This window comes from Halomonas sp. DP3Y7-2, from assembly GCF_019800795.1.
GTDB classification, from domain to species: Bacteria; Pseudomonadota; Gammaproteobacteria; order Pseudomonadales; family Halomonadaceae; genus Halomonas; species Halomonas litopenaei_A.
In genome coordinates this window covers 628115-685785 of record NZ_JAHVKJ010000001.1, presented here as the reverse complement: position 1 = coordinate 685785, position 57671 = coordinate 628115, and the positions used below count along the sequence as shown (strand labels likewise).

Here is a 57671-nt window from a genome sequence, read left to right as displayed (position 1 = left end):
CACCATCGCCACCAGAACATAGCCCAATGTCAGACCAAGCGGCAGCCATTCAGTGCTCACCGTCATCCTCTCCTTTCTCTCGAAGCAAACGATTTCCCAGCAGCATCGCCAGCACGCAGCACAGCAAGATCACATAGCTCCAGGCCACGATAGCGGGGACGCCCAGCACCAACTCGGCCCGGTTGATCCATTCGATCACGGGCCACACACCGGCCAGCACGATCACCCCAAAGATCCCCAGCAACAGCCAGCCTCGCCAGGAGGACGGGCGCACGAAGGATGGAAGCATCAGCATTCCTCACGTTCGACACTTGATGAAAAGAAACACGCAAGATTAGGCCGTTGTACGCCCTCACCCGTGGGAGGATCGCTGACGGCCCACCACGCGTGAGGGTGTCGCCAGCACCAGCAAAGCGGCGAGGGAGAACAGGCCACCCGCTGCCAGGAGTACCGACGACAGTCCCCAGCTATCGACCACCCGCCCGCCGGACAGGGCGCCAAGACCAATCGATAGGTTGAAGACGAAGGCCATCATGGCGGTGGCCGCTTCCGGATTGGTCGCCGAGCGCAGTATCCAGGTTTGAAGGCTGACCGAAATGCCACCGAACACAAACCCCCACAGCATCAACAGCGCGCTTGCGCCGGTCGCGGTGACGCCAAACCACGGAAAGCCCAGCGCCACCCCAGCCAGCACCAGAGGAATCAATAGCACCGTCAGATACGGCTGGCGGCCCGCCAGCCCACCGGCAATGAAATTGCCCATCAGACCGGCAGCACCGAACAGCAGCAACAGACGCGAGACATCACTCAATGGGATTCCCCCGAGTCGCTGCAAAATGGGGCTGATAAAGGTATAGGCGGCGAAGTGACCGACCACGATCAGGGCAGTTGCGAGTGCACCGATACACACGCCTGGCAGTTTCAGCTGTCCGCCCAGGCTTACCAGACGCACCGGTTTCTGCGCGGGCAAGGACGGCAGCAGCTGCCATAGACAGAGACACACCAGCAGGCTCAGCCCACCCAGGGCGGCAAAGGCAATACGCCAGTCAGTGACACCCCCAAGCCAGGTGCCCGCAGGAACGCCCAACACCGTCGCCGCTGCCACACCACTGAAAATGAATGACATCGCCCTCGGCACATGCTCCAGCGCGACCAGCCTGCCGGCCAAACCACCGGCAATGGCCCAGAAACCGCCGATACAGCAGCCGATGAGCACGCGAGTCGCCAACAGCCCTGCGAAGCTGTCCATCAGCGCGCCGAGCACGCTGGCGATGGTCATGACCAGCATGAGGCCTGTCAGCAGATAGCGTCGGTCCAGGCGCCCTACCGCGACCGGCAGCAAAGGCGCGGCAAAGGCGGCGACGACGCCAGGAACCGTAATCATCAGGCCTGCCTGCCCTTCACTGACATCCAGCGACGTAGCGAGCTGCGATAGCAACCCAATAGGCAGCTGTTCTGCCGTGACCAGCAGGAAGATACCTGCCATTACGCTGAACACGGCACACCAGTCTCGTCGCTGGGTGACGGTCGTCATGCCAGAGCCACTACCCTCATCACTCATGCTTGCCTCAAACCTCATCCCCTGCGCACTTGACGATCAGGGGCGTAACACAAAAACGCCCCCGCGGCGTCAGCAACGGGGGCGTCGATGGCTTGCCGTCATTAGACCTCGGCAGCGGCTTCCTCAGCTTCAAAAGCCGCCTTTTCTTCCTCGGTCATTTCTTTGATGGTCAGCTTGACGCGATTGCGGTTGTCGATGTCGAGCACCTTGACCACCACCTCATCACCTTCGTTCAGGTAATCACGCACGTCATTGACACGCTCTGGCACGATCTGGGAGATGTGCACCAGGCCGTCGGTGCCAGGCATGATGTTGACGAAGGCGCCGAAGTCGGCGATACGCACCACCTTGCCGCGGTACAGCTTGCCGATTTCCGCCTCGGCGGTGATCGCCAGCACGGTATCGATGGCCTTCTTGGCCGCCTTCTTGTCCTCGGCGTAGATGCGCACGGTGCCGTCGTCGTCCAGGTCGATGGAGGCGCCGGTATCGTCGCAGATCTTGCGGATGGTGGCGCCGCCCTTGCCGATGACGTCGCGGATCTTGTCCGGGTCGATCTTGATGGTGGCCATGGAGGGCGCGTTGTCGGACACCTCGGCGCGGCTCTCGGCGATCACGGTGTTCATCTGCTCGAGGATGCTGATGCGCGCATCATGGGCCTGGTTCAGGGCCGTTTCCATGATCTGCTCGTCGATCCCCTCGATCTTGATGTCCATCTGCAGGGCGGTGACACCCTCGGCACTACCGGCCACCTTGAAGTCCATGTCGCCGAGGTGATCCTCGTCGCCGAGGATGTCGGTCAGCACGGCGTAGCCGTCGGCGTCCTTGACCAGGCCCATGGCGATACCCGCCACCGGAGCCTTGATCGGCACACCGGCGTCCATCAGTGCCAACGAGGTGCCGCAGACGGAGGCCATGGAGCTGGAGCCGTTGGACTCGGTGATCTCGGAGACCACGCGAATGGTGTAGGGGAAGTCCTCTTCCGCCGGCAGCATGGCCTGGACACCACGACGGGCCAGACGGCCGTGACCGATCTCGCGACGCTTGGGACCGCCCATGAAGCCAGCCTCGCCCACCGAGTAGGGGGGGAAGTTGTAGTGCAGCAGGAAGCGGTCCTTGCGCTCACCTTCCAGCGATTCGATCAGCTGGGAGTCACGCAGGGTGCCCAGGGTCGCGACGACCACCGCCTGGGTCTCGCCACGGGTGAAGATGGCGCTGCCGTGGGTCTTGGGCAGGGTACCGACCTCGATGGCCAGCGGACGCACGGTCTTGTGGTCGCGACCGTCGATACGCGGCTCGCCCTTGATCACGCGAGCACGCACCACGCGCTTCTCGAGACCGGCGAAGGCGCCTTCGACCTCGGAGGCGTCAAACTTGCCCTCTTCTTCACCGGCGAGTTGTGCGACGGCCTCGGCCTTGAGCGCGGACAGGGCATCCTGGCGCTGCATCTTGTCGGTGATGCGGTAGGCCTCGCCGACCTTGGCTTCGAAGCCCTGGGCGACGGCATCCTTGAGCGGCGTATTCTCGGCCGCAGGCTGCCACTCCCACTTGGACTTGCCGGCCTCGGAGGTCAGCTCGTTGATCGCCTGGATGACGGTCTGCATCTCCTGGTGACCGAACAGCACGGCGCCCAGCATCTCGTCCTCGAGCAGCTCTTCTGCTTCGGACTCGACCATCAGCACGGCCTTCTCGGTCCCTGCGACCACCATGTTCAGCTCAGAGCCTTCGAGTTCTTCCACGGTGGGGTTGAGGAAGTAGCCGCGCTCTTCGTTGAAGGCCACGCGTGCAGCACCGATGGGGCCATTGAACGGCACACCGGAAATGGCCAGAGCGGCAGAGGTGCCGATCATCGCAGCGATATCCGGATCATGGTTGCGATCGGTGGACAACACGGTGCAGATCACCTGGACTTCGTTCATGAAGCCCTTGGGGAACAGCGGACGGATCGGACGATCGATCAGTCGAGAGGTAAGGGTTTCCTTCTCGGTGGGGCGTCCCTCACGCTTGAAGAAGCCGCCAGGAATCTTGCCGACCGCGTAGGTCTTTTCCTGGTAATGAACGGACAACGGGAAGAAAGGCTGGCTGGGGTTGGCTTCCTTTCTTGCCACCACAGTGCACAGCACCACGGTGTCGTCCATGGTGACCATCACGGCACCGGTGGCCTGGCGGGCGATACGCCCGGTTTCCAGGGTGACGGTGCTGCGACCGTACTGAAACGTCTTTTTGACCGGATTCACGGCGACTTCCTTTACTTTTCGATGTTTGGGTCGTTTTGACTCGCGCACTATTTTAGGGGGTCAGACCCGCGAGGGCCACCACAAAGGACAAAGGACCTGCCTGGCCTCCCCTACTGCGGCCAAAAACGACAAAGGGCAGCCCCGAAGGACTGCCCTTTGTGTGACGCCGCTTCCACAAGGAAGCCTTGTCATGTCAGCACTGCTTAGCGACGCAGGCCCAGACGCTGGATCAGAGACTGATAGCGCTCGAAATCCTTGCGCTTGAGGTAGTCCAGCAGCTTGCGGCGCTGGTTGACCATGCGGATCAGGCCACGACGGGAGTGGTGGTCCTGCTTGTTGGTCTTGAAGTGATCCTGCAGGCCGTTGATGTTGGCGCTCAGCAGGGCCACCTGAACCTCGGGGGAACCGGTATCGTTGTCACCACGGCCGTATTCGTTGACGATGTCGGCCTTCTGTTCGGCGGTAAGTGCCATCTGTCTCTCCAGTAAGCAATATGCCTGAATGATGAATGTCGGAGACCACGCATATTTGCAGTCTCCAGCTGCCACAACCCCTTGAGGAGGTCAGTCTTGCCCCGAGCCCGCGACGAACGAACTCAGCAGGCGCCGAGGCACGATGTCCCCGACTGGCTCCACCAGACCAAGCCCGATAAAGGACTCGCCCTGATAAAGTCGATACAGTGATCCTTCGCTGGCCGTCATCTGGGCCAACGCGTGCTGCTCCACCTCGCCACGGGCGGTTCGCCCAAAGCGCATGGCCGCGGCACCAGCCTCACTGAGGCGGTGTGCCGGCAGATGCTGAAGCAGGCTGTCGATCGGCGCTAGATGCGCTTCACGTGCGGCGGCGTCATCGGCCTCGAGCATCTCGAAATCGAGCATGCCCTCGGCATCGAAAGGGCCTGTCTTGAGCCTTCTGAGCTGCGAAATATGTCCTTCGCATCCCAGCGCCTTGGCCATGTCCTCGGCCAGGGTACGCACATAAGTGCCTTTGCTGACCCGGACCTCCAACTCGAAGGCGGGTGCATTCCCGGCAAGGCTCGTCGAGAGTAGCCGGGCATCATACACCCTTATCCGTCGCGTTGCACGATCTACGCTTTTGCCCTCTCGGGCTAGTTCATACAACTTGCGCCCCTGATGTTTCAGCGCAGAGTACATTGGTGGCAGCTGATCCTGCTCACCAATGAAGCTGTCGACCATGGAAGCAACATCCGCCTCGCACAGCGAGGGCACCACACCCTCGGCAATGACGTTGCCCTCGGCATCACCGGTGTCCGTGCTGCGACCCAGTTCCACCCGGGTCCGGTACACCTTGTCAGCTTCAAGCAAATGGCTGGAAAACTTGGTGGCTTCGCCGAACAGTACCGGCAAAAGCCCCGTCGCCATGGGGTCCAGCGTACCGGTGTGACCGGCCTTCTGCGCCTGGTACAGGCGCCTCGCCCGCTGCAATGCGAAATTGCTGGACATGCCCTTTGGCTTGTCCAGCAACAGTACGCCGTCGATCGGTAATCCTCGGCGACGACGAGCCATTAGTCCTTGGCCCCGTCTTCACCCTCGGAAGTGTCATCCTGATCATCGGCGTGGCGCGAACGATCGCTCGCTACCGCCTCCTCAATCAGGGACGACAGGTGCTGACCGCGAACCACGCTTTCATCGTAATGAAAGCGCAATTCCGGCACATGGCGCAGCTTGATACGACGCGCCACCTGGCTACGCAGGAAACCACCAGCGCGCTTGAGCACCTGAAGGTTTTCCTTGATCCGCTCGGGGTCTTGCTCCCCCAGCAGGGTGATATGCACGTCGGCATAGCCAAGATCACGGCTGACCTCGACGCCGCTGACGGTGACCATCCCCAGGCGCGGGTCCTTGACCTCGCGCTGGATCAGGACCGCCAGCTCCTTCTGGAGCTGGTCGGCCACTCGGTCGGTACGCTTGAATTCGCGCATGGATAACGACTCCCCGAACGCTTACAGCGTGCGCTCGACCTTGACCTGGTCAAAGACCTCGATCTTGTCGTTGACCTGGACATCGTTGTAGTTCTTCACGCCGATGCCACACTCCATGCCGTTGCGCACTTCCTGGACGTCGTCCTTGAAGCGGCGCAGCGACTCGAGCTCACCTTCGTAGATGACCACGTTGTCGCGCAGCACGCGGATCTTCTTGTTACGGAAGACCGTGCCTTCGACCACCATACAGCCAGCCACCGCACCGATCTTCGGTGCACGGAAGACGTCACGGACCTCGGCCACACCGACGATCTCTTCCTTCCACTCAGGCTCGAGCATGCCGCTCATGGCCTGCTTGACCTCGTCGATCAGGTGGTAGATGACGCTGTAGTAGCGCAGCTCCAGACCTTCACGCTCGATGATCTCGCGGGCAGCCGCGTCGGCACGCACGTTGAAGCCGACCACGATGGCCTCACTGGCCAGGGCCAGGTTGGCATCGGTACCGGTGATACCGCCGACACCGGAGGACACCACGGAGACCTGCACCTCGTCGGTGGACAGCTCCTCGAGGGCGCCTTTGATGGCTTCCAACGAGCCCTGCACATCGGCCTTGAGCACGATGTTGACCTTGGCCGCCTCTTCCTGACCCATCTGCGAGAACATGTTCTCGAGCTTGGCCTTCTGCTGACGTGCCAGACGGATCTCGCGGTACTTGCCCTGACGGAAGTTGGCCACTTCACGGGCCTTCTTCTCGTCGGCGACAACCATGAAGTCATCACCGGCTTCCGGCGTGCCGTCGAGGCCCTGGATCTCCACCGGCATGGCGGGACCCACCGCATCGACCTGCTTGCCAAGCTCGTTGGTCAGCGCACGTACGCGACCATAGTGCAGGCCTGCCAGGACGATATCGCCCTTCTTCAACGTACCGTTCTGGACCAGTACGGTAGCCACCGGACCACGTCCCTTGTCGAGCCGCGACTCGACCACCACGCCCTTGCCAGGCGCGCTCGGGACTGCCTTGAGCTCGAGCACTTCGGACACCAGGTGGACCGCTTCCAGCAGCGCCTCGATGCCTTCGCCGGTCTTGGCGGAGACGTGGACGAACTGGGTGTCACCACCCCATTCTTCCGAGATGACGCCGTGCTGGGACAGCTCGTTCTTGACCCGGTCGGGATCGGCTTCCGGCTTGTCGATCTTGTTGACCGCCACCACCATCGGCACTTCCGCTGCCTTGGAGTGCTCGACCGCTTCGATCGTCTGAGGCATCACGCCGTCGTCGGCAGCCACGACCAGGATGACAACGTCAGTGGCCTTGGCACCACGAGCACGCATGGCGGTGAACGCCGCGTGTCCAGGCGTATCCAGGAAGGTCACACCATCACTGTCGTCTTCGACGTGATAGGCACCGATGTGCTGGGTAATGCCCCCTGCCTCACCGGTAGCCACCTTGGCACGACGAATGTAGTCGAGCAGCGAGGTCTTGCCGTGGTCGACGTGACCCATGACCGTGACCACCGGAGAGCGAGTGATTTCCTCACCCTCGTAGGAGATGGCTTCGAGCACTTCGGTCTCGAGGGCATCATCCTTGACCAGCTTGGGCGTGTGACCCATTTCTTCCACCACGATCGCCGCGGTGTCCTGGTCAATGGTCTGGTTGATCGTCACCGCCGCGCCCATGGTGAACATGGCCTTGATGACTTCGTTAGCCTTGATCGACATCTTGTCGGCGAGGTCCGCCACCGAGATGGACTCGGGAATGGACACTTCACGGACGATCGGCTGGGTCGGCTTCTGGAAGCCATGCTTGCCGTTGCCCTGGCTGCCACCACGGCGGCTGCCACGACGCTCGGCACGCTTGACCTTCTTGCCGCCACCGCGGCGACGCTCTTCGCGATCGCTACGGTCGTCGTCGTCACGCTCGTTGCGACCCTTCTTGCCGCCCTTGCCCGCAGCCTTCTTGACGGCAGCGCGGCGCACATCACCACGGCCTTCCTTCGGCGGCGCCGGGGGCTCGTCTCCGGCAGGAGCGGAGGTATCGAGCTCGGGCACGGGGATATCGGGCACTGCGGCGGCCTGTTCAGCTTCACGCTGGGCCTTGGCCGCCTGCTCGGCTTCCTGAACCGCCTTCTCTTCGGCGCGCTGCTTGGCCGCTTCGGCTTCTTCAGCCTCACGACGCGCACGAGAATCGGCCATGTCACCGACCAGCTGACGCGGACCGTGGTCCTCGGCCGGGGCCGGAGTTTCTTCCGGGGTCTCTTCGCGCTTGACGTAGGTGCGCTTCTTGCGAACCTGCACCTCGATGGTCTTGCCGCGCTCGCTCGTCTTGATCTTGCTGCGCGTCTTGCGGGTCAGGGTGATGCGATTGCGCGCACCAGCACCGACGCCTGCACCACCACCGTGGCTCTTGGTCAGGAAGTCCAGCAGCTTGCGCTTGTCTTCCTCGGACACGGCATCGCCTTCCGACTTGTGCTCGAGTCCGGCTTCTTTCATCTGCTCCAGCAGACGGGGCACTTCACGCCCCACCTTTGCTGCAAAATCCTTAACGGTCATCTCTGACATTACGACCCTCCTCAGCCCGTGACCCTGTTACTGTTCGCTCTCGAACCAAGGCGCACGGGCGGTCATGATCAATGCCGCGGCGCGCTCTTCGTCCACCTCTTCGATGTCCACCAGATCGTCGACGGACTGTTCGGCCAGATCTTCCATGGTCTTGATACCACGGCTAGCCAGAATGAAGGCCAGGTGGCGCTCCATACCGTCCATCTCAAGCAGATCATCCGCCGGCTGGGCTCCGTCCAGTTCCTCCTCGGAGGCAATGGCCAGGTTCAAGAGCTCGTCCTTGGCGCGAGCTCGAAGCTCCTCGATGAGGTCTTCGTCGAACTCTTCGATTTCCAGCATTTCCTCGACCGGCACGTAGGCCACCTCTTCCAGAGAGGTGAACCCTTCCTCGACCAGCAGCCGGGCGACATCATCGTCGATGTCCAGATGCTGAACGAAGTGCTCGACCAGGCTGTCGATTTCCTGATCGCGCTTGGCCTCGGCGTCGGCTTCGGTCATGACGTTGATACGCCACCCGGTCAGCTCCGACGCGAGACGCACGTTCTGACCACTACGGCCGATGGCCTGGGCCAGGTTGTCTTCCGCTACGGCGACGTCCATGGCATGGGCATCTTCATCCACCAGGATGGAGGCCACGTCCGCCGGCGCCATGGCGTTGATCACCAGCTGTGCAGGATTGTCATCCCACAGCACGATGTCGACGCGCTCATTCTGAAGCTCGGAGGACACCGCCTGTACCCGCGAACCGCGCATACCGACACAAGCACCTACCGGATCAATCCGACGATCATTGGTCTTGACCGCAATCTTGGCGCGAGAGCCAGGATCACGTGCTGCACCCTTGATCTCGATAAGCTGCTCGGCGATTTCCGGGACTTCGATCTTGAACAGCTCGATGATCATCTGCGGGTTGGTACGCGACAGAATCAGCTGCGCACCGCGCGCCTCGGCGTCGACCTTGACCAGCAGGGCACGCACACGCTCGTTCATGCGATAGCGCTCGCCGGGAATCATCTCACTGCGCGGCAGGAACGCTTCAGCGTTGTCACCCAGGTCAATGATCAACCCGTCACGTGTCGTCTTCTTGACGATACCTGCCACCAGCTCGCCTTCGCGTTCGGCATAGATACGTACGACTTCGGCACGCTCAGCTTCGCGGACCTTCTGCACGATCACCTGCTTGGCGGTCTGTGCGGCGATACGACCGAAGGCGGCATTTTCGATGCGTTCTTCAACCACGTCACCCAGGCCCAGCGGTGGATCGCGCTTTTCGGCGAAGGTCAGCTTGATTTCGGCATCCGGGCCGTCGAAGTCGTCGTCCTCGACCACCACCCAGCGACGGAAGGTCTCGTACTCACCCGTCACGCGATCGATGTGCACGCGCACGCTGGCTTCCTCATCCTCGAAGCGCTTGCGCGAGGCACTTGCCAGCGCAGCTTCTACGGCCTCGAAGATGACCTCGCGGGGGACACCCTTTTCATTGGAGATCGCATCAACGACCGCCAGAATTTCTTTACTCATGCCTTAAAGCCTCGCCAAAAAACCGATCCTTGTTCTCTCTTGTCGTGCGTCAACTGTTGCGCATCAGCCGTGGCGCACCCGAGTACGTCAGTTATCGAACTGCGGTACCACCCGCGCCTGATCGATACCATCGATCGGGAAGCAATATTCCTCGCCGTCGATCTGAACCAGTACCTCATCGCCCTCGACGCCTGCCAGCAGTCCCTGAAACTTGCGCCGCCCTTCGAACGGGGAGCGCAACTTCAGCGCCACGTGATGGCCGGCGTAACGAGAGAACTGGTCGAGCGTGAACAGCGGACGATCCATGCCCGGCGAAGACACCTCGAGCCGGTATTCACCAGCGATCGGGTCTTCGACGTCCATGATGGCGCTGACCTGGCGACTAATATCGGCACAGTTGTCGACGCTGACACCATCGGCATGATCGATATAAATCACCAGACGGGAATGTTTTCCCTGGGACAGGTAATCGATACCCCAGAGTTCGAACCCCATGGCAGATACCACCGGTTCGATCAACGCATTGAGCGCAGCATCTTTGGTCGCCACGAATGAAAGCTCCTACAGCCGTTGCATCAGCACCTGGCCGGGAGTGAACAGGAAAGTCAGGTGGCTGATTGGCGTTCGCGCTGCCGGGCACACCCGGCAAGCTGCTAACAAAAAGCCCCTTCACAGGAAGGGGCTTTTCCAAGAAACCTGTCACCATCTGGCAGATGTTACGCATGCCCCTTGAGGATACCTGCATGCCTGCCAAGAAGATGGTAGCGGGGACCGGATTTGAACCGATGACCTTCGGGTTATGAGCCCGACGAGCTACCAGACTGCTCCACCCCGCATCAATCTAGGCCGGTGAGTATACTTCGCCATGACCAGGGCGTCAAGGCATCTCACCGAACCGCCAACCCTGAAAAGATCACTGGGCGTACCAGGAGAGCTTGTTTTCCCAACGGCGATGCCGTTTGGAAAATGGTGCCGAAGGCGGGACTTGAACCCGCACGACCATACGGTCACTACCCCCTCAAGATAGCGTGTCTACCAATTCCACCACTTCGGCTAGGGGAGTCCGGAGATCAGCTGTCGCTGTCCTCCAGCACTGGCGCAGCATTATCCACATCAGCTGACTCACCGTCAAGCGTGGGCGCGGAATTTTCGGTGTTTTCCTCACCTTGCGCTGGTGCGCTGTTCTGCGTGGAGCTGTCGTCCAGTGTTGGCGTACCGTTTTGCTGCTCGATGACCTCGGCGTCAGGAATACCTGCCACTGGCGCAGCATTGCCTGCCTCGGAGGCGAAATAGGCCAGCGTCAGCGAGGTGGCAAAGAAGCATGCCGCCAGCGCGCCGGTGGCCTTGGACAGAAAACCGCCGCTACCACGGGAACCAAAGACGGTCTGAGAGGCACCGCCACCGAACGAAGCGCCGGCATCGGCACCCTTGCCCTGCTGCAGCAGGATAAGGACGACCAGGGCGATAGCGATCGCCACGTGGATCATGAGAATGGCAACTTGCATGGATTCAACCTGCTGACTGACAAATGGCTAGAAAATCGTCGACCTTCAGCGATGCTCCGCCGATCAGGCCGCCGTCGATGTCCGGTTGGGCCAGCAATTCCGCCGCATTATCGGGCTTCATGCTGCCGCCGTAGAGAACCTGCATGGACGCCGCCAGGGCGCCACCGTACTGCTCGAGTCGCGCTCGGATGGCCGCATGCACGTGCTGCGCCTGCTCGGGTGTCGCGGTACGCCCTGTGCCAATCGCCCACACCGGCTCGTAAGCCAGCACGAGACGGGCTCGCGCATCGCTGTCGAGCACGTCCAATACCGCGCACAACTGTCCCAGCACCACCTCTTCGGTGCGACCCGCATCGCGCTCTTCGAGGGTCTCGCCGAGGCAAAGCACCGGCGTCAGGCCCTGATGGAGCGCCGCCTGGACCCGGGCCAGCACTGCGGCGTCATCTTCTCCAAACAGCGTGCGCCGCTCAGAATGGCCCACCAGCACCATCTGTGCACCAACATCACGCAGCATGGCGCCACTGACTTCACCGGTATAGGCGCCATCTGGCTTGTCGCTCAGCGTCTGACCAGCGACACGCACGGAGGATGGAAGTGCCTCTCGCGCCGTTCCGACATAGGGAAAAGGTACAGCCAGCGCTACGGTAACCGCCTCGGGCAGGTCGGCACGGGACAGCGCTTCGGCGAAGCTGTCGATCAGGCTACGCGAGCCGTTCATCTTCCAGTTGCCGGCAATCAGCGGTGCACGCATGGATCATCCTCTTTCAAGGTGGGCCGAAATGGTATAGGAGAGGCCCTGTCAAGACAACAATCATGACGGACACGCCGACCCAGTACCTGGGGCCAAGCAGCGGCCCCGATAGTGTCAGAACTGGCGTCAGCGTGCCGCCGCAAGGGACAGGGTCAGCTCACCAGCCCACGCACATCATCGGCAAGGCGACGTGCCAGCCCCTCAACGTCCAGATGGGGGCGACCCTCGACCATGACGCGAATCAACGGCTCAGTGCCGGATGGACGCAGCAGCACTCGCCCTTCAGCGCCCAACTCCGCCTCTACGGCCTTGGTCGCAGCGTCCAGGCTAGGCTCTGCCATCACGGCCTTGGCATCAACACCCGCGGGCAATCGCACGTTGACCAGTGACTGGGGGGCTTTCTCGAAACCGTACAGCAACCGCGACAGCGGCTTCTCCTCGCGCACCATGTACGACAACACCTGCAGCGCCGAGACGATACCATCCCCCGTCGTCTGCACATGACGGCACACGATATGACCCGACGACTCGCCGCCAAGCAACCAGTTGTTGGCCGCCAGTCGCTCCATCACGTAACGGTCGCCGACCTTGGCCCGCTCGAACGGCACACCCATGCCTTCCAGCGCTGCCGCCAGCCCAAAGTTGCTCATCAGGGTGCCGACCACTCCCCCACCCAGTTCGCCTCGCTCGTGGCGGTCCTTGGCGATCAGGTAGAGCATGTCGTCGCCATCGATTTCATGACCATCGGCATCGACCATCAACACGCGGTCGCCATCCCCATCGAAGGCCACCCCCAGATCCGCTCCCTGCTGAATCACTGCGGCGCGCAACGCCGCGGGATGGGTCGAGCCGACCTCACGGTTGATATTCAGGCCATCTGGCTCGGCGCCTACCAGGGTCACCTTGGCACCCAACTCTTTGAATACCGCAGGAGCGATGTGGTACGTGGCGCCGTGGGCGCAGTCGAGGACGATCCGCAGCCCATGCAGGTTGACGCGGTCCGGAATGGTCGACTTGCAGAACTCGATGTAGCGCCCGGCAGCATCATCGACGCGACTTGCCTTGCCCAGCTCATCCGGCGGCACGGTGGTCAGCGTCTCTTCCAGGGCTTTTTCGATCCGCTCTTCGATCTCGTCACCCAGCTTCGCGCCTTCGGCCGAGAAGAACTTGATGCCATTGTCCTGATAGGCGTTGTGGGACGCCGAAATCACGATGCCGGCATCCGCCCTGAAGGTACGCGTCAGGTAGGCAATACCGGGCGTCGGCATTGGCCCCAGCAACATGACGTCAACGCCGGCTGCCGACAACCCTGCCTCGAGGGCCGACTCGAACATGTAGCCGGAGATCCGCGTATCCTTGCCAATCAACACGCGCGCCCGCTGCCGGCGCGGCTCGAGCACTCGCCCGGTCGCCCATCCGAGCTTGAGCATGAAGTCAGGGGTGATGGGTGCCTGCCCGACGGTGCCGCGAATTCCGTCCGTGCCAAAGTAGCGTCTAGCCATGGTGTTCTCCTTCCTCGAGAACGGCCCAAGTCATGTTCACCGCGTCCACATGGGGCCCCACATCGTGAACGCGCAATATGCGAGCACCGCGCTCGACCGCCAGCGCCGACAAGGCCAGGCCTCCCGGCAGACGCTCTTCGACAGCGCGATCGAGCACCTTGCCGATCATGCTCTTGCGAGACATACCGACCAGCAGCGGAAGCCCCAGGGCTTCTAGACGCTCCATGCGGTGCAATAGGCGAAGATTATGCTCTACCGTCTTGGCGAAACCAAAGCCCGGGTCCAGCAAGATACGTTCCCGACGCAGCCCAGCAGCCTCACATTCTGCGACACGGGATTCCAGGAAGCGCGCGACTTCTTCCTCGACCGGTTCCGCGTAGCTCGGTGCGTCCTGCATATCGCCCGGCTCACCCAGCATATGCATCAGCACTACTGGCAACCCCGTTCCGGTCGCCGCTGCCAGCGCACCTTCGCGCCGCAGGTTGCGCACGTCGTTGATCATGCCTGCGCCAGCCAGTGCGCTTTCACGCATTACCTCAGGCGTCGAGGTATCCACCGACACCAGGGCGTCCAGCTCGCGCACCAGCGCCTCAACCACGGGAACAACGCGATCCATTTCCTGCTGGGCGCTCACCGGAGCGGCCCCCGGTCGGGTCGACTCGCCACCCACGTCAATGATGGCGGCACCTTCCGCCAGCATCTGTTCAGCGTGACGCAGGGCATCATCGATCACCATGTGGCGCCCGCCGTCAGAGAAAGAATCAGGCGTCACGTTAAGAATGCCCATGACGCGGGGAAAGGTGAGATCGAGCCGATGTCGGCCGCAGGGCAGCACGGCGGGATAACGAGATTCCATCGGTGAAAAAGTCCTGGCTGGAGACATGGTAAGACACGAGATGAGGGCCACTATCGCAGCATCGCGCGACAGCTGCCCCTGCAACGCCAGAGGCGCCCCGTGGGGCGCCTCTGTCAGGGGCAGAGCATCAGCTGCCGGCGGGGCCGCCGAGGGGGTCGGAGGGACGACGACCGGGACTGTCATCGTCTTCCTCGTCACCTTCTTCGCTGTCAGCACTGGGCTGATCATTGTCGGCAGTGGCAGCGGGATCGCCGGTCACCGGAGACCCACCACCGGAGCCAGGCTCATCCCAGTCCTTGGGTGGACGCGGATCACGACCTTCCATGATGTCCTTGAGCTGATCGGCATCGATGGTCTCGTACTGCATCAGCGCGTCGGCCATGGCATCCAGCTTGTCGCGATTGTCCTCGAGGATCTGTTGTGCCTGCTCGTAGCAGCCATCGATGATCTTGCGGACTTCCCGATCAAGGCGCGTGGTGGTGTCGCCGGACTTGAGCTTGCCGCCGCCCTGACCCGGGCCGCCGAGGAACTGATGCGACTCGTCCTCGTCGTACATGATCGGACCCATCTCTTCCGACAGACCCCACTTGGCCACCATGTTGTGGGCAAGCTCAGTGGCGCGCTTGATGTCGTTGGATGCCCCCGTCGTAACGCCATTCGGACCCAGCGTCATTTCCTCGGCGATACGGCCGCCGAACAATGAGCAGATCTGACTGATGATCTGCTGCCGCGACAGGCTGTAGCGATCCTGTTCCGGCAGGAACATCGTCACACCCAGCGCACGCCCACGAGGAATAATGGTGACCTTGTACACCGGATCATGCTCGGGCATGACCAGACCGATGATGGCGTGACCTGCCTCGTGGTAGGCGGTATTCAACTTTTCCTTTTCGGTCATGACCATGGAGCGGCGCTCGGCGCCCATCATGATCTTGTCCTTGGCCAGCTCCAGCTCCTCCATACCCACCAGACGCTTGTTGCGGCGGGCCGAGAACAGGGCTGCCTCGTTGACCAGGTTGGCCAGGTCGGCACCGGAGAACCCGGGGGTACCACGAGCGATGAAGGTCGGCTTGACGTCATCAGCCAGCGGCACCTTGCGCAGGTGGACGTTGAGGATGTGCTCACGACCGCGAATATCGGGCAGCGGCACCACCACCTGACGGTCGAAGCGACCTGGGCGCAGCAGAGCCGGATCCAACACGTCGGGACGGTTGGTGGCAGCGATCACGATGATGCCTTCGTTGGCCTCGAAGCCGTCCATCTCGACCAGCAACTGGTTCAAGGTCTGCTCACGCTCATCGTTGCCGCCACCCATGCCGGCACCGCGCGAGCGACCTACGGCGTCAATCTCGTCGATGAAGATGATGCAGGGCGCCTGCTTCTTGGCCTGTTCGAACATGTCGCGAACACGGGAAGCACCGACACCCACGAACATCTCGACAAAGTCAGAGCCGGAGATCGAGAAGAACGGGACCTTGGCCTCACCAGCGATGGACTTCGCCAGCAGGGTCTTACCCGTACCAGGCGGGCCCACCATCAGCACACCACGGGGAATCGTTCCGCCCAGACGCTGGAACTTGGTGGGGTCGCGCAGGAAGTCGACCAGCTCCTCGACCTCTTCCTTGGCCTCATCGCAGCCAGCAACATCCGCAAAGGTCGTCTTGATCTGATCCTGGGACAGCAGCTTCGCCTTGGACTTGCCGAAGCTCATCGGGCCGCCTTTACCGGCGCCGCCACCCTGCATCTGACGCATGAAGAACATGAAGATGGCCAGGATCAGCAGGATCGGGAAGCTGGCAATCAGCAGCCGCGTCCATAAGCTCTGCTGTTCGGGCTTCTTGCCCACCACAGTCACGTTATTGGACAGCAGATCATCCATCAGCTTCGGATCTTCCGCCGAAGGGCGAATCGTCTGGAAGCTGGAGCCATCGTTGCGCTCACCGCTGATCGTGTAACCATCGATGGTCACACTGCGTACTTGTTCATTTTGCACCTGCTGGACGAACTGTGAGTAGTTCATCTGGTTCGGTGCATTCTCGACACTGAAGTTGTTGAACACCGTCAGCAGCACCGCCGCGATGACCAACCACAGAATCAGGTTCTTCGCCATGTCGTTCAAGGGACCACCCTCAATTGCAAGAATCTGTCGGCCTATGGTGCCTAAGGGTTCGACACTACATGAGCCAGCCTTGTTCAGCCAGCCTGTTGCGACCGACCCAAGGTGTCACTGCGCTGATTTCAGCGAGCGCCACCAGCAGTATACCTCTGCCCCGCCATGAATTTGGCCTCATAGCGAGCACATCTGACATTATCGCAGCATTAGTCGAAAGCTATCGCAGACGCCTTTCGTCGCCCCACATCTCGCCGCCACTCGCTGAGACCGACGCCTTTGTCCGGAGCCTGCTACTGGAGCGAGGGCGTGGCAGCCGGCTGCCGCTACCCCTTGAACCCCTGGGCCAGCAAGTACACCTCCCGGGAGCGCGCCCGCGAGGCACCTGGCTTGCGCGTAACAACCTTGCGGAAGTCACCACGCAGCTCCTTCAGGTACTCGTCAAAGCCTTCGCCCTGGAACACTTTCGCCAGAAAGGTGCCCTCGGGACGCAGCGTCTGCCTTGCCAAGTCCAGCGCCAGCTCCACCAGGTACATGGCCTGCGGCTGATCGATCGCCGCCATACCACTCATATTGGGGGCCATATCCGACATCACAAGGTCTACCGGGCGATCTTGCAGGCGCGCCAGCAACTCATCGAGCACACTGTCTTCGGTAAAATCTCCCTGAACGAAATCGACGCCCGCCAGGGCATCCATCTCCAGGATGTCCGAGGCGATGACAACGCCACTGTCCCCCACTCGCTCGGCCGCTATTTGACTCCAGCCGCCTGGAGCAGCGCCCAGGTCAATCACCGTCATACCGGGCTTGAGCAGCTTGTCCTTGTCATCCAGCTCAACCAGCTTGTAGCTCGCCCGGGAGCGATAGCCATCCTGCCAACTTTGCTGGACATACTGATCGTCGAAGTGCTCCTTCAGCCAGCTCGCACTCGTCTTGCTGGACGAGGGCTTCTTGCTGGAGGATTTCTTGCTGGAAGGGGGACGAGAGGCTGCCACTACACCACCTGAGAGAAGTTGCCGGGAACGATGTCCTGAAGCGGCTGACCGAGACCAATGGATGGGATGGTCTACAGGCTGCTCCGTTCGGAGTGCCGCTCACCTGGACAGAGAATGACCATGAAGCGCGGTATCGGTTCGGACGACGCCCGGGTCGAAGGCGTATCGATGGGGGTGTCCGGTAAGCGCCGACAGCGATTGAAAAAATGGATGCCGGGGGCGCCATCGACGACAATCGACAGGCGACATCGCTTTCACCGCACGGGGTTTACCCGTACCATGTGCGGTCACGCGCCCAACGGCCAATACGGAATGAAGCAAGATACCATGAGCTTGTCACAGGCACAAAAGAAAGCAATGCGCAGCATCGGCCACCACCTCGACCCGGTGGTCACGGCCTCGGAGAACGGCATTTCCGAGGGCCTGTTGGCCGAGCTCGAACGCGCCCTCAATGACCATGAACTGGTCAAGGTGAAGCTGGCGATTCCCGACCGCGACGACCGCACCGCCGTGCTGGACGAACTGGTCAACCAGAGCAAGTCCGAGCTGATCCAGAAGATCGGCAAGGTCGCCCTGCTGTATCGCAAGAACCCCAAGGCCAACCCGAAGCTGTCCAACATCACTCGCTTCGAGAACCACCACGGCCGCCACTGACAGCGCTAGCCACTGACGGCTACCAGGTCAGCCGCCAAGCGCGGAAGGCGACGGCTCAAGGCCAGCTTTAACACCAAACGACACCGCCCCGCCAGGTTGCCTGGCGGGGCGGTGTCGTTGGAGCGGGAGAGTTGCGCTTAGATGTGCTCGACGCCGGTAATCTCGTACTCGACTTCGCCGCCAGGAGTGCGCACCAGCACCACTTCACCTTCTTCCTTGCCGATCAAGGCGCGGGCAATGGGTGACGTGACGGAGATGCGACGCTCCTTGATGTCGGCCTCATCCTCACCAACGATGCGGTAGGTCACCTCTTCGTCGGTATCCAGGTTCAACAGCTCGACGGTCACGCCGAAGATCACCTTGCCCGTCTTCGGCAACTTGGTGACATCGATGACCTGGGCGTTGGACAGCTTACCCTCGATCTCTTGAATACGGCCTTCGATGAAGCCCTGCTGCTCGCGGGCAGCATGGTACTCGGCGTTTTCCTTGAGGTCGCCATGCTCGCGGGCTTCCGCGATGGCAGCGATCACTGTCGGGCGAGCCTCGCTCTTGAGCTGCTCGAGCTCTTCACGCAGGCGTTGCTCACCGGCGACGGTCATCGGGACCTTGTTCATGTATTCGCTCCTGCATGCAGTTCCTGTAGCCGCCGCACGGTAACGGCATTGCCGTACTCGAGCGCCAAGCAAACGGCACTGGCCCCTGCCAGCGTCGTGGCATAGGGAACCTTGTGGGCGAGTGCGGTGCGGCGGATCACCGAGGAGTCGTTGATGGCCTGGCGGCCCTCGGTGGTATTGACGATATAGGCGATCTCGTCGTTCTTGATGGAATCGACGATGTGCGGCCGGCCTTCGTAAACCTTACTGACGACCTCAACGGGCAGACCAGCCTGTTCAAGGGCTGCCGCCGTTCCTCGGGTCGCACAGAGTGTGAAGCCCAATGTTACCAGAGAACGTGCCACTTCGATAACACCCGCCTTGTCCGGCTCGCGTACCGACAGGAACGCCTTGCGATCACCGGTCAGCGGCGGGATCGCCTCGCCAGCACCCAGCTGAGCCTTGTAGAAGGCCTCGGCAAAGGTCTCGCCAGAGCCCATCACCTCGCCGGTGGACTTCATTTCCGGCGACAGGATCGGATCCACACCGGGGAACTTGTTGAACGGGAACACCGCTTCCTTGACGCTATAGAAATGCGGCACGATCTCCCGCTCGAACCCTTGCTCCTTGAGGCTGACGCCAGCCATGCAGCGGGCGGCAACCTGCGCCAGCGAGGTGCCGATGCACTTGGATACGAAGGGCACAGTGCGCGAGGCACGCGGGTTGACCTCGATGACGTAGATTTCGCCGTCCTGCCAGGCCAGCTGGACGTTCATCAGACCCTTCACGCCCAGCTCGACGGCCATGCGCTTGACCTGCTCGCGCATCTCGTCCTGCACGTCCGCCGGCAGCGAGTACGGCGGCAGCGCACAGGCGGAGTCGCCCGAGTGCACACCGGCCTGCTCCACGTGCTGCATGATGCCGCCGATCACGACCTGATCGCCGTCGGACACTGCATCGATATCCACCTCGACCGCCGCGCTGAGGAAATGGTCGAGCAATACCGGCGAGTCATTGGAGACCTTGACCGCATGGGTCATGTAGTTCTCGAGCTCGCTGGCGTCGTAGACGATCTCCATGGCCCGGCCGCCCAGCACGTAGCTCGGGCGCACCACCAGCGGGTAGCCGATCGCTTCGGCCTTGGAGAAGGCCTCATCGAAGCTTCTGGCGGTGGCATTGGGGGGCTGCTTCAGACCCAGCTTGTCGATCATCTGCTGGAAACGCTCGCGGTCCTCGGCACGGTCGATCGCATCCGGGGTAGTACCAATGATCGGCACGCCAGCAGCCTCGAGGGCACGGGCAAGCTTCAGCGGGGTCTGGCCACCGAACTGGACGATCACGCCGACCGGCTTTTCCTTGTCGGCGATCTCGAGCACGTCCTCCAGAGTCACCGGCTCGAAATACAGACGGTCAGAGGTATCGTAGTCGGTGGACACGGTCTCGGGGTTGCAGTTGACCATGATGGTCTCGTAGCCGTCATCGCGCATGGCGAAGGCGGCATGGACGCAGCAGTAATCGAACTCGATACCCTGGCCGATACGGTTCGGACCTCCACCCAGCACCATGATCTTCTGGCGGTCGCTGATCTCGGCCTCGCACTCTTCCTCATAGGTCGAGTACATGTAGGCGGTGTCGGAGGCAAACTCGGCGGCACAGGTGTCTACCCGCTTGTACACCGGGCGGATACCGGCATCCTGGCGTGCCTTGCGCACATCGTCCTCGGAAACGCCAAGCACCTTGGCCAGGCGCGCGTCACCGAAGCCCTTGCGCTTGAGACGATAGATCTCGCCAGCATCCAGCGAGGACAGCGAGCGACTGGCCAGATCCTGCTCGATCTTGACGATATCTTCGAGCTGCACCAGGAACCAGGGGTCGATATTGGTCAGTTCAAAGACGTCTTCCACGCTCATGCCGGAACGCATGGCGTCGGCGATGTAGAAGATGCGCTCGGCACCGGCAGCCTGCAGCTCGCCCTTGATCAGCGCCATGTTGTCGGCGCTGAAGTCGGTCACGATGGGATCGAGGCCATCATTACCGGTCTCCATGCCGCGCAGGGCCTTCTGCAGAGACTCCTGGAAGGTCCGGCCGATCGCCATGACCTCACCCACCGACTTCATCTGGGTGGTCAGGCGGTCATTGGCCTGGGGAAACTTCTCGAAGGTGAAACGCGGAATCTTGGTGACGACGTAGTCAATGGACGGCTCGAACGAGGCCGGAGTGCGCCCGCCGGTAATATCGTTCTGCAGCTCATCCAGGGTGTAGCCCACCGCCAGCTTGGCAGCGATCTTGGCAATCGGGAAGCCGGTGGCCTTGGAGGCCAGCGCAGAGGAGCGCGATACACGCGGGTTCATCTCGATGACCACCATGCGCCCGGTCTCGGGGTCCACGCCAAACTGGACGTTGGAGCCGCCGGTCTCGACGCCGATCTCGCGCAGCACCGCGAGAGATGCGTCACGCATGATCTGGTATTCCTTGTCCGTCAGCGTCTGCGCAGGCGCCACGGTAATGGAGTCACCCGTGTGGACTCCCATGGGGTCAAAGTTCTCGATGGCACAAACGATGATGCAGTTGTCGTTCTTGTCGCGAACGACCTCCATCTCGTATTCCTTCCACCCCAGCAGCGATTCGTCGATCAACAGCTCATGGGTCGGAGAGAGCTCAAAGCCACGATGGCAGATTTCCTTGAACTCTTCCTTGTTGTACGCCACGCCGCCGCCAGAGCCGCCCATGGTGAAGGACGGCCGGATGATGGCCGGGAAGCCCAGTTCGCTTTGAATTTCCCAGGCCTCGTCCATGCTGTGAGCGATCTTGGCCTTGGGGCACTCCAGACCGATATTCTTCATCGCCTTGTCGAAGCGATCGCGATCCTCGGCCTTGTCGATGGTGTCGGCATTGGCCCCGATCATCTCAACGCCATACTTTTCCAGGACACCGTGACGATCCAGGTCCAGTGCGCAGTTCAGCGCGGTCTGGCCCCCCATGGTCGGCAGCACCGCATCGGGGCGTTCAGCCTCGATGATCTTTTCTACCGCCTGCCAGGTGATCGGCTCGATATAGGTAGCGTCGGCCATGGCGGGATCGGTCATGATCGTCGCCGGATTCGAGTTGACCAGGATGACGCGGAACCCTTCTTCACGCAGGGCCTTGCAGGCCTGGGCGCCGGAGTAGTCGAACTCGCAGGCCTGACCGATGACGATCGGGCCTGCGCCGATGATAAGGATGCTTTTCAGGTCTGTACGCTTGGGCATGGTGCTTCCCGCAAGAAAATTGGACGATGAACCGGAGTCTGGGTGAGCGCCTTAACGACGGCGTTGCATCATGTCGATGAAGCGGTCGAACAGCGGCGCCACATCGCGGGGGCCTGGGCTCGCCTCGGGGTGACCCTGGAAGCTGAAGGCCGGGCAATCGGTACGCTCGATACCTTGCAAGGTGCCGTCAAACAGGGAGCGGTGGGTCGCTCGCAGGGTGTCCGGAAGCGATGTCTCGTCGGCGGCAAAGCCGTGGTTCTGACTGGTGATCATCACATGCCCGGAATCGAGATCCTGCACCGGGTGGTTGGCACCGTGATGACCATGATTCATCTTGACCGTGGCTGCCCCACTGGCCAGCGCCAGCAGCTGGTGACCCAGACAGATACCAAAGACAGGCACCTGGGTGGTCAGAATCTCGCGGATTGCCTCAATGGCATAGTCACAGGGTTCGGGGTCGCCGGGGCCGTTGGACAGGAACACGCCATCGGGCTTCATCGCCAGCACCTCAGCCGCTGGCGTCTGCGCCGGCACCACCGTCAACTTGCACCCGCGGCTGGCCAGCATACGCAGAATGTTGAACTTGACCCCATAGTCGTAGGCCACCACGTGGAAGGGGCGCTCGCCGGCAGCAGCGTCAACGTAGCCTTCGCCCAGCTGCCATTCGCCTTCATTCCATTCGTACGCTTCGCTACAGGACACCACCTTCGCCAGATCCATGCCCTTGAGCCCCGGGAAGGCACGCGCGGCTTCCAGCGCGCGCGCTACGGCGTCATCGCCCTCGGCCTCGCTGCCCGCCAGGATGGCGCCATTCTGGGCCCCCTTGTCGCGCAGAATGCGCGTCAGGCGGCGCGTATCGATATCTGCGATACCGACGACATTCTGACTGGCGAGATAATCGGACAGGCTCTGGGTGGAGCGGAAGTTACTGGCAACCAACGGGAGGTCGCGGATGACGAGGCCCGCGGCGGCGATGCTGGAAGACTCGATGTCTTCGGGATTGATGCCGGTATTGCCAATATGAGGGTAGGTCAGCGTGACGATCTGTCGAGAGTAGGAAGGGTCGGTGAGAATTTCCTGATAGCCGGTCATGGCCGTATTGAACACCACTTCGCCACTGGTCTGCCCGTCTGCACCAATGGCCGTGCCGTGGAATACGCTGCCATCTTCCAGGGCCAATATTGCGGGTTTGTTCAACGCTACGTCCTCCCAAAGCTCGTCAAGGTATCCACGACCGCTGCCACCGCCCGTGACAGCCTGTCGCCAGGCCATTCGGCACCGACCCGGCCCGCCGCATGACAAGCACACGAGGGGCCGGGCCGTAAAAAAGCGGGACGAAACCCGGTGTTTGACCGGTTTCATCCCGCTTGTTGTCATTCGCTCGGAATGCACGGCCGCCACACTACGCCAGCAAGCGTCGTTAAATGCGCTTTCTGGGCGGCACTTTCATGCCCGGCTCGGCCAAAATTTTTGGAATGTTACAGCATTCAGAGGTATCTGACTACCCCCGTTCACGCATCAACCCCCGGCAGCCTTTGCCACCGAACGTTGCGACCAGACAGACTTACTCAAGCCCCAGCACATCGTTCATGCCATAGCGTCCGGCATCGCGCCCGGCCACCCAGCGCGCAGCGCGCACAGCACCGCGGGCAAAGGTCATGCGGCTAGACGCCTTGTGGGTGATCTCGATGCGCTCACCTTCCGTCGCAAACATCACGGTGTGCTCACCGACGATATCCCCTGCACGCACGGTAGCGAAGCCAATCTCCTTGGCATCACGGGGGCCGCACTGGCCGACGCGCTCAAACACACCGTGCTCCTTGAGATCACGATCCAGAGCGGCGGCAACCACCTCGCCCATGCGCAGCGCCGTGCCGGAGGGGGCATCCACCTTGTGTCGATGATGGGACTCGATCACTTCGATGTCGTAACCTTCATCGCCAAGCGCCTTCGCCGCGGTTTCCAGCAACTTCAGCGTCAGATTCACACCGACACTCATGTTGGGCGCAAACACCATGGCGACCCGGTCGCGATAGCTGTCGAGCTCGGCCAGCTCGTCATCGGACAAGCCCGTGGTGCCAATCACGATCGCCTTGCCATGCTGGGCGCAGAACGCCAGGTTGGCCAGCGTCACCTTTGGCGCGGTGAAGTCGATCAAGACGTCAAAATCATCGACGATAGCGTCCAGGGAATCGACCGCAGTCACCTCCAGCCGACCGATACCCGCGAGCTCTCCCAGGTCTGCGTTCGTCAGCGAACTGCCCGGCTCAACGATACCACCGGCGAGAGAAGCCGCTTCATCCTGGGCGACGGCGTTGACCAGGGTGCGACCCATGCGACCGGCGACGCCGACAATAGCAATACGAGGGGCGGTTGAACTCATGCAAACTCCAGCGCTGACCAATGATAAAACTGCAAGAAACTTGGCGCAGTATACCAATGCCACACCACAATGCCTTGCCCACGCTTCAATGAGGCCTCCATGTTGCCCAAGCCCCTGCCCCCACACTGCCTGGCCATCGGACTGATCATCCTGTCGTCGTGGCTCAGCGGCTGCACTACCCAGGTCGCCTCAGCCAACCTTCAGGGTGATGCCCCCGCGCCGGCAGCGCTCGAGTTCTGCGGCACCCTGGCGCTACCCGGCGAATGGCAGCCGCTTGATGATGTCGCGCCGGTGCCCCTGGGCGGGCTGTCCGCCATGGCCTGGGACAACGATGAACAGCGCCTGTATCTGCTATCGGATCGTGGACGCCTGCACCAGGCGACCCCCGTATTTCGCGATGGCCGGCTGGTTGACCTCACGGCGCTATCGAGCCACCGACTGACGGACCGAGACGGTCGCCGGCTGGAAGGCAAGGCGGCAGACGCCGAGTCTCTGGTACTGATGAATGACCGCGACAACGTTGCAGGCAATACGCAGCTGCTGGTGGGCTTTGAACAGGATCACCGCGTCGAAGGCTTCACCACCACGGGGGTATCAAGCGGACGGATCATACGCTCCCCTTTGACGGCCAGCGCTGCTGACAACCAGAGCCTGGAGGCGCTTGCCTGGGTGCCCGGCATCGGCCTGCTCGCGGGACTGGAAGCCCCATCGACCGACATGCCACAGCCTCCCACCGACGACATCTCAAGCCGCCATACGCTGCTGTTCAGCCTGCCCGGAGACGACACACCGGTCACCCGCTGGCACTACCCCTTGGCATCGGCACCTGGCAGCGCACTGACAGAGCTACTGACACTCGAAGACGCTGCCAGCACTCGCTCGCCCCGTCTGCTGGCCCTGGAGCGGGCGTTCTCCCCACCACACCCTCTGACCATCACCCTGAGCCTGGTCGAACTGCACCAACCCCCGACCGTCGACGTCACACGTCTTGCCAGCCTGTCTGCAGGAGACGGCTGGCGAATCGACAACATGGAAGGACTGGCAAGGCTGCCAGAAGGCAGCATCCTGATGGTCAGCGACGACAACTTCAGTGCACTTCAGCGCAATCTGCTGAGCTGCTTCCGCCTGCGGCAGGACCTCGCTGACACACCCCTTCCAGCGGGACCACCAATGTCTAGCGACGGGCCACCAGCAGATGATGATTGAAGCCCTCTGGCCCCCACAACCAAGCTGACTCGGCATCAGGAAATCGCAACGGCTCGCGCCGGACCTGCGAAAAGCCCACGCGTTGCAGCGTTTCGACCACGGTTCTGCCGGGAATGGCTACATGGTCCACCGGCAACCAGGCAGACCCCGAGCGCACCTGACCCGCCACGCGACTCCAGGGAGCCGGACGCTGCCCCGGCGCCACCCCAGGGTCATAGCGATAGCTGGTCAAGGCTTCCAGCCGCGCCATTCGCTCTGGATCGAACACATAGTCATGGGTGATATCCAGCCACACCAGCAGGCCGCCAGGCTTCAGCGCCTCGAAGAGATTGCGACACGCACGAGCCAACTGCTCTGGATCCTGAATGAAATGAAAGGCAAAGACGCTGACCAGGGTATCGAAGGGCGCCTCGGGCAGGGCTAGCGGCTGATAGGCATCCTCCACACGGAACGTCGTGCCGAGCCCACCATGGCGCTGTCTGGCCAGGGCTATCTGCGCGGGGCTGATATCGACGCCCACCACCTCACTCGCACCCTGACGACGCATATCTGCCGCCAGGTCGCCGTTGCCACACCCCACATCGAGCACCCGCTTGCCGACAACCCCTTCCTCCAGCCCCAGGTAGTGCAGCACCGACCCGGTAAAAATACAGTAGCGGGGATCTTGAGCCAGCTGGTCGTAGCGCTCGGCCAAGGCGTCGGAAAAACCGTCGCCAGATGACGCCATGGCTAGCCCACCCACATCAGCCACGGAAGAAGAGGGTGCAAATGACTCTGAGTCAGTGGCTGGGCCTTGCTCTGGCTGTCGGTTTGTAAAGGAAGAAGAACAAATACCTGACATGACGAGCTCCATGGCCAAAACCGCCGATGAGCCACCTTTTACCGCCCGCCAGAGATAACGTCACGTCACATTTAGATACACAGAAACACAAAAGCTAGATTTGCGCATTACCGCACAATAATCGAAGTGTACTTACCCCATTCGACATCCCGGCTCCGCATCCGTCCTGGGCACTGCGTGGCGCCGTTGGCGCATGTCCCGCCGCAACAGCAGCACAATGGCGGCAACGACCAGCACACTCCCAGGCAACCACAACCAGGATATGCGCGTCGGCATCTGCACGAATAGCAGCCACATCGAGACAAAGGGCACAAGATAGCCATAGGCAGTGACCCCTGCTGGAGTCAGCGTGGCCGTAGCATACTGCTGCAGCCAGAACGTCATGCCACTGGAGAACAGACCGAGATACACCAAGATCCCGAGATCTCTGGAGGTCATCTGTAGCAAGGCGGTCGAATCCCCGGCCGCGACACCCAGCAAGCCGATCAGCAGCGCCCCCAGCACCAGGCTCCACAGCGTTCGCACCCCCGCATGGGGCGACAGCCAACCTCTGGCCAAGCCCAGTTTCGACAGCACCGGATACAGCGCAGAGGCGATGCAGCCCAGGAAGAAGACCAGCTCCCCCGTGCCTAGGCGCATATTGGCAAAGGAACCCCCTGCCTCGGCCCACGCCAGCGCGATGGCGCCTGCCGCCCCCAGCAACAGCAGCCCCAGCAGCGATAGCGCAGGATCCTCGACGCCCACCAGTCGCCCAAGGCAGTACGCCAGCAGCGGTACGCTCACGAACAAGGTGGCCATGGACAGGGCACTGGTCAGGTGCGCTACCCAGAACATGGCGCCGAAGAAACCTGCCAGACACAGCCCCATCAGCCCATACAGCAGCAGCCCGGGACGACTGGGGCAAAGGCCTGGCGCCCGCCACACCAGCGGCAACACCGCAGCCGCTGCAATCACGAAGCGTAACGATGTCAGCGCAAGCGGCGGCAGTCCTTGACTGAGCAGCCCGACGGCCGGGAATGACAGCCCCACCAGCAATGCCCACAACACCATGCCAAGATGGGCAGGCAAGGCGCCAGCCCTCCAAGAAGACCGGGCTAGCGAGCTCATTGGCGCTCCTCCAATGTCAGCAACAGTTGACGCAGCCCATTGGCCAGGGCATCTGCTTGCTCATCAGCTAGCCCTGAGCGCATCTGTGCCAGCGACTCCAGGTAGGCATCGAGCAGGCCAGGGATCATGGCTCTACCCGCCTCGCTCAGCTTGACCAGCACGCTTCGGCGATCGCTGGGATGCGCCACCCGCTCCACCAACCCCCGCTCCACCAGGCGGTCGAGGCGATGTGTCATGGCCCCTGAGGTCAGCACCACAGCCTCGCACAGCTCATTGGGTGTCAAACCGTCAGGAGCATCACGTCGATACAGAGTGGCGAGCAGGTCGAACTCACCCTCTTTCAGGCCGTGCTCGCGAAACACCGCATTCACTCGTCGATCCACGTGCTTCAGCACTCGGTAAAGGCGCGTAAAAATCCCCATATCCACGGGATCCTGGGCAGGTAGCGCGCGTCGCCACTCGTCCTGAAGACGGTCTATGGCATCTTTTTCGCCCGCAACACCAATGTTGGCCGAACCTGCCGCTGGACCGATGCCTCTGTTGCCACCTGATGGCCCTGTCTTTGTCTCAGCCTCTGTCATGACCGCTCTCCCTCGCCGCTCGAACAGCTATCTTTATACAAAGTATCTTTATATAAAGATAGATAGTCCAAGCCGTTTTGCCAAGGGACCGTCACCACGTTGTTGTGCCTCGCACTGCAAAGACGGATGACCAGCGACAGCACCAGCTACCTTTTCAGCAACGACATCTCGATCGCACGGGGGAGGTAGCCATGATCATCAACTGCGTAGCCTATGAAGAGGGGCGTCGGCTCTGCGACATTGATGCCAGTGAGGTGGCCGTCCACCTTGCCCACCCCCATCGCTTCGTGTGGGTCGCCCTGCATGATCCGGACGCAGACGAACTGGCCACCTTCCAGGAGGTATTCGGGCTTCACGAACTGGCGGTGGAAGATGCCCTGGCAGGCCACCAGCGCCCCAAGGTGGAAGAGTATGGAGATGCCTTGTTCGTGGTGACCCAGATGATGTCGGCGCTACAGGAGGAGATCCAGTTCGGCCAGCTGGCCATCTTCGCGGGACCTGGCTATGTGCTGTCGGTGCGCCAGCACCACCATCGCGGTTTTACCGATGTCAGGCACCGGTGCGAGCGAGAGCCAGAACTCCTCAAACAGGGGCCGGCCTTCGTGCTGTACGCGTTGATGGATGTGGTGGTCGACCGCTATTTTCCGATTCTCGAGAGCCTGGAGGCAGAGCTTGAAAGCATCGAGGAACAGATGTTCGTCAAAGGCAACGCAAGAACCAGCCTGAAACGTCTCTATCAGCTCAAGCGCAGCATCATGTGCGTCAAGCATGCGGTGAACCCGCTGGCCGAAGCCAGTGCCCATCTATTTGGCGGACGCGTGCCCGCGCTCTGCAAAGGCACCCAGGATTACTTTCGTGACGTCTACGACCACTTGCATCGCATTGAGGCTGCCGTCGACACCATCCGCGAGACAATCACCACCGCCATTCAGGTCAACCTGGCCATGATTGCCATCGACGAAGGAGAGGTGCAGAAACGCCTGGCGTCCTGGGCGGCCATTTTCGCCGTGGCGACCATTCTTGCGGGCGTCTGGGGAATGAACTTCACGCATATGCCAGAACTGGACTGGCGCATGGGCTATCCCATGGCACTGGGGGCCATGGGACTATGCTGCGGCGCGCTTTATCGTCACTTTCGACGAGCCGGCTGGCTATGACACCTTACTGCCAGTGAATGCTCAGCGTCTCCTTGCTGGCCATACGCTCCAGGTGGCTGGCCACCACACCCTGCAAGCGTGCCAGCTGCTCCGCGTCCTGCGCCTCAAGGTCCACCTTGAGCTGCGTCTCTGACGCGCTCATCAGGCACTCGCCACCAGGGAAGACCACTCGCCCCGACGCCGCATCCACCTCGAGCTTGTGCGCCCAGTGCTTGCACAACCGATTGATCAAGCGCTGCCCGGATGACGTCTCGACGATAGCCTGGGAATCCACCATACTGTTCACCGTTTTTACGAATACGAATACGTCGCAGTAGAATAGCGCCGACTCACGCGCCACGTCAGGCAACGCAGCGTTGCCTTTTCTGCGACGGAAGACACCTGGATCGCCCCCAAGCCATGTATGCAGGGCACTCGGCCGTCCTTCACCACCTGAGAACCCAGTCTCGATGAAACCTTTCATGATGTTTGGCCTAGCGGCCCTGTCCCCGTTCGCGGCTGCGGCCGCCATGGCCGATACCACTACTGTCACGGATGTGGCCGGACGCCAGGTCACCCTCGAGACCCCGGTTGAGCGAGTCATTCTTGGCGAAGGCCGCCAGATCTATCTGCTGGGCGCACTTCAGCCCGACGCTCCCTTTGCAGGCGTGGTGGGATGGCGTGAAGACTTCTCCCAGGCCGACCCGGACAGCTACTCCCGCTACGCCGAGAAGTTTCCCGAGTTGCTGGAGCTGCCGACGTTCGGCGGCTTCAAGGACGGCACCTTTGACGTCGAGCAGGCCGCCTCGCTGTCTCCCGACGTGGTCCTGATGAACCTGGAAGCTCGCGCCGCTACGGAAGACGCAGGCTACGATGACAAGCTGGCAGAGCTCGACATTCCGATCGTCTACGTGGACTTCCGCGAGGATCCGCTGGCGCATACGATCCCCTCCATGCGCCTGATGGGCGAGCTGCTCGGCAAGCAGCAACAGGCCGAGGCCTTCATCGACTTCTCGGAAGAACAGCTGGCCAAAGTGACCGATGTGATCGCGGGAGCGAATCCCGAGCGGCCCAGCGTGTTCATCGATCGCGCCGGTGGCTACTCGGATGACTGCTGCATGAGCTTCGGGCCCGGCAACTTCGGTGAATACGTCGAACTGGCGGGGGGCAGCAACATCGCCGACGGCATCATCCCCACCACCTTCGGCACCCTCAACCCGGAGCAGATCATTGCCGCCAATCCTGACCACGTGGTGGTCACCGGTGGCAACTGGGATGCCTATGTGCCTGGCGGCAACTGGGTTGGCATGGGCCCTGGCGCTGACATGGACGCGGCTCGCACCAAGCTGGAACGGCTGACGCAGCGCACTGCAATGACCGGCATCACTGCCGTGGAGCAGGGTCAGTTCCACGCCATCTGGCACCAGTTCTACAACAGTCCCTACTACTTTGTGGCAGTACAGCAACTGGCCAAGTGGCTCCACCCCGAACTGTTCGAGGACCTGGACCCCGAGGCGACCTTCCAGGAGCTGCACGAGCGCTTCCTGCCCACCGACTACGAGCCCGGCTACTGGATCACTCTGGATGAGCAATGACAGTACGGCGGTCGTCGATCACAGCGGTCGCGACGCCTATCGTTCACTGGTCCTGCGCCGCCAGATCATTCTGGCGGCGCTGGTGGCAGCCCTGGCACTCAGCCTATGTATCGACCTGGCACTGGGGCCAGCCCGCTTCACGCTCGCCGAGGTGGTCGCGGCTCTGCTGACGCCTGACCAGGTCGAGGCACAGGCGCGGGTCATCGTCTGGGAAATACGCATGCCTGTCGCGCTGATGGCCCTGGTCGTCGGTGCCAGCCTGTCCATTGCCGGCGCCCAGATGCAGACCATCCTCAGCAATCCTCTGGCCAGCCCCTTCACCCTGGGTATCTCTGCCGGTGCCAGCTTTGGCGCGGCCCTGGCGCTGGCCTTCGGCGTTGCCATCATCCCGGCAGCACTGGACTACGTCATCCCCATCAACGCCTTTGTCATGGCCATGCTCACGGCGTTCCTCATTCATGCGCTTAGCCTCAAGCGTGGCGTCACTATCGAGACCATCGTGCTGCTAGGCATCGCCATGGTCTTCATCTTCAACTCCCTGATGGCGCTGATTCAGTTCTTTGCCAGCCAGCAAGCGGTATCTGCCGTCGTCTTCTGGACCATGGGCAGCCTGACCAAGGCCACCTGGCCCAAGCTATGGATCGCCCTCGGCGTCTTGCTGCTGGTGGTGCCGCTGCTGGCCCGTCACGGCTGGGCGCTGACGGCGATGCGTCTGGGCGACACCAAGGCGGAAAGCATGGGGCTGAAGCCTCGGCGGCTGCGCCTCGAAGTGCTGGTGCTGGTATCCCTGCTGGCAGCGGTCTCCGTCGCCTTTGTCGGTACCATCGGCTTTATCGGTCTGGTCGGGCCCCACATCGCCCGCCTGCTGGTCGGTGAGGATCAACGCTTCTTCCTGCCAGGATCCGCCTTGTGTGGCGCCCTGATCCTGTCCATTGGCTCAGTGCTGTCCAAGGTGATCCTGCCAGGCACGGTCATACCCATCGGTATCATCACCTCGTTGGTGGGAATCCCCTTCTTCCTGTTTCTCGTGCTCAACCATAAGAAGGCCTCATGGTAAGCCTACGTCTTGATCGTCTTTCGGCGCGCTACGGTCGGCGCCAGATTCTTGCCGAGATCACTACCCCGACCTTCCATGGCGGCCAGGTCGTGGCGCTGCTGGGCCCTAACGCCGCTGGCAAGTCGACCCTGTTTCGTCGCGTCTTCGGCGTACTTAAGGGATCCGGACAGGCCATTGTGGAAGGCGCGCGGCAAGATCGCCCGATGGCCTACATGACCCAGGACAACGGCGCCAGCGCAGTGCTGACCGTCTATGAAGCGGTGTTGCTGGCTCGCATGCAAGGGCGCGGCATGAAGGTGCAGCCACAGGACCTGACCCAGGTCGAACGAGCCCTGGCGGAGCTCGGCATCGCCGACCTGAGTGAGCGGGATATCGGGGATTTGAGCGGTGGCCAACGCCAGATGGTCAATGCGGCACAAGCCTTGGTGCAGGAACCCGAGGTGCTGCTGCTGGATGAACCCACCTCTGCGCTGGACCTGCATCGCCAGGTCGGGCTTCTGACCATCCTGCGGCGTCTGGCCAGTGAGCGCGAGATGCTCATTCTCGTGGCCATTCACGACCTGGGACAGGCACTACGCTTCACCGACCAGGCCATGCTGCTGGAACAGGGCCGTCTGGTCGCATGTGGTGCCACCAAAGACGTTGTCACCAGCGAGCTGGTGGAGCGGGTCTACCGCGTCAGAGCCAGGGTTGAACCCTGCTCCATGGGGGTACCGCAACTGATTGTCGAAGACGCTATCTAGGGAAGTGCTAGATTCGCCCGGCTAGCCTACTTCAACGTGTCAGGGCGCCTGCGGCGAAAGCCTAGGCGGCGCCCTTCCATCGCCGCCAGAGCCGCCCCGCCCAGCATCAGAGGCAGCGCCAGCAGAAAGCCCGACGATAGCGGCTGGCCAAATAGCCAGACGTCTGCCAACACGGGCCAGATCAGCGCAATGTATTCAAAGGGCGCCAGTCGCGACACTTCCGCGAAACGCAGCGCCAGGGTCATGCAGATATGGGCCGCGCCACCGAACAGTCCCGACAGGATCAATAGCGTCAACGTTTCCGTCGGCAGCGCCACCCAACCCAATGGCCACGTCGCCAGTCCCGCCAGGGTGCACGCCAGCACGAAATAGAACGCGATGGCACCAGCGCCTTCAGTGCGCGAGATACGTCGCACCGTCACCAGCGCAGCAGCCGTCAACGACGCCCCCAACACGCCTAACGCATAACCGGATAGCTGGCCGGCCTTGTGGCTGTCACCGATATCCGGGACAACCAGCACGGCGACCCCAGCGACAGCCAGCATCAGCGCCAAGGCCCGCGGAAGGGTGAAGCGCTCCCCCAGCATCACGACACCGCCGATGGCCATCAGCACGGGGGCGAGCTGTGCCAACAAGGTTGCCTCTGCCACCGGTAATCTGGCCAAGGCAGCGAAGGTGGCAAACATCGACGCAGCGCCAAGACTGGAACGCAGCAGGTGTCCACCAGGGCGGCGAGTGGCCAGTCCTTTAGGAAATTCGTGACGCCAGGCCAGGAACACCACGATAGGCAGTAGCGCGAAGGCGGAGCGGAAGAACACCACCTGTCCCAGCGGCACGTCGTCACTCACCCATTTCACGCAAATCAGCATCGCCGCAAACAGCAGGCCGGAGCCAATCCGCAGCACAATGCCCGCAAGCGGCCGGTCCTGATTACCCATGGCTTATGCCTTGGTGAATGCGCAGGCTCATGCCCTGTTTTAAGCGCTGGTTTAAGCCCTGGTTTAAGCCCTGATTCAGGCCCTGGCTCATGTCCTGGTCCATGTGTCCCCACGTCCTTTTGTGCCTGTCTGACAAACGCCAACCCCCAGCGCATGGCGCCGGGGGTTGGCGGGTCACATCAGCCCGGGTAGTCCCGGGTCGCTGGCCAGCAGCGACTTACAGCTTCATATCTTCAAAGAACTTCTTCACACCGTCGAAGAAGCTCGACTTCTTCGGCGAATGCTGGGCATTGCTGCCACCGAGGCTGTCCTGGAAGCTGCGGAGCAGGTCTTTCTGCTCTTCGCTGAGATTAACCGGTGTTTCCACCACCACGCGGCACAACAGGTCACCCGCGGGGCCTCCGCGAACCGGCTTGACCCCCTTGCCACGCAACCGGAACAGCTTGCCTGTCTGGGTTTCTGCCGGAATCTTCAGCTTGACGCGCCCATCCAGAGTGGGCACTTCCAGCTCTCCACCAAGGGCCGCATCAACAAAGTTGATCGGCACTTCACACTGCAGGTGACGGCCATCCCGTTCGAAGATATGGTGCGGCTTGATCGCCACCTGCACGTACAGATCGCCAGGCGGGCCACCGTTGACCCCAGCCTCGCCCTCACCGTTGAGGCGAATGCGATCACCGGAATCGACGCCAGCCGGAATCTTGACCGACAGGGTGCGGGTCTCGCGCACGCGCCCTTCGCCATGGCACTTGTGGCACGGCACCTTGATGTGCTGGCCGCTGCCATGACAGGTCGGACACGTCTGCTGCACGGCAAAGAAGCCCTGCTGCATGCGTACCTGACCATGACCGTGACAGGTGGGGCAGGTCTCCTTGGTGGAGCCGGGCTCCGCACCATCACCGTCACAGCGCTCACACTCGACGTGGCGAGGCACGCGAATGTCCACACTGGTACCGGCCACGGCACTTTCGAGGTCGAGCTCCAGGTTGTAGCGCAGATCGCTGCCGCGCTGCGGGGCGTTGGGGTTGCGACGACCGCCGCCACCGCCAAAGATGTCACCGAAGACATCCCCGAAGATATCGCTGAAGCCGCCAGCCCCGGCGCCGCCGAAGCCACCACCGCCCTGACCGTCGACGCCGGCATGGCCGAACTGGTCATAGGCCGCGCGCTTCTCGCTGTCGGTCAGTACCTCGTAGGCCTCGGACACTTCACGGAATTTCTCCGCCGAGGTGTCATCGTCCGGGTTGCGGTCCGGGTGGTACTTCTGTGCCAGCCGCCGATAGGCCTTCTTGATGTCCTTCTGATCGGCACCGCGCTCGACACCCAGTACCTCGTAGTAGTCTCGCTTGGACATGGGTCTGTCCGCCTCCGTAGCGATCCTCAGCAACACCAACGCGGGAGGCAGGCTCCCGCGCTGGTGTCATCCGAGGTTCAGATGTCGTGGTTACTGCTTTTTCTGGTCGTCGTTGACTTCTTCATACTCGGCGTCGACCACGTCATCTTCCTTCTTGGCGCCAGCGCCTGCCTCGGCGTCGCCCGCCTGCTGGCCGGCATCTGCCTGCTCGGCGTACATCTTCTGCGCCAGGTTGCCGGAGGCCTCGGTCAAGGCATCAAGCTTGGCCTGGATGGCGTCCTTGTCATCGCCTTGCAGGGCTTCTTCGAGTTCCTTGATGGCGCTCTCGATAGCCTGCTTCTCTTCCTCGGACGCCTTGTCACCGGCTTCCTCGAGGGTCTTGCGCGAGGCGTGGATCATGCCATCGGCCTGGTTGCGCAGTGCGACCAGTTCTTCGAACTTCTTGTCCTCATCGGCATGGGCCTCCGCATCGCGGACCATCTGCTCGATCTCGTCATCGGACAGGCCGCTGGAGGCCTTGATGACGATGGACTGCTCCTTGCCGGTCGCCTTGTCCTTGGCGGACACATTGAGGATACCGTTGGCATCCAGGTCGAAGGCGACTTCGATCTGCGGTACGCCACGCGGTGCCGGCGGAATATCGGACAGGTCGAAGCGGCCGAGTGACTTGTTGCCGCTGGACTGCTTGCGCTCACCCTGCAGCACGTGAATGGTCACGGCTGTCTGGTTGTCATCGGCAGTCGAGAACACCTGGGTCTTCTTGGTCGGAATGGTGGTGTTCTTCTCGATCAGCGCCGTCATCACGCCACCCAGGGTCTCGATGCCCAGGGTCAGCGGCGTCACGTCGAGCAGCAGCACGTCCTTGACGTCACCGCCAAGCACGCCACCCTGAATCGCAGCACCCACGGCCACGGCCTCGTCCGGGTTGACGTCCTTGCGAGCGTCCTTGCCAAAGAACTCGGCCACCTTGGACTGCACCATCGGCATGCGGGTCTGGCCACCGACCAGGATCACGTCGTCGATCTCGGAGGCAGACAGGCCAGCGTCCGACAGAGCGGTCTTGCACGGTGCCAGCGAACGGCTGACCAGCTCTTCCACCAGTGACTCGAGCTTGGCGCGGGTCACCTTGACGTTGAGGTGCTTCGGGCCAGTGTTGTCAGCGGTGATGTAAGGCAGGTTGACGTCTGTCTGCTGCGCGCTGGACAGCTCGATCTTGGCCTTCTCGGCAGCTTCCTTCAGGCGCTGCATCGCCAGGTTGTCCCCGGACAGGTCGATACCGCTGTCGGCCTTGAACTGATCGACCAGGTAGTTGATCAGCTTGAGGTCAAAGTCCTCACCACCCAGGAAGGTATCGCCGTTGGTGGCGAGCACTTCGAACTGGGTTTCGCCGTCGACGTCAGCCACTTCGATGATGGAGATATCGAAGGTACCGCCACCCAGGTCATAGACCGCGATGGTCTTGTCACCGCGCGACTTGTCCATGCCGTAGGCCAGGGCAGCAGCGGTCGGCTCGTTGATGATGCGCTTCACTTCCAGACCGGCAATGCGGCCGGCGTCCTTGGTAGCCTGACGCTGGCTGTCATTGAAGTAGGCCGGCACGGTGATGACCGCCTCGGTCACGGCTTCGCCCAGATAGTCCTCGGCGGTCTTCTTCATCTTCTTCAGCACTTCAGCGCTGACCTGGGGCGGCGCAAGCTTCTTGCCCTTCACCTCGACCCAGGCGTCACCGTTGTCGGCTTCGGCGATGGTGTACGGCACCATCTTGATGTCCTTCTGGACAACGTCGTCCTTGAAACGACGGCCAATCAGACGCTTGATCGCGTACAGGGTGTTTTCCGGGTTGGTCACCGCCTGACGCTTGGCCGCCTGCCCCACCAGAGTCTCGCCATCATCGGTGTAGGCGATGATGGACGGAGTGGTGCGTGCGCCTTCTGCGTTTTCGATTACCTTGGCGCTGTCGCCGTCGAGCACGGCCACACAAGAGTTAGTGGTACCAAGGTCAATGCCGATGATGCGTCCCATAGGAAATCCTCGAATTCGTGTATTGCGTAACTAAAGTTCGTGTTGCGGCGTTAACCGCGGGGTTGCCGACTATCTGGGGGGCGTTATCGCCGTTTTCAAGTCCCCATCCGCTTTCCGGCGCGACAACCCTTAACGTTTTCGGGCGTCCGGCTTAGCCGGCGGCCTGGCTGACGACCACCATGGCCGGGCGCACCAGTCTGCCGTTGAGCACATACCCCTTTTGCATCACGTCCATGACGGTGTTGGGCTCAAGTTCGGGGTTGGGCACCATGGCCATGGCCTCGTGGAACTGCGGATCAAACGGCTCGCCATGGGGTTCGACAATGTCGACACCAAACTTGCCCAGCACGTCGAGCTGCATCTTGAGGGTCATGGAAACCCCTTCGCGATGCGCTTCAGAGGCATCTTCGCCCATGGCCTCAAGGGCTTTCTCGAGACTATCTACCACCGGCAGAAGGTCCTTGATGAACTTCTCCAGCGCGAACTTGCGGGCCTTTTCAGCCTCGGCTTCTGCACGGCGGCGAACGTTCTGCGCCTCTGCCGCTGCACGCAGCGCCTGATCCTTGGCATCGGCCACGCTCTGCTCGAGCTCTTCGACCCGTGCGGCCAGCACCTCAGCCTCAGGATTGTCACTGCCTTCCACGGCGTCGCCCTGGGCGTCATCCTCAGCCAAGTCGATGATGTCATCCAACTCGCCTTCGATCGCTTCGGCAGTCTCTGCAGACTGCTGCGGATCGCCTTCCTGTTCCTGGCGTGCGAGTTCGTCATCCAGCGGGGTCTGGGGATCTTTGGCCATGTGCAGCCTCCTGAAGCATTCCAACAATCGCGGTGGCACCGCCTGTAAAGTGATTGACCGCAAGGAAGCGTGACATCGCCTGCTTCCCTCGGCCGCAAACTGCAGGGATATATGGGGCTGGCCAGGACAATCTCAAGGGCCCCGAAGGCTGATCTGACTCACACGAACAGCCATTTGCCGATGACGGCGCCGACATCGGCACGTCGGCGTGCATTGTCGGCGTGCCTCAACTACTGTATAAAACACCAAGTCATGGATAGATAACCAGTACCCGTCTACCGCCCTCCCGGCACGGATGCGTCCATCCTTCCATCCTCACCGGGATCAAGCATTGAGCACCTACCGCTACCTGCTCCAGGTAGCGTCACCCGGAGGCCCGCATGCTGACCGAACTCTCGATCCAGGATTTTGCCATCGTCGACCACCTCGAGCTTGAGCTTGACGGTGGCATGACCGCTATTACCGGGGAAACCGGTGCAGGCAAGTCCATCCTGCTCGGCGCCCTCGGGCTCTGCCTGGGTGAGCGTGGCGACGCGGGCAGCGTCCGTCACGGGCAATCTCGCGCCGACCTGAGCGCACGCTTCGATATCAGCGGCCTACCCAATGCACGCACCTGGCTGGAGAGCCGAGAGCTGTCTGCCGATGACTGCCTGCTGCGTCGTGTCGTGACCAAGAGCGGTCGCTCCAAGGCCTGGATCAATGGTCAGCCGGCCACCATCGCCGACCTGAAGTCCCTGGGCGAGACCTTGATCGAGATCCATGGTCAGCATGCCCATCAGGCGCTGCTGGCAGAGGACACCCACCTCAGGCTGCTGGATGACCTGGCCGGCCACCGCGAGTCGGTGGCACGCCTGGCCGAGCTCTACCGTGAGTGGCAGGCCACCCGCCGCCAGCTCAAGCGCCTGGCCGACGACAGCGACGACATTCGTGCGCGTCGGCAGCTGTTGCGCTACCAGGTGGAAGAGCTCGACCAGCTGGGCCTGGGCGAGGAGGAGCTCGACAGCCTGGAACAGGAACAGGAACTTCTCGCCCACGCTGAAACGCGCTTGGCAGAGACCCAGTTTGCACTGGATTGCTGTGACAATGACGAGGGTGGCGCACTGCCGTTGCTGCACCAGGCCACCCAGCGCCTTGCGGCCTTGCCGGGCAGCAACCAGGGGGCACTGGCTAACGCTCTGGCGCTGTTGGGGGATGCCAGCATCCAACTGGAAGAGGCCGGAAGAGAGCTTCACCAGGTCATGGCAAGTGTCGAACTCGACCCTGATCGCCTGGCATGGGTCGAGCAACGACTGGCTGAAACCCACCGAATCGCCCGCAAGCATCACGTGCTGCCAGAGGAGATCGTCACCCTGCATCAGCGCCTGTCCACCGAGCTGGAAGGCCTTGAGGGTGGCGACGAGGACCTGGAAGCACTGACCGAAAAGGCCGATGCCCTCAAGGCAGAGTGGCGACAGTTGGCGGAAAAGGTCAGCGGTGAACGCCACAAGGCGGCGAAGCGCTTTGGCAAGGAGGTTCAGCAGCAGCTGGCCTTCCTGGCCATGGGCAAGGCGCGCTTCGAGGTAGAAGTCAGCCAGCGAGATGCCGCCGCCCCCGAAGGCATGGACCGGGTTCGCTTCTTGATTGCAGCCAACCCCGGCCAGCCACCCAGGCCCCTGGCCAAGGTCGCCTCTGGGGGTGAGCTGTCACGCATCAGCCTGGCGATTCAGGTCATCGCGGCACAGCACTCGACCATTCCTTGTCTGGTGTTCGATGAAGTAGATGTCGGGGTATCAGGCGCAACGGCCGAGATCGTGGGGCAGCTACTCAAGCGTCTTGGCGAAGGTGGCCAGGTATTGACGGTCACACACCTGCCACAGGTCGCCGCACAGGCGCACCACCATCTGCATATCGAGAAGAAGGCCCGTAAGGACAGCACCTCGACGCATATGGCGCTACTGGACGAGGCCGGACGAGTTGGCGAGCTGGCTCGCATGCTGGGAGGGGTCAAGCTATCCGATCAGACGCTCGCCCATGCCCGCGAGATGCTCGACGCCAGCCAGCGCGCCCACCATTGACCGACGGACACACTGCACACATCCGTCGACAAAAAACAGGCAGACACAACAAAGCCTCCACCCTAGGGCGGAGGCTTGTACACCTAAGCTCAGGCAAGGAGCGCCAATCTTAACGCTTGGCGATACCTTCCTGACGAGTGGCCTTGGAGCCTTTCGGTCTGACGTAGAGGACCAGCGCATGGTCCACGAGCTCAAAACCGTGCTCTTCCGCAATTTCTTGCTGGCGACGCTCGATGGTTTCATCGAAGAACTCGATGATTTCGCCACTTTCCAGGCACACCATGTGGTCATGATGCTCTTCCTGAGAGAGCTCAAAGACCGCATGGCCACCGTCGAAATTGTGTCGTATCACCAGGCCCGCTGACTCGAACTGAGTCAGGACACGATATACCGTGGCCAGGCCTACATCTTCGCCAGCTTCGAGCAACGTCTTGTACACGTCCTCGGCACTCAGGTGGTGCTGATCGGTGGCAGATTCGAGGATCTGCAGGATCTTAACGCGCGGCAGGGTGACTTTCAGTCCGGCCTTGCGCAATTCATGGTTCTTGTCGGCCATGGTTGCTCTTCGCAGTATCAGGTAGGGTCGGGTATGATCGACCGACCCCACGATAGTGAAGAACAGGCGCAAATGCAAAAGCTGACCGGAATTGTCACCCTTTCACTGGCCCTGGCACTGACCAGTGGCTGCACCTATTTCAGCGTGTACAAGCGCGACCTGGCCCAGGGCAACCTGGTGACCAACAATATGGTCGAACAGCTGCGCCCAGGCATGTCACGCCAGGAGGTCATCAACCTGATGGGCTCTCCGCTGCTGGAGGCGCCGTTTAACGCCGAGCAGTGGGACTATGTCTATCGACTGGATGAAGCCTACGGAGATGTGATGCAACGACGCGTCACGCTGACCTTTGCTGGCAACAACTTGGTCAACATCGAGCGCGATGGCGACTTCAGCATGGACCCGGACGTCGCCGGCAAGCATAGCTACGGTGTCGGACCGACCAGCGGCGGGGCCGATGACAACCCCGACGGCGAGGCCAACATCGAACCTATCTACAACCGCACCGTCGATCCCGAGCGGGAGTAAGCCCTCGAAAGGATCGGCTGCAGCCCCGACGCACAGGCCCGCGACCGCTGATCATCTCAGCGGTCGCGGGCTGCGCGCTGCGCGCGGGCCTGTTTCGGATCAATCTTCAGCGGGCGATAGACTTCGACACGGTCTCCGTTACGCAGCACGTGCTGCGACGGGTCACGCAGCGTCTTGCCAAAGATGCCAAGGCTGGCATCGGTGAAGGTGTCTGCAGGCAATTCAGGAAACAGCGCCGGCAGATGTGCCGCCGCCACGGCTTGAGTGGCCGTCGTCCCAACCGGAAGTCGCAGCGCCACCAGCCTCTGCTTGTGCGGCAAGGCAAAGGCGACCTCGACCGTGATGCGCTCCTGTGCCGTCGCGGGAGCGTCAGCGTCCATACAGCTCATCAGCACGACGAGTGAAGGCATCTACCTGCTGGCCGGCAATCTGCTGAAAGACCTTGCCGAACGCCATGCCCAACAGCCGACTGGAAAACTCGAAGTCCATTTCCAGGCTCACCTTGCACACGTTGTCGCCCATAGCAGTGAACTTCCAGCGCCCGCTCATGCGCTTGAACGGCCCTTTTACCAACGACAGCTCAATCCGCTCCGGCTCGTGAAGGTCATTACGGGTCACAATGGTCTGCTCGATCCCGGCCCTGCCCAGGGTCATCTCCCCCACCAGGTGTGAAGGCTCTTCCTCCACCAGGCGGGCACGGCGACATCCCGGCAGGAACTCAGGATAGCTTTCGAAATCGTTCACCAGATCGAACATCTGCTTGGGAGTGTGCCGCACCATGGCGGATCGATTGACGGTTGGCATTGACCTCTCCGCTGACTTCCAGAAGCCCAGGGCGTATCATGAGCGGTTGTTTCGGCCTTGAATGGTATCACGCTTCCACCGCCGGACTGGACTCCCTCTTCGAGGAGCAATGCCGAGGAGTCATCCAGCCACCAGGCTCGACGGTGCCGTCGTCGCCTTGCTGCAGCGGCAGGAATGGACAGATGCATCAGAGGCCACCCCGATGACGATAACGTCCTCGGGACCGACTCAGAGATCAAAGAGGTTCCATGGCCAGCAAGAAGGGAAAGGACAAGGGTCCTGGCAACAACACCATCGCCCAGAACAAGAAGGCACGCTTCGAGTACCACATCGATGAGACCTTCGAGGCCGGCCTGGCGCTGGCGGGGTGGGAAGTCAAAAGCCTGCGCGCCGGCAAGGCCCAGCTCACCGACACTTACATCCTGGTCAAGAATGGTGAGGCATGGCTGTTGGGCAGCCATATCATGCCGCTGAACACGGCCAGCACCCACGAAGTGGCAGACCCCACACGAACACGGAAGCTACTGCTGCACCGCAAGGAGATCGCCAAGATCTTTTCGCGCACCCAGGACAAGGGCCACACCTGCGTCCCACTCAAGCTGTACTGGAAAGGCAGCCGGGTGAAATGCGAGCTTGCGCTGGTAACGGGCAAGAAGCTGCATGACAAGCGCGCTACCGAGAAAGACCGGGACTGGCAGCGGCAGAAAGGTCGCGTAATGAGGGAACAAAATCGCGCCTGAAGCGTCAGATCTGGCACTTCCCGCAGTATCTTTGGTACACTGGCGGGGCGTTACGGGGGCGACATGGTTTCGACGCCGATGACAACCCCTGAGGTGCATGCCGAGAGCGTGATGTATCTCGTAAATCCAACATCACGATTAAATAGTCGCAAACGACGAAAACTACGCTCAGGGCGCGCTGGCAGCTTAAAACCTGTTAGCTTCTTGTCCTACCCGGCGGCGACGCGCTCATCCGTTGCCAATGGGCTATGAGCCAAGATAGGTGAGATCGCGGTTGGCGCTGTCCTCTCGTCAATCGCTAAACTTACGAGGAATCGCGTTTCAGGATCCTGCCCGTCGGAGCCTGAGGCGTTAAACAAAATGACGGAACTAAGCATGTAGAGCCAATGGGCGAGTGTCGGCGGACGCGGGTTCGATTCCCGCCGCCTCCACCAACACCGACAAAAGAACCTCCCACCGGGAGGTTTTTTTGTATCTACGAGCATCAGAGACAGACCCCAGGGCGAGTGTCGGCGCTTTCTACACACCCCGGGCTCGATTCCCGCCGCTTCCACCAGCACCGACGAAAAAACCACCTCATCAGCAGGTGGCTTTTTTGTGTCTGTAGGTATCAAAGACCGACCCCAGGGCGAGTGTCGGCGCTTTCTACACACCCCGGGTTCGATTCCCGCCGCCTCCACCAGCACCGACGAAAAAGCCACCTCATCAGCAGGTGGCTTTTTTGTGTCTGTAGGTATCAGAGGCAGACCCCAGGGCGAGTGTCGGCGCTTTCTACACACCCCGGTCTCGATTCCCGCCGCCTCCACCAACACCGACGAAAGAACCTCCCACCGGGAGGTTTTTTTTGTATCTGCAAGGCGAGTGTCGGCGCTTTCTACACACCCGGGCTCGATTCCCGCCGCCTCCACCAGCACCGACGAAAAAGCCACCTCATCAGCAGGTGGCTTTTTTGTGCCTACAGGTACCAGAGGCAGACCCCAGGGCGAGTGTCGGCGCTTTCTACACACCCCGGGTTCGATTCCCGCCGCCTCCGCCTCCACCAACACCGACGAAAGAACTTCCCCCAGAGGGGGGCTGCAGGCATCAGAGACAGGCCGAGGGAGAATGTCGGCACGTACACGCCCCTTCCTATGCCCTGAGTTCGTCTGTCAGCGCTTCTGCCAGGCATTACACAGGGCCCCGCTTGTGTGGCAATGCCAAGATCTGCAGAATCTCGCTTTATTTCCCATCATCAGGAGCCTACCGATGGACCGCCTTTTTATTTACGGCACGCTGGGCCCAGGGCGCCCCAACGAACATGTGATGCAGCGGATTGGCGGGCAATGGGTGGCTGGCACTACCCGCGGACGGCTGCTGGAAGCCGGCTGGGGAGCCGCCATGGGCTCTCCCGGCATGGTGCCGGACGCACAAGGTGAGCTGATCAGCGGTCATGTCTTCGAATCAGACAATTTGCAGCACCACTGGCAGGAGCTCGATGAGTTCGAGGGACCTGAGTACCAACGCGTACTGGTCACCGTCACTCAGCAAGACGGCAGCCAGGTTGACGCTTACATCTACGCACTTCGCGACCACGACTAAGTCATCCCGAAGCCTGCCTCTTTAGACCTCTACACCATTGACGGATAGCGAGCGCTCCCCAATGGAGCTCGCGTGGAAAGATTTGCAATGAGACACCTGTCCCCAGGTCAATAGATGGCCAAAACTTAAGACTGCCTTAAGGCCACCTCCGTCATACTGACGACGTTGGCAACGTGCCGGGCGAGGATCTGGGGTATGCGAGCATTATTGGTGGAAGACGACCCGTTGCTGGGTGACGGCATCAAGGTCGCGCTGGAGCGTGAGGGCTACGCCGTGGACTGGTTTACCCAGGGCTCTCAGGCGCTCCGGGCCATGGCGTGCGAACCCTTTTCGGTCATGGTTCTGGACCTGGGTCTACCGGACTGCGATGGGGTCGATCTACTGCGTCGCCTGCGCCTTACCAGCTCTCTGCCCGTTCTTATCTTGACCGCTCGAGATGCCATCGAGGACCGCATTCAAGGACTGGACGCCGGTGCCGATGACTACGTGCTCAAGCCATTTGACCTGCAGGAGCTGCTGGCCCGCCTGCGTGTCATCACGCGGCGCGCCGCCGGGCGCGCCAGCTCGACCGTCGACATTGGTTGCCTGTCCATCGATGAAGCTCGACACCTTGTGGACTGGCAGGGACACCAGGTCACCCTGAGCCGACGCGAATTTGCCCTGCTGTCTGAACTTGCCAGGCACCCTGGCCAGGTGCTGTCGCGGCCCCGGCTGGAAGGACTGCTGTATGGCTGGGGCGAGGAGCTCGAATCCAATGCACTTGAAGTGCATGTCCACCACCTTCGCAAGAAGCTTCACAAGGAAATGATCACCACAGTGCGCGGCATCGGATACCGCCTCAACACCGATTTCCTGGCGCCTTCCCCATGATGTCGATTCGTCGCTACCTGTTCAGAACCCTGGCGCTGACGCTGACCCTGGTGACCATTCTTTCGGTCATCGCCGCCTGGCTGATCTCGCAGAACGAGCTGGAAGAAATTCTTGATGCGCAGCTGGCCATCACCGGTCGCGGGTTGATGAGCATGCTCCCCGCCGAACCTGAAGCGGAAGATTACGAGCGCCTGGCACAGTGGATGGATCAACGTAAAGCAAGCACCAGGCTCTACGCCGAAAGCGGTGCGGTGCGCAGCCTCGACCAGGCAGACGGGCAGACCTTTCACCATGAAGAACGCAAGGTCGGCTTTGGCCTGTGGAACGATGCCGGCAAGCCCCTGCTGATCGGCCCGGGCTGGCATGATGCCAAAGCTCAGATGACCGCTCCCGTCGAGCAAGGCTTCCGCTGGCGCTCGCTGGAGGAATCGCGTTGGCGAGTGTTCGCCCTGCACGATGACTCCCGTGGGCTATGGTTGCAGATCGGCATCGAGCGGGAGTTTTTCTCCGATATCATCGAGAGAATTGCCCTTAACCAGCTGTGGCCGATGGTATTGCTGATGCCCCTTTGCCTATTGCTGGTGCTGCGCCATATTCGTCGCGGCCTGACGCCAATCCGTCGCTTGTCCGAGCAAGTCGAGCACCGTGACTCCGGCGACCTGGGCGAAATTCTGCTCGACGTACCCGATGAATTGAGAGGCCTGAGGGGCGCCCTGAATGACTTCCTGAAACGCCTGAAGGCCGCCCTGGAGAAGGAGCGACGGTTCACCGCCGATGCGGCGCACGAGCTACGCACCCCGTTGGCCGCCATGAAGATCCACCTGGACAATGCCATCGCTGGCGAGAGCAACGCCCTGCCCAAGGCACGTCAGGGCGTCGAGCGCCTGCAGCGCGTGGTCGAGCAGCTACTGGTGCTCGCCAGAGTCGATCGACACTCGAGTGCAGCACATGAGCAGGTGGATCTCCGCGCCCTGCTGCAGGACCTGGCCGCGGAGCTCTGGCCGCTGGCCCAGGCCCGGAATCAAATCATCGAGCTGGTCGATCTGCCCCACGTCTTCGTTGCCGGTAACGCCACCGAGATCGGCATCATGGTGCGCAACCTGATGGACAATGCGTTGCGCTATTCTCGCGACAACAGCACCGTTCATGTGACCCTGGAATCGGCGTCCTCCGGCCCGATACTGTGCATTCTCGATAGTGGTCCAGGCATCGCCGAGAGCCACCTCAATCGCGTGAGCGAACGCTTCCACAGAGCCAGCGACTCATCGGTGACCGGCAGTGGTCTTGGGCTCTCCATCGTCACCGCCATGGCACGTCAACAGGGCGTGAGCCTGTCACTCTCCAATCGGTCCCAGGGCGGCTTGTGCGCTCGCCTGGCGTGGTCTTAGGTCAGCACAAGGGCGCACCATGGCGCCCCCGTCCCAACGGACAACACCGCACTATTAGACGGCGAAGTATGTAAGGAATTCCTCCCTTCTTAAGCTGCACACAGCGCCCGTTTTCTACAAAAATGTGCACGATCCCCGCCTCTCCTGGCACGTCCTTCGCTCAACAAGTCTTTGCCCTACGCGCCAGGCCATGCTAATCAATGAGGGTGTGTTCGAAGGCTTTCCCACAAGAGACCGCCTCTACCTCATGCCTCCCCTTTTCATCAGCTACCCACAGGTAGCCCAGGCCATCCAGGGTGAACATATTCCCTGGCTCGTGGTGCTGTCTTGCCTGGTGGCGCTGGTGTCGGTCTACTCTGCCATGGCCGTGGCAGAAAGGGTCAATGCCTCCCGCTGGAAGCACCGCCGTCAGATCTGGTGGCTTGCCGGGGGCACCATGATGGGACTCGGCATCTGGAGCATGCACTTCACCGGCATGCTGGCCTATCGCCTGCCCTTTCCTGCCCATCATAGCCTGGGCCTGACCCTGGTCTCTCTGCTGCCCGCTATAGCAGCAGGGCTCATTGCGGTTGCTGCCATGGCACGCAAGGGACTTTCCACCGCGCACAAGGTGGCCGCAGGCTGCATTCTCAGTGCGGGAATTGCCACCATGCATTACACCGGCATGGCGGCCATGCAACTACCTGCGAGCATGCGCTTTTCGCCGACTCCGCTGATCTTGTCTCTGCTGATTTCTCTGCCGTTCGGCATCGCCAGTATTCATTGCTTTCACGCCGCGAGAGACCTACCCCGCTTTCATGGCATTCGTCTCGGCAGCCTCATCGCGGCAACCTTGGCATCGCTGGCCATTTGCAGCATGCACTACTCGGCCATGATGGCCGTGCACTTCTTGCCCGAACCAGGCTGGGAGGCGATTCCCAACAGTGCTGGCCATGACGCTATTGTGGCGATCGCCGTTATCGTGCTTGCCTCATTGTTCGCATTGACGGCGCTGGCGTCGGTGCTGGTCGATCGCAAACTCCAGGACAGCGCCGCCCGCATGCAGGTGTCCCGGCGTCAGCTGGTGGATGTCATCGAGTCGATGCACGATGGCGTCGTGCTGCTCGACCAGCGCGCACGTATGGTGATGTGCAACCACGCCTTCGAGACGTTGACCGGGGTGCCGCACACCGATCTCCAGGGCCACTCGCTGCTGCGCCTCAATACCCTGCTGCGCTTCGATCACTATCGCGGCAACATTCTGCGTTCGCTGAAAGAGAACGGCGCCTGGATCGGCGATGTGGAGGTTCGTCATCGTGCCGGCCATCGCTTTCCCGCACGCCTTAGCATCAACCGCGTGCGCGCCGAAGAAGACAGTGCAGGCCACTTCGTGGCGACGCTCAGTGATACCACGGCGCACCACAATGCCCAGCAGCGCATCCGCTATCAGGCCTATCACGATGCCCTGACGACACTGCCCAACCGTAGTTCGCTGCAAGAACGCATCCATGCGCTGCAGCTGGCCAGTGATGTCAGCGGGCGCCATATCATGCTGCTGCTTGTCGATATCGATAACTTCAAGGGCATCAACGACGCCCTGGGGCAGGCCACCGGCGATCGCCTGCTCAAGGCCCTGGCCGCCAGATTGAAGCCCTGGGCCAGACAACCGAGCGATCTGGCACGCCTTTCCAGCAACGAATTCGCCCTGCTCTATGACGGACTGTCAGTGACGCCAGAGAGTGCCATGGACCAAGCCCGCAGCAAGGCCCGGCAGGTGCTGGAAAGCCTCAACGGCGACTACTCCCTCGCCGGAGAGCGTCACAGTTGCCACGTCAGCGGGGGCTTCCTGCTGTTTCGCGGGGGAGAGCTTGGCGTCGGCGAGCTGCTCAAGCGGGCAGGACTGGCGCTTCTTGAAAGCAAGTGCGAAGGGGTACAGCGCCCCTGTGCCTTTGAAGCCTGCATGGTTGAACGACTGGACGCACGCCTCAGGCTGGAGCGACAGCTCAAGACCGCCGTCGAGGAAGATCAGCTACGACTTCACATGCAGCCACAGGTGGATGATCTGGGCAACATCCTCGGCGCCGAGATGCTGCTGCGCTGGGAACACCCCGAACGCGGCCTGATCTCCCCCAGCACCTTCATCAGCCTGGCGGAGGAAACCGGCCAGATTGTCGACCTGGGCAACTGGGTGCTGCACCAGACCTGCCAGCTGCTGGCCGAGTGGCAGCAGCATGAGCACCGACGACATTGGACCCTGTCGGTCAATGTCAGCGCGCGAGAGTTCCAACGCGCTGATTTTGTCTCCGGGGTCAAGGCAGCCTTGGCCAAGACCGGTGCCCCCGCCCGCCAGCTCACCCTGGAGCTCACCGAATCGCTGATGCTGGGAGAGGCCTATCCGGTGATCGATACTCTGGGCCAGCTGCGTGATCTCGGAGTGCGCTTCGCCATCGATGACTTCGGCACCGGATACTCCTCTCTGGCGTATCTCAAGCGGCTTCCCCTGGATACGCTCAAGATCGACGTTGCGTTTGTTCGCGACCTGACCGAAGACCCTACCGCAGCCCCCATCGCCCAGACCATTATCGCCCTCGCCCAGACCCTCAAGCTGGGCGTCATTGCGGAAGGCGTCGAGACCATTGCACAACAGGAGCGACTGCTGGAGCTTGGCTGTCGCTCCTTTCAGGGCTACCTTTACTCGGCCCCGCTTCCGCTCAAGCAGTTCCTGGCACTCGCGACACGCCCCTGCTTGCCGATGACCGAACCCGCGCCAAGTCAACAATAGGGCAGCCTAACTGGCATCACGGCAGCGCCAAACTTGCAATACTGTCACCAATTGGCAAGATGGACACCTTGACCCGAGGCGATACCATCCCCCATGAACGACCCCCTCAACCACGACGAACGCGCATCGCTGATCTCTCCTGAAAGCCACGTCGAGGGGTTTCGCAAGGCAAGGGATGCTCGCCGCACCGAGCTCATCGAAGACTATGTCGAGTTGATCTCAGATCTGATCACCGACGGCGGTGAAGCGCGTCAGACGGATATCGCCCGTCGCCTGGGCGTGGCCCAGCCCACGGTGGCCAAGATGCTCAAGCGCCTCGACGAGGAAGGCCTGATCATCAAGCGGCCCTATCGCGGCATCTTCCTCACCGAGAAGGGGCAGGCCCTGGCGGATGCCAGTCGCGAACGCCACCAGATCGTCGAAGCGGTGCTGATCAAACTCGGCATCACTCCCGAAACCGCCAGGGTCGACGCCGAAGGCATTGAACATCACGTCAGCGCAGAAACGCTGGCGGCCTTCGAGCGCTTCCTCGAGCCCTGACAGTCTTCAACGCTGCCAAACCCTGCGCCCACGCCTGGCGTCGGCCCAAATATAGTCAACGTCCATTGATGCGATTGAGGCGCGCCTCTTGACGATTGCCCTGTATCTCGCCAAAACTTAGCCTTGTCTATAAATGATAGCCAAATGGCACGTTGGCGCGATACTCGCGCTTGCCCATCATCAAGGGAGTCCTGTTCATGCATCGTTCGGCCCTTCTGCTTCCGCTGCTGACGGCTACCAGCCTGTCGAGTATCGGCCTTGCCCATGCTCAGGATGACACCGCTGGGGAGGTATCGCCCCTCGCCACCGTCGTGACCATCGGGATGCTCAGTGATCTGGTCGAGCAGGTGGGCGGAGACTGTGTTGCGGTCAATACCATGATGGGTCCGGGCATCGATCCACATCTCTACCAGGCGAGCGCCCGGGACGTGCACGATCTCGATGAGGCTGAGCTGATTCTTTACAGCGGCTTTTCGCTGGAGGGGCAGCTGGGCAAGGTCTTCGAGCGATTCTCGCGCATCAAGCCCACCGCTGCCGTCAGTGAGCAGGCGATTACCGACGATCAGGTTATCCACACCCAGGACGCCTACGGCGTGGACCCCCACCTGTGGATGGATGCAGCGCTCTGGGCCCAGAACATCCCGACCATTGCCGCCCTGCTCAGCGAGCAGCGCCCTGACTGCGCTGCGGCGATCGATGCGCGTGCAGAGGCCTACCAGGCATCGCTGCTCGCGCTCGATGAGTGGATCCAGGCCAGTATCGACAGTATCCCAGCCGATCAACGCATCCTGCTGACCGCCCACGATGCGTTTGGCTATTACGGCCGCGCCTATGGCATCGAGGTTGCCGGCATTCAGGGGCTGTCCACCGCCACCGAGACCGGTGTCGCCGATATTCGGCGCATGGCAGACAAGGTCGTGGCCCAGGGGGTACCCGCCATGTTTGTGGAGAGCACCATCAACCCACGTACGGTGCAGGCGGTCATCGATGCGGCTGCCGACCAGGGTCACCGTATCGCTATCGGCGGGCAGCTTTACTCTGATGCCATGGGCGACGAGAACACCCCGGAAGGGACCTATATCGGCATGCTGAAGAGTAATACCGAGCAGATTGTCGCGGCACTCGGTGGCCACACCGTTGCCTGGCCAGACAGCCTCGCCGACTGGACCGAGCGAGTGGCACAAGCCACCCAGATGCCCAGCGAACCTTAAGTATGTAGCGCGCGTCGCCCTGCCAGACGGGGCGATGGCGACAGGAGCGACCCCATGAGCCAGCAGCTGCACGAACCGAACCTTGCCCTGCACGTAGAGGACCTGACCGTCAGCTACCACGGCAAGCCCGTATTGTGGGACATCGACTTTGACGTGCCGCCCGGCGTGATGGCCGCCATTGTCGGGCCTAACGGCGCCGGCAAGAGCACGCTGATCAAGAGCATCCTCGGCCTGGTCCCGAGCATCGCTGGCCACGTCACCCTGCACGGCCATCCCTACCGCCAGGCCCGGCGCCGCGTCGGGTATGTGCCGCAGCGCTCGACGGTGGACTGGGACTTTCCCACCACGGCGCTGGACGTCGTCACCATGGGACTTTACGGACGCCTGGGATGGCTCAGGCGTCCGGGGCGACGCGAGCGACGTGAGGCCATGGCGGCGCTCGAGATGGTGGGCATGGAACGCTTTGCCGAGCGCCAGATCAGCCAGCTCTCCGGCGGCCAGCAGCAGCGGGTGTTCCTTGCCCGTGCTCTGGTGCAGAACGCCGATGTCTATTTCCTTGATGAGCCCATGGCCGGCGTCGACGCGACCACGGAGCGCGCCATCGTCGATATCCTCAGGCGCCTGCGCGATCAGGGGAAGACGGTCATCGTGGTGCATCACGATCTGCAGACGGTTCGCAGCTACTTCGACTGGATGCTGATGCTCAATGTCAGAGTGATCGCCCAAGGTCCGGTGGACGAGGTCTACACCGCCGACAACCTGCGGCGTGCCTATGGGGGCCAGATTGCCCTGCTTGACGATGTCACCAGTGCCATCCCCGGCCCACGCGCCCCGGCCAATTCTGAGGAGGTGCCGGGATGAGCCTGGCCAGCCTCCTCGGTGACTACACCCTGCAGAATGTGGTGCTCGGTGCTGCCATGCTGGGACTGGTGAGCGGCGTGCTGGGCTCTTTTGCGGTGCTGCGCAAGCAGAGCCTGCTCGGCGATACCCTGTCCCATGCAGCGCTGCCAGGGGTCTGCCTGGGCTTCATCATCGCCGGGGGTCGTGAAATGGGCAGCATTCTTGCTGGCGCGCTATTTACTGGCTCCCTGGCTGCCCTGGTGATGCTGCTGCTGACCCGCATGAGTCGGCTCAAGACCGACGCCGCCCTGGGCATCTCGCTGAGCGTCTTCTTCGCTATCGGCGTAGTGCTGCTGACGTACATTCAAGGCACGGGCAACGCCTCCCAGGGCGGCCTGGATGCCTTTCTGTTCGGCCAGGCGGCGGCCACGCTGAGAAGCGACCTGTGGATCATGGCTGCCGTGGGCGGCGTGGCCCTGGCCTTGGTCGCCGGCCTGTGGAAAGAGTTCAAGCTGGTGTCCTTCGATGCCCAGTTTGCCGCGACCCAAGGCATGCCGGTGTCGCTGCTGGATGGGTTGATGACGATCATGATCGCCCTGGCGGTGGTCATTGGCCTGCAGATGGTCGGCGTGGTGCTGATGGCTGCCATGGTCATCGCCCCTGCCGTTGCCGCCCGTCAGTGGGCCAACCGGCTCGAGTCGATGGTGGCATTGTCGGCGCTGTTCGGCATTCTCGGCGGTGTCGTGGGCGCCGTCATCAGCGCCACGGGCCCCGGCCTTGCCACGGGTCCGCTGATCATTCTGAGCCTTTCCAGCGTGGTCCTGGTGTCCCTGCTATTCGCCCCCAGACGTGGCTTCTTGTGGGAGATCCTCAAGCTGCGACGTGACCGACGCCAGCTCCGCTACCAGCGCGTGCTGACCACGCTTTACCAGCTGGCAAGCCACCACGCAGACCGCCACTATCGCTCAGAAAAACGCATGCTGGACACCTACCTGGGCGCAGATAGCCGCAGGGCTCTTGCCCGCCTGATGGCTCGCGGACTGATCATCGAGCAGGACCCTCCCCCCCATGAGCCCGGCAACAACAAACGCTGGGTACTGACGCCAGCAGGCTGCCAGGAGGCAGAACGCATTCTGGCGACGCTCGGGCAGGAGCAAGCACACTAATGGCCACCCTATTCGACAACATTCCACTGATGATCATGCTGGTCGGGGCGCTGGTGGGCATCGCCTCTAGCCTGGTCGGCACCTTTCTGGTGCTGCGCGGGACCAGCATGCTGTCAGACGCCATCGGTCACTCTATCGTGCTCGGCATCGTGGTCGTCTGGCTGGCGACCCATCAGGCCAACGGCCCGGTGCAGATCATCGGCGCAGCGCTGACCGGCATCCTTACCGTCTTCTTGACCGAACTGCTGGTCTCGACGCAAAGGGTCAAGAAGGATGCCGCCATTGGTCTGGTGTTTCCCGTGCTGTTTTCGCTGGGCGTGCTGCTGATCAACCTTTACGCCAGCGACGTGCATATCGACGCCCATACGGTGCTGCTGGGGGAAATCGGCTTCGTCTGGCTCGATACCCTGACCATCGGAGGCGCGGAGGTGCCCCGCGCGCTGATCTCCATGGGCGCCATGACCTTGCTCAACCTGCTGTTCGTGGCGGCCTTTTACAAGGAGCTGAAGCTCGCCACCTTCGACGAGGCCCTGGCCAAGGCATTAGGCTTCGCCCCCACGGCACTGTTCTACGTCTTGCTGATGTTGACCAGCGGTACCGCCGTCGCAGCCTTCGATGCCGTAGGTGCGGTGCTGTTCGTGGCCTTCGTCATTGTTCCGCCATCCGCGGCGTATCTGCTCACCGACCGGCTATGGAAGATCTTTGTCTATGCCTCGCTGATCGCGGCCGCCTCCAGCGTCTCCGGCTATATGCTGGCGGTGGCATGGGACGTGTCGATTGGCGGCATGATGGCCGTCATGACCGGCGTCTTCCTGGCTCTGGCCTTTCTGCTCGGTCCGCGCTATGGCCTGTGCGCCCAGTGGCTGAGCCGTCGCCGCCAGCGAGACCTCAACGAAAGCCGTACCCTGATGGTGCACCTCTATCACCACGAAGATGGCCCCGAAAAGGCGGTGGAAAACGTAACCCAGGCGCTGCGCGAGCATCTGATGTGGACACCTGCCAGGGCGCGTCGCGCGGTTGAGTTATCCCGCCAGCGCCAGCTTGTCGTGCAGGAGGGTGAGCGCTTGCACCTCACCCAGGCGGGCCGGCACATGGCGCGAGAGATTCTGGAGCCAGGCGCCAAGGACGGCAGCTGATACCAGGCAACGACGTCAACGGGGCAGCCAGAGGCTGCCCCGTTGACGTTAAACTGGCAGAAGCTCAGCTCTTGCCTCAGATCTTGATATCGTAGTCCACGTACTTGTGCATCAGCTCGTCGTAGGTGCCGTCTTCCTTGATCTCGGCCAGGGCCTGATTGAACTGTGCGGCCAGGTCTTCGTCGCGAGGACGAAACGCCACCGCCACACCGTGGCCAAAGTAGGACTTGGGCTCACGGATCAGCTCGGAGCTGACCACTACCTCGCTGTCGGCCTCGTCCACCTGCAGGTTGGCCAGCGCCAGCGGGTAGTACATGAAGGCACTGTCCAGGCGTCCGGTCTTGACGTCCAGCGCCAGGTCCTCGGCGGTGGCATAGCGACGCACTTCCATGATGTCGCCGTAGGTATCGGTGATGAAGCGATCACGAATGGTGCCGCGCTGCACGCCAACGGTCAGGCCCTCCAGGCTCGCACGGTCGTCGGGATCCACTTCACTGCCGCGCAGCGTCACCCAGACGCTGGGGTTGGAATAGTAGGGCTCGGAGAACAACACCTGCTGGCGACGCTCTTCAGTGATCGCCATGGACGACATGATGGCGTCGTACTTGCGGGCCATCAGCCCCGGGATGATGCCATCCCAGCTTTGCTCGACCCATTCACATTGACGCTGGATGCGCCGACACACTTCTTCCCCAAGCTCTACCTCGAAGCCCGTCAGGGTGCCATCAGGCAAGCGGTACTCGAAGGGCTCGAACGGGATATCCACCCCCAGCTTGAGCGGCTCGTCGGCCTGGGCCGTTGTCACCAGGGTCGAAGCCGACAAAGCGGTGAGCCCCAGCAGGGCACTCAATAGCACAGGACGAGAAAACGATCGCATCCGTAAGTTCCTTTTTGCGTTATGGTTATTGGTCTATGCCTTGTGGGCACAAAGAGTCTGCCACTCTCTGTCACCCTCGCCAAGTTGCCTGCGACATGCTGACAACCACCGGTCATCATCGATAAGGAACGACAATGCTCAACGGCCGCGCTCTGGCGTATCTGTGCGAAGTACAGCGACGTGGTTCCCTGCGGGGCGCAGCCATCCACCTGAATGTGGACGTCTCCGCCATCAGCCGCTTGATCCGTCGCCAGGAAGAAGAGCTTTCGATCCCATTGCTGACCCGCCACCCAGATGGCGTCACCCTGACCGAAGCCGGCCGCCTGCTGGTGGAACACCATCGCGCTCGATGCGATGCCGAAACGGCAACGCTGTCGCGCCTGAGCGCGCTTCAGAGCCTGGATAGCGGTGAGGTCAGAGTGGCCGTCGGCGAGGGCTTTATCGCTGATCTGGTCAATGCCCCCTTGCAGACCTTCATGGCGGCGCATGCTGGCATCGACATTGTGGTGGTCATGGCCGGCGTCAACGAGGCCATGGCGTTGGTCCGTGACCGCGAGGTGGATCTGGCCCTGTTGTACGCGCCACCCATGGACCCGCTGCTGCGTTGTCATGTGGAGCGCCGCCACCCTCTGGATCTGATCGTGCCTGCCGACCATCCACTGACTCGGCGCCAGGCACCATTGACCCTGGCCGAAATCAGCGATTGGCCACTGGGGCTGATGGACAGCCCCTTTGGCATGCGCCAGATGGTCGACCAGGTCGCCCATCAGGAGCGCCTCCATCTGCGTTCACGGCTGCATACCAACTCGGTCACCGTCCTGAGGAATTTCGTCAGGTCCGGTAGCGGCGTCACCTTTATGCCCGAGTTGACCGTCGCCGATGACATCGCCCAGGGGTTGATTCAGGTGCTGCCGCTGGCACATCCGGTGCTCAACGGGGCCCGCGCTCAGATCGTCAGTCGTCAAGGCCGGCCATTGCCGGTGGCGGCAGAGGCCTGCCTGGCGCATCTGCGTCGCGGTATGCGCTTCTTTGCCGATGATGCGCCACGCCTGCTGGCCCCACATCGCCAGAGCGGCGTTGCCTGAGGGCCCGTCCGACGTGCTGCCAAACGCCAGACCATGCCGGCGTTGCGAAAAGATCAACGCCTTGGGGTTTGATTAGTCAACGCGACAACGCCTAGTCTCGTTATCGATAGACAGCGTTGCCGCACAATAACACCACAACACCGGAGTCCCTCATGAGTCTGTTTCGTCCACTGCCCCTGCTTGCTGCCCTGACCACCGCCACGACAATGGGGTTGACCGCCGCCTCAGCGCTGGCTGCAACCACCGTCAACCTGAGCTATAACGGCGCTCCCGACCCGGACAAGAACGCGGTGCACGTGTTCGCCACCAACTTGAAGGAACTGGTCGAGGAGAAGACCGGAGGCGAGCTTGAGCTCAAGCTGTACCCCAACAGCATGCTGGGTGAAGAGCAGGAACGCATGGAGCAGACCATGGCGTCGCCGAGCCTGAACATTGCGTCCTTCGCCGGCATGTCGCCCATCGTCCCCGAAGTGTTCGTCAGCGCGATCCCCTTCCTGTTCCAGGATTTCGATGACGCTCGCCAGTTCTTCGACGAAGGCAGCTACTGGAAAGCGGTTCAGGAAGACCTGGAGGGCCGCGCCGGACTGGAACTGCTGGCGGTAGTCGAGGAAGGCGGCTTCCTGGCCTTCACCAACGACAAGACGCCAATCGCCGAACCGGCGGACTTCGAAGGGCTGCGCTTCCGCGCCATGGACCCCAGCCAGGTCGCACTTTATGAGGCCTTCGGCGCGTCCGGCACGCCCATTCCCTGGACCGAAGTCTACATGGCGCTGAAAACCGGCGTCGCTGACGGCCAGATGAACCCGCCGATGTATATCATCCTCGGCAGCCTCTATGAGGTTCAGGACTACCTGACGCTGGCCAACATCCAGTACTCCGACCAGTTCCTGGTGGGCAACACCAGCATGATCAATGGCTGGGACGAGGCGACCCAGACTGCCTTCCGTGAGGCGGTCGCCGAAGCCAACCAGCTTGCTCGCGAACAGAACCAGGCCAAGGTCGATGAGCGCATTGCCTACCTGGAAGAGCAAGGCATGGAGGTCATTCGTCCTAACCCAGAGCAGCTGGAAGCCTTCCGCCAGCAGGGCCAGCCGGCTTATCTTGAGTGGCTGAAGGACCAGAACATCGAACAGCGCTATATCGACATGGCGCTCGACGACGCCGGACTTCAACTCAGCGCCCAGTAGACCTGAGCCCTGAGCACTTAGTACTGAACACTGGGCAGCCTCGACGACCGTCTGACTGCCCGGTACACAGTGCACTGACCCAGACTCTCTTAACACGTGTTTTGGATAGGTGCTCTGAACAAGCGCTCTGATAGTAGCGGCTCAACGTTAAGCGCTCTGATATCGGTATGGCGACATGAGTGCTCTGACGTGAGTGCGCAGGCCTGAGCGCAAGACGAAGAATGCTCCAGCACGTACAACGGCCTCCGCTCCAGGAGGCCGGTTCATCCTGTTTCACCAACCTGTGGGAGAGCCTCCCCATGTCCTGGTCCCTTGCCCAAAGCCGGCCCGTCATGGCGCTGCGGCGACTATCGCTATGGAGCGCGAGTGCACTGCTGCTCATTGATCTGCTGGCCATGCTGTATGGTGTGGCCGCGCGTTATCTAGCCGGCGGGGCCCCCATCTGGACCGATGAACTGGCCCGCTACCTGATCATCGGCGCGGTCATGCTGGCCCTTGGCAGCGTCTGGATCGAAGGCGGTCATATGCGGGTCGCGCTAATCGAGCGGCTGATTCCACGC

Annotated in this window: 53 protein-coding genes, 2 tRNA genes and 1 other RNA gene (2 of these 56 running past the window's edge); 22 read left to right on the top strand and 34 right to left on the bottom strand. The window is 61.8% G+C overall.

Annotation, left to right across the window (positions count from 1 at the left end; all coding sequences use genetic code 11):
* From KUV45_RS03040 to rlmE, 18 genes are all read right to left on the bottom strand, one after another.
* Positions 1-60, bottom strand: the beginning of a protein-coding gene (locus KUV45_RS03040; RefSeq protein WP_222162141.1) for a sodium:solute symporter. It extends 1440 nt beyond the left edge of the window; 60 of the gene's 1500 nt are visible here — the first part of the coding sequence; it begins with the start codon at positions 58-60; its stop codon lies off the left edge, out of view.
* On the bottom strand, positions 50-289 hold the full coding sequence (locus KUV45_RS03035; protein WP_206942497.1) for a hypothetical protein: 240 nt from the start codon (positions 287-289) through the stop codon (positions 50-52). The genes KUV45_RS03040 and KUV45_RS03035 overlap by 11 nt, the downstream gene beginning before the upstream one ends.
* Before the next feature lie 63 nt (positions 290-352).
* A complete protein-coding gene (locus KUV45_RS03030) occupies positions 353-1561 on the bottom strand; it encodes an MFS transporter (RefSeq protein ID WP_224851887.1) in 1209 nt (402 codons plus the stop codon).
* A gap of 101 nt (positions 1562-1662) precedes the next feature.
* Positions 1663-3795, bottom strand: coding sequence for a polyribonucleotide nucleotidyltransferase (pnp, locus tag KUV45_RS03025; protein WP_222162142.1), 2133 nt, complete (start codon positions 3793-3795; stop codon positions 1663-1665).
* A gap of 203 nt (positions 3796-3998) precedes the next feature.
* Positions 3999-4268 carry a 30S ribosomal protein S15 gene (rpsO, locus tag KUV45_RS03020; RefSeq protein WP_206942494.1) on the bottom strand — a complete coding sequence of 90 codons (270 nt, stop codon included), beginning with the start codon at positions 4266-4268 and terminating at the stop codon, positions 3999-4001.
* Between the two features lie 90 nt (positions 4269-4358).
* Positions 4359-5321, bottom strand: a complete 963-nt coding sequence (gene truB, locus KUV45_RS03015) for a tRNA pseudouridine(55) synthase TruB (RefSeq protein ID WP_206942493.1) — start codon at positions 5319-5321, stop codon at positions 4359-4361.
* Positions 5321-5737 carry a 30S ribosome-binding factor RbfA gene (gene rbfA, locus KUV45_RS03010; RefSeq protein ID WP_206942492.1) on the bottom strand — a complete coding sequence of 139 codons (417 nt, stop codon included), beginning with the start codon at positions 5735-5737 and terminating at the stop codon, positions 5321-5323. The genes truB and rbfA overlap by 1 nt, the downstream gene beginning before the upstream one ends.
* A 21-nt stretch (positions 5738-5758) precedes the next feature.
* Entirely contained in the window at positions 5759-8296 is a 2538-nt protein-coding gene (gene infB, locus KUV45_RS03005; protein ID WP_206942491.1) for a translation initiation factor IF-2, read from the bottom strand.
* 27 nt (positions 8297-8323) lie between these two features.
* Complete coding sequence (nusA, locus tag KUV45_RS03000; RefSeq protein ID WP_206942490.1) at positions 8324-9817, bottom strand: transcription termination factor NusA; 1494 nt, start codon at positions 9815-9817, stop codon at positions 8324-8326.
* Between the two features lie 87 nt (positions 9818-9904).
* The gene (rimP, locus tag KUV45_RS02995) at positions 9905-10366 is read right to left on the bottom strand and encodes a ribosome maturation factor RimP (protein WP_206942489.1); all 462 of its coding nucleotides are present in this window, start codon (positions 10364-10366) and stop codon (positions 9905-9907) included.
* 210 nt (positions 10367-10576) lie between these two features.
* Positions 10577-10653: transfer RNA gene (locus tag KUV45_RS02990), tRNA-Met, on the bottom strand.
* A gap of 131 nt (positions 10654-10784) precedes the next feature.
* Positions 10785-10871, bottom strand: a tRNA-Leu gene (locus KUV45_RS02985).
* A 16-nt stretch (positions 10872-10887) separates the two neighbouring features.
* Positions 10888-11322 (bottom strand): preprotein translocase subunit SecG, encoded by a 435-nt coding sequence (gene secG, locus KUV45_RS02980; protein WP_206942488.1) that lies wholly within the window; start codon positions 11320-11322, stop codon positions 10888-10890.
* A 4-nt stretch (positions 11323-11326) separates the two neighbouring features.
* A complete protein-coding gene (tpiA, locus tag KUV45_RS02975) occupies positions 11327-12073 on the bottom strand; it encodes a triose-phosphate isomerase (RefSeq protein WP_222162143.1) in 747 nt (248 codons plus the stop codon).
* A 152-nt stretch (positions 12074-12225) separates the two neighbouring features.
* Complete coding sequence (gene glmM, locus KUV45_RS02970) at positions 12226-13575, bottom strand: phosphoglucosamine mutase (RefSeq protein ID WP_206942485.1); 1350 nt, start codon at positions 13573-13575, stop codon at positions 12226-12228.
* Complete coding sequence (folP, locus tag KUV45_RS02965; RefSeq protein WP_222162494.1) at positions 13568-14362, bottom strand: dihydropteroate synthase; 795 nt, start codon at positions 14360-14362, stop codon at positions 13568-13570. Before folP ends, glmM begins: the two co-directional genes overlap by 8 nt.
* Before the next feature lie 196 nt (positions 14363-14558).
* Positions 14559-16550 (bottom strand): ATP-dependent zinc metalloprotease FtsH, encoded by a 1992-nt coding sequence (gene ftsH / locus KUV45_RS02960; protein ID WP_222162144.1) that lies wholly within the window; start codon positions 16548-16550, stop codon positions 14559-14561.
* 317 nt (positions 16551-16867) lie between these two features.
* The gene (gene rlmE, locus KUV45_RS02955; protein ID WP_222162145.1) at positions 16868-17536 is read right to left on the bottom strand and encodes a 23S rRNA (uridine(2552)-2'-O)-methyltransferase RlmE; all 669 of its coding nucleotides are present in this window, start codon (positions 17534-17536) and stop codon (positions 16868-16870) included.
* Between the two features lie 327 nt (positions 17537-17863).
* Here rlmE and yhbY point away from each other — a divergent pair, with 327 nt between their 5' ends.
* Entirely contained in the window at positions 17864-18190 is a 327-nt protein-coding gene (yhbY, locus tag KUV45_RS02950) for a ribosome assembly RNA-binding protein YhbY (RefSeq protein WP_206942611.1), read from the top strand.
* Between the two features lie 137 nt (positions 18191-18327).
* Here the strand turns inward: yhbY and greA are convergent, their stop codons facing one another.
* The 4 genes from greA to dapB all read right to left on the bottom strand — a co-directional run bounded on the left by greA (position 18328) and on the right by dapB (position 24414).
* The gene (greA, locus tag KUV45_RS02945; RefSeq protein ID WP_206942482.1) at positions 18328-18804 is read right to left on the bottom strand and encodes a transcription elongation factor GreA; all 477 of its coding nucleotides are present in this window, start codon (positions 18802-18804) and stop codon (positions 18328-18330) included.
* Complete coding sequence (carB, locus tag KUV45_RS02940; RefSeq protein ID WP_222162146.1) at positions 18801-22031, bottom strand: carbamoyl-phosphate synthase large subunit; 3231 nt, start codon at positions 22029-22031, stop codon at positions 18801-18803. The genes greA and carB overlap by 4 nt, the downstream gene beginning before the upstream one ends.
* A 51-nt stretch (positions 22032-22082) precedes the next feature.
* Entirely contained in the window at positions 22083-23228 is a 1146-nt protein-coding gene (carA, locus tag KUV45_RS02935; protein WP_222162147.1) for a glutamine-hydrolyzing carbamoyl-phosphate synthase small subunit, read from the bottom strand.
* A gap of 367 nt (positions 23229-23595) precedes the next feature.
* Complete coding sequence (dapB, locus tag KUV45_RS02930) at positions 23596-24414, bottom strand: 4-hydroxy-tetrahydrodipicolinate reductase (RefSeq protein WP_206942468.1); 819 nt, start codon at positions 24412-24414, stop codon at positions 23596-23598.
* A gap of 99 nt (positions 24415-24513) precedes the next feature.
* On the opposite strand from dapB, the gene KUV45_RS02925 reads away from it, so the two are divergent.
* The gene (locus tag KUV45_RS02925) at positions 24514-25620 is read left to right on the top strand and encodes an esterase-like activity of phytase family protein (protein ID WP_222162148.1); all 1107 of its coding nucleotides are present in this window, start codon (positions 24514-24516) and stop codon (positions 25618-25620) included.
* Here the strand turns inward: KUV45_RS02925 and KUV45_RS02920 are convergent.
* The 3 genes from KUV45_RS02920 to KUV45_RS02910 form a co-directional block, all read right to left on the bottom strand.
* Complete coding sequence (locus KUV45_RS02920) at positions 25589-26347, bottom strand: class I SAM-dependent methyltransferase (RefSeq protein WP_206942465.1); 759 nt, start codon at positions 26345-26347, stop codon at positions 25589-25591. The genes KUV45_RS02925 and KUV45_RS02920 overlap by 32 nt on opposite strands.
* Positions 26348-26593: 246 nt before the next feature.
* Entirely contained in the window at positions 26594-27568 is a 975-nt protein-coding gene (locus tag KUV45_RS02915; RefSeq protein ID WP_224851890.1) for a DMT family transporter, read from the bottom strand.
* Entirely contained in the window at positions 27565-27990 is a 426-nt protein-coding gene (locus KUV45_RS02910) for a MarR family winged helix-turn-helix transcriptional regulator (protein WP_222162149.1), read from the bottom strand. The genes KUV45_RS02915 and KUV45_RS02910 overlap by 4 nt, the downstream gene beginning before the upstream one ends.
* A 350-nt stretch (positions 27991-28340) precedes the next feature.
* On the opposite strand from KUV45_RS02910, the gene corA reads away from it, so the two are divergent.
* Positions 28341-29306, top strand: a complete 966-nt coding sequence (corA, locus tag KUV45_RS02905; RefSeq protein ID WP_222162150.1) for a magnesium/cobalt transporter CorA — start codon at positions 28341-28343, stop codon at positions 29304-29306.
* A gap of 4 nt (positions 29307-29310) precedes the next feature.
* Here the strand turns inward: corA and KUV45_RS02900 are convergent, their stop codons facing one another.
* On the bottom strand, positions 29311-29583 hold the full coding sequence (locus KUV45_RS02900) for a DUF2218 domain-containing protein (RefSeq protein ID WP_206942460.1): 273 nt from the start codon (positions 29581-29583) through the stop codon (positions 29311-29313).
* 184 nt (positions 29584-29767) lie between these two features.
* Between KUV45_RS02900 and KUV45_RS02895 the strand changes: the two genes are divergently transcribed.
* From KUV45_RS02895 to KUV45_RS02885, 3 genes are read left to right on the top strand one after another with little or no spacing between them, the layout of a single operon-like run.
* Positions 29768-30880: an ABC transporter substrate-binding protein gene (locus KUV45_RS02895; protein ID WP_374107010.1), complete on the top strand. Its 1113-nt coding sequence runs from the start codon at positions 29768-29770 to the stop codon at positions 30878-30880.
* Positions 30870-31937: an iron ABC transporter permease gene (locus KUV45_RS02890; RefSeq protein ID WP_206942458.1), complete on the top strand. Its 1068-nt coding sequence runs from the start codon at positions 30870-30872 to the stop codon at positions 31935-31937. Before KUV45_RS02895 ends, KUV45_RS02890 begins: the two co-directional genes overlap by 11 nt.
* Positions 31931-32680 carry an ABC transporter ATP-binding protein gene (locus tag KUV45_RS02885; RefSeq protein ID WP_206942456.1) on the top strand — a complete coding sequence of 250 codons (750 nt, stop codon included), beginning with the start codon at positions 31931-31933 and terminating at the stop codon, positions 32678-32680. Before KUV45_RS02890 ends, KUV45_RS02885 begins: the two co-directional genes overlap by 7 nt.
* A gap of 26 nt (positions 32681-32706) precedes the next feature.
* On the opposite strand, the gene KUV45_RS02880 is transcribed toward KUV45_RS02885, so the two are convergent.
* From KUV45_RS02880 to grpE, 4 genes are all read right to left on the bottom strand, one after another.
* Entirely contained in the window at positions 32707-33618 is a 912-nt protein-coding gene (locus tag KUV45_RS02880; RefSeq protein ID WP_206942454.1) for a DMT family transporter, read from the bottom strand.
* 217 nt (positions 33619-33835) lie between these two features.
* Positions 33836-34972 carry a molecular chaperone DnaJ gene (gene dnaJ / locus KUV45_RS02875; protein ID WP_206942452.1) on the bottom strand — a complete coding sequence of 379 codons (1137 nt, stop codon included), beginning with the start codon at positions 34970-34972 and terminating at the stop codon, positions 33836-33838.
* 90 nt (positions 34973-35062) lie between these two features.
* Positions 35063-36994, bottom strand: a complete 1932-nt coding sequence (dnaK, locus tag KUV45_RS02870; protein ID WP_206942450.1) for a molecular chaperone DnaK — start codon at positions 36992-36994, stop codon at positions 35063-35065.
* A 151-nt stretch (positions 36995-37145) separates the two neighbouring features.
* On the bottom strand, positions 37146-37790 hold the full coding sequence (gene grpE / locus KUV45_RS02865; RefSeq protein ID WP_222162151.1) for a nucleotide exchange factor GrpE: 645 nt from the start codon (positions 37788-37790) through the stop codon (positions 37146-37148).
* 380 nt (positions 37791-38170) lie between these two features.
* Between grpE and recN the strand changes: the two genes are divergently transcribed.
* The gene (gene recN, locus KUV45_RS02860; protein WP_222162152.1) at positions 38171-39844 is read left to right on the top strand and encodes a DNA repair protein RecN; all 1674 of its coding nucleotides are present in this window, start codon (positions 38171-38173) and stop codon (positions 39842-39844) included.
* 109 nt (positions 39845-39953) lie between these two features.
* On the opposite strand, the gene fur is transcribed toward recN, so the two are convergent.
* Positions 39954-40400 (bottom strand): ferric iron uptake transcriptional regulator, encoded by a 447-nt coding sequence (fur, locus tag KUV45_RS02855; RefSeq protein WP_206942445.1) that lies wholly within the window; start codon positions 40398-40400, stop codon positions 39954-39956.
* A 33-nt stretch (positions 40401-40433) separates the two neighbouring features.
* On the opposite strand from fur, the gene KUV45_RS02850 reads away from it, so the two are divergent.
* Positions 40434-40928, top strand: coding sequence for an outer membrane protein assembly factor BamE (locus KUV45_RS02850; protein ID WP_308126691.1), 495 nt, complete (start codon positions 40434-40436; stop codon positions 40926-40928).
* 56 nt (positions 40929-40984) lie between these two features.
* Here the strand turns inward: KUV45_RS02850 and KUV45_RS02845 are convergent, their stop codons facing one another.
* Both KUV45_RS02845 and KUV45_RS02840 read right to left on the bottom strand, forming a co-directional pair.
* Positions 40985-41308 carry an RnfH family protein gene (locus KUV45_RS02845; protein WP_222162153.1) on the bottom strand — a complete coding sequence of 108 codons (324 nt, stop codon included), beginning with the start codon at positions 41306-41308 and terminating at the stop codon, positions 40985-40987.
* Positions 41298-41732, bottom strand: a complete 435-nt coding sequence (locus KUV45_RS02840) for a type II toxin-antitoxin system RatA family toxin (RefSeq protein WP_206942443.1) — start codon at positions 41730-41732, stop codon at positions 41298-41300. The genes KUV45_RS02845 and KUV45_RS02840 overlap by 11 nt, the downstream gene beginning before the upstream one ends.
* A gap of 248 nt (positions 41733-41980) precedes the next feature.
* On the opposite strand from KUV45_RS02840, the gene smpB reads away from it, so the two are divergent.
* From smpB to KUV45_RS02785, 11 genes are all read left to right on the top strand, one after another.
* Positions 41981-42472, top strand: coding sequence for an SsrA-binding protein SmpB (gene smpB / locus KUV45_RS02835; protein ID WP_206942442.1), 492 nt, complete (start codon positions 41981-41983; stop codon positions 42470-42472).
* 54 nt (positions 42473-42526) lie between these two features.
* Positions 42527-42906: a transfer-messenger RNA gene (gene ssrA, locus KUV45_RS02830) on the top strand.
* A gap of 811 nt (positions 42907-43717) precedes the next feature.
* The gene (locus KUV45_RS02825) at positions 43718-44050 is read left to right on the top strand and encodes a gamma-glutamylcyclotransferase (protein WP_206942404.1); all 333 of its coding nucleotides are present in this window, start codon (positions 43718-43720) and stop codon (positions 44048-44050) included.
* 195 nt (positions 44051-44245) lie between these two features.
* Positions 44246-44920 carry a response regulator transcription factor gene (locus KUV45_RS02820; RefSeq protein ID WP_206942402.1) on the top strand — a complete coding sequence of 225 codons (675 nt, stop codon included), beginning with the start codon at positions 44246-44248 and terminating at the stop codon, positions 44918-44920.
* Positions 44917-46308, top strand: coding sequence for an ATP-binding protein (locus tag KUV45_RS02815; protein WP_222162154.1), 1392 nt, complete (start codon positions 44917-44919; stop codon positions 46306-46308). The genes KUV45_RS02820 and KUV45_RS02815 overlap by 4 nt, the downstream gene beginning before the upstream one ends.
* Before the next feature lie 247 nt (positions 46309-46555).
* Positions 46556-49069 carry an EAL domain-containing protein gene (locus KUV45_RS02810; RefSeq protein ID WP_222162155.1) on the top strand — a complete coding sequence of 838 codons (2514 nt, stop codon included), beginning with the start codon at positions 46556-46558 and terminating at the stop codon, positions 49067-49069.
* 93 nt (positions 49070-49162) lie between these two features.
* Positions 49163-49609 carry a manganese-binding transcriptional regulator MntR gene (gene mntR, locus KUV45_RS02805; protein WP_206942395.1) on the top strand — a complete coding sequence of 149 codons (447 nt, stop codon included), beginning with the start codon at positions 49163-49165 and terminating at the stop codon, positions 49607-49609.
* A 197-nt stretch (positions 49610-49806) separates the two neighbouring features.
* Complete coding sequence (locus KUV45_RS02800) at positions 49807-50820, top strand: metal ABC transporter solute-binding protein, Zn/Mn family (protein ID WP_222162156.1); 1014 nt, start codon at positions 49807-49809, stop codon at positions 50818-50820.
* Between the two features lie 54 nt (positions 50821-50874).
* Entirely contained in the window at positions 50875-51681 is an 807-nt protein-coding gene (locus KUV45_RS02795) for a metal ABC transporter ATP-binding protein (RefSeq protein ID WP_206942391.1), read from the top strand.
* Complete coding sequence (locus tag KUV45_RS02790; protein ID WP_206942389.1) at positions 51678-52826, top strand: metal ABC transporter permease; 1149 nt, start codon at positions 51678-51680, stop codon at positions 52824-52826. The genes KUV45_RS02795 and KUV45_RS02790 overlap by 4 nt, the downstream gene beginning before the upstream one ends.
* The gene (locus KUV45_RS02785; protein ID WP_206942387.1) at positions 52826-53962 is read left to right on the top strand and encodes a metal ABC transporter permease; all 1137 of its coding nucleotides are present in this window, start codon (positions 52826-52828) and stop codon (positions 53960-53962) included. The genes KUV45_RS02790 and KUV45_RS02785 overlap by 1 nt, the downstream gene beginning before the upstream one ends.
* 76 nt (positions 53963-54038) lie before the next feature.
* Here KUV45_RS02785 and KUV45_RS02780 read toward each other — a convergent pair whose 3' ends face one another.
* Entirely contained in the window at positions 54039-54839 is an 801-nt protein-coding gene (locus KUV45_RS02780) for a transporter substrate-binding domain-containing protein (RefSeq protein ID WP_206942385.1), read from the bottom strand.
* 134 nt (positions 54840-54973) lie between these two features.
* Between KUV45_RS02780 and KUV45_RS02775 the strand changes: the two genes are divergently transcribed.
* From KUV45_RS02775 to KUV45_RS02765, 3 genes are all read left to right on the top strand, one after another.
* Positions 54974-55924 (top strand): LysR family transcriptional regulator, encoded by a 951-nt coding sequence (locus KUV45_RS02775; protein ID WP_222162157.1) that lies wholly within the window; start codon positions 54974-54976, stop codon positions 55922-55924.
* A gap of 152 nt (positions 55925-56076) precedes the next feature.
* The gene (dctP, locus tag KUV45_RS02770) at positions 56077-57111 is read left to right on the top strand and encodes a TRAP transporter substrate-binding protein DctP (RefSeq protein WP_222162158.1); all 1035 of its coding nucleotides are present in this window, start codon (positions 56077-56079) and stop codon (positions 57109-57111) included.
* Between the two features lie 299 nt (positions 57112-57410).
* A protein-coding gene (locus KUV45_RS02765) for a TRAP transporter small permease (RefSeq protein WP_206942379.1) crosses the window boundary here: on the top strand, positions 57411-57671 show its 5' end (the start). 267 nt of this gene lie beyond the right edge of the window; the window shows 261 of its 528 coding nt (coding positions 1-261); its start codon is at positions 57411-57413; its stop codon lies off the right edge, out of view.

Coding starts and splice junctions, on each gene's coding strand:
- KUV45_RS03035 (WP_206942497.1), bottom strand. CDS start 289: ATGCTTCCATCCTTCGTGCGCCCGTCCTCCTGGCGAGGCTGGCTGTTG.
- KUV45_RS03030 (WP_224851887.1), bottom strand. CDS start 1,561: ATGAGTGATGAGGGTAGTGGCTCTGGCATGACGACCGTCACCCAGCGA.
- rpsO (WP_206942494.1), bottom strand. CDS start 4,268: ATGGCACTTACCGCCGAACAGAAGGCCGACATCGTCAACGAATACGGC.
- truB (WP_206942493.1), bottom strand. CDS start 5,321: ATGGCTCGTCGTCGCCGAGGATTACCGATCGACGGCGTACTGTTGCTG.
- rbfA (WP_206942492.1), bottom strand. CDS start 5,737: ATGCGCGAATTCAAGCGTACCGACCGAGTGGCCGACCAGCTCCAGAAG.
- infB (WP_206942491.1), bottom strand. CDS start 8,296: ATGTCAGAGATGACCGTTAAGGATTTTGCAGCAAAGGTGGGGCGTGAA.
- nusA (WP_206942490.1), bottom strand. CDS start 9,817: ATGAGTAAAGAAATTCTGGCGGTCGTTGATGCGATCTCCAATGAAAAG.
- secG (WP_206942488.1), bottom strand. CDS start 11,322: ATGCAAGTTGCCATTCTCATGATCCACGTGGCGATCGCTATCGCCCTG.
- tpiA (WP_222162143.1), bottom strand. CDS start 12,073: ATGCGTGCACCGCTGATTGCCGGCAACTGGAAGATGAACGGCTCGCGT.
- glmM (WP_206942485.1), bottom strand. CDS start 13,575: ATGGCTAGACGCTACTTTGGCACGGACGGAATTCGCGGCACCGTCGGG.
- folP (WP_222162494.1), bottom strand. CDS start 14,362: ATGGGCATTCTTAACGTGACGCCTGATTCTTTCTCTGACGGCGGGCGC.
- yhbY (WP_206942611.1), top strand. CDS start 17,864: ATGAGCTTGTCACAGGCACAAAAGAAAGCAATGCGCAGCATCGGCCAC.
- greA (WP_206942482.1), bottom strand. CDS start 18,804: ATGAACAAGGTCCCGATGACCGTCGCCGGTGAGCAACGCCTGCGTGAA.
- carB (WP_222162146.1), bottom strand. CDS start 22,031: ATGCCCAAGCGTACAGACCTGAAAAGCATCCTTATCATCGGCGCAGGC.
- dapB (WP_206942468.1), bottom strand. CDS start 24,414: ATGAGTTCAACCGCCCCTCGTATTGCTATTGTCGGCGTCGCCGGTCGC.
- KUV45_RS02925 (WP_222162148.1), top strand. CDS start 24,514: ATGTTGCCCAAGCCCCTGCCCCCACACTGCCTGGCCATCGGACTGATC.
- KUV45_RS02920 (WP_206942465.1), bottom strand. CDS start 26,347: ATGGCGTCATCTGGCGACGGTTTTTCCGACGCCTTGGCCGAGCGCTAC.
- KUV45_RS02915 (WP_224851890.1), bottom strand. CDS start 27,568: ATGAGCTCGCTAGCCCGGTCTTCTTGGAGGGCTGGCGCCTTGCCTGCC.
- KUV45_RS02910 (WP_222162149.1), bottom strand. CDS start 27,990: ATGGGGATTTTTACGCGCCTTTACCGAGTGCTGAAGCACGTGGATCGA.
- corA (WP_222162150.1), top strand. CDS start 28,341: ATGATCATCAACTGCGTAGCCTATGAAGAGGGGCGTCGGCTCTGCGAC.
- KUV45_RS02900 (WP_206942460.1), bottom strand. CDS start 29,583: ATGGTGGATTCCCAGGCTATCGTCGAGACGTCATCCGGGCAGCGCTTG.
- KUV45_RS02895 (WP_374107010.1), top strand. CDS start 29,768: ATGATGTTTGGCCTAGCGGCCCTGTCCCCGTTCGCGGCTGCGGCCGCC.
- KUV45_RS02890 (WP_206942458.1), top strand. CDS start 30,870: ATGAGCAATGACAGTACGGCGGTCGTCGATCACAGCGGTCGCGACGCC.
- KUV45_RS02885 (WP_206942456.1), top strand. CDS start 31,931: ATGGTAAGCCTACGTCTTGATCGTCTTTCGGCGCGCTACGGTCGGCGC.
- KUV45_RS02880 (WP_206942454.1), bottom strand. CDS start 33,618: ATGGGTAATCAGGACCGGCCGCTTGCGGGCATTGTGCTGCGGATTGGC.
- dnaJ (WP_206942452.1), bottom strand. CDS start 34,972: ATGTCCAAGCGAGACTACTACGAGGTACTGGGTGTCGAGCGCGGTGCC.
- dnaK (WP_206942450.1), bottom strand. CDS start 36,994: ATGGGACGCATCATCGGCATTGACCTTGGTACCACTAACTCTTGTGTG.
- grpE (WP_222162151.1), bottom strand. CDS start 37,790: ATGGCCAAAGATCCCCAGACCCCGCTGGATGACGAACTCGCACGCCAG.
- recN (WP_222162152.1), top strand. CDS start 38,171: ATGCTGACCGAACTCTCGATCCAGGATTTTGCCATCGTCGACCACCTC.
- fur (WP_206942445.1), bottom strand. CDS start 40,400: ATGGCCGACAAGAACCATGAATTGCGCAAGGCCGGACTGAAAGTCACC.
- KUV45_RS02850 (WP_308126691.1), top strand. CDS start 40,434: ATGATCGACCGACCCCACGATAGTGAAGAACAGGCGCAAATGCAAAAG.
- KUV45_RS02845 (WP_222162153.1), bottom strand. CDS start 41,308: ATGGACGCTGACGCTCCCGCGACGGCACAGGAGCGCATCACGGTCGAG.
- KUV45_RS02840 (WP_206942443.1), bottom strand. CDS start 41,732: ATGCCAACCGTCAATCGATCCGCCATGGTGCGGCACACTCCCAAGCAG.
- smpB (WP_206942442.1), top strand. CDS start 41,981: ATGGCCAGCAAGAAGGGAAAGGACAAGGGTCCTGGCAACAACACCATC.
- KUV45_RS02825 (WP_206942404.1), top strand. CDS start 43,718: ATGGACCGCCTTTTTATTTACGGCACGCTGGGCCCAGGGCGCCCCAAC.
- KUV45_RS02820 (WP_206942402.1), top strand. CDS start 44,246: ATGCGAGCATTATTGGTGGAAGACGACCCGTTGCTGGGTGACGGCATC.
- KUV45_RS02815 (WP_222162154.1), top strand. CDS start 44,917: ATGATGTCGATTCGTCGCTACCTGTTCAGAACCCTGGCGCTGACGCTG.
- KUV45_RS02810 (WP_222162155.1), top strand. CDS start 46,556: ATGCCTCCCCTTTTCATCAGCTACCCACAGGTAGCCCAGGCCATCCAG.
- mntR (WP_206942395.1), top strand. CDS start 49,163: ATGAACGACCCCCTCAACCACGACGAACGCGCATCGCTGATCTCTCCT.
- KUV45_RS02800 (WP_222162156.1), top strand. CDS start 49,807: ATGCATCGTTCGGCCCTTCTGCTTCCGCTGCTGACGGCTACCAGCCTG.
- KUV45_RS02795 (WP_206942391.1), top strand. CDS start 50,875: ATGAGCCAGCAGCTGCACGAACCGAACCTTGCCCTGCACGTAGAGGAC.
- KUV45_RS02790 (WP_206942389.1), top strand. CDS start 51,678: ATGAGCCTGGCCAGCCTCCTCGGTGACTACACCCTGCAGAATGTGGTG.
- KUV45_RS02785 (WP_206942387.1), top strand. CDS start 52,826: ATGGCCACCCTATTCGACAACATTCCACTGATGATCATGCTGGTCGGG.
- KUV45_RS02780 (WP_206942385.1), bottom strand. CDS start 54,839: ATGCGATCGTTTTCTCGTCCTGTGCTATTGAGTGCCCTGCTGGGGCTC.
- KUV45_RS02775 (WP_222162157.1), top strand. CDS start 54,974: ATGCTCAACGGCCGCGCTCTGGCGTATCTGTGCGAAGTACAGCGACGT.
- dctP (WP_222162158.1), top strand. CDS start 56,077: ATGAGTCTGTTTCGTCCACTGCCCCTGCTTGCTGCCCTGACCACCGCC.